General features: G+C 58.4%; 59 protein-coding genes (2 of these 59 only partly in view). 27 read left to right on the forward strand and 32 right to left on the reverse strand.

The features are described from left to right. Both JNM28_07050 and JNM28_07055 read left to right on the forward strand, forming a co-directional pair. Positions 1 to 2,520: the 3' portion of a glycosyl hydrolase gene (locus JNM28_07050; protein MBL8068189.1), read on the forward strand. Its footprint begins 630 nt before the window's first position; only the last 2,520 of its 3,150 coding nucleotides appear in the window; the start codon falls outside the window, past its left edge; its stop codon occupies positions 2,518 to 2,520. Continuing rightward, positions 2,517 to 3,167: an SGNH/GDSL hydrolase family protein gene (locus tag JNM28_07055; protein ID MBL8068190.1), complete on the forward strand. Its 651-nt coding sequence runs from the start codon at positions 2,517 to 2,519 to the stop codon at positions 3,165 to 3,167. Before JNM28_07050 ends, JNM28_07055 begins: the two co-directional genes overlap by 4 nt. Positions 3,168 to 3,231: 64 nt before the next feature. On the opposite strand, the gene JNM28_07060 is transcribed toward JNM28_07055, so the two are convergent. From JNM28_07060 to msrA, 13 genes are all read right to left on the reverse strand, one after another. Beyond that, positions 3,232 to 4,011, reverse strand: coding sequence for a hypothetical protein (locus JNM28_07060; GenBank protein ID MBL8068191.1), 780 nt, complete (start codon positions 4,009 to 4,011; stop codon positions 3,232 to 3,234). Further along, positions 4,008 to 6,455 carry a hypothetical protein gene (locus JNM28_07065; GenBank protein MBL8068192.1) on the reverse strand — a complete coding sequence of 816 codons (2,448 nt, stop codon included), beginning with the start codon at positions 6,453 to 6,455 and terminating at the stop codon, positions 4,008 to 4,010. Before JNM28_07065 ends, JNM28_07060 begins: the two co-directional genes overlap by 4 nt. After that, positions 6,439 to 7,095, reverse strand: a complete 657-nt coding sequence (locus JNM28_07070) for a hypothetical protein (protein ID MBL8068193.1) — start codon at positions 7,093 to 7,095, stop codon at positions 6,439 to 6,441. Before JNM28_07070 ends, JNM28_07065 begins: the two co-directional genes overlap by 17 nt. After that, positions 7,082 to 7,804 carry a hypothetical protein gene (locus JNM28_07075; GenBank protein MBL8068194.1) on the reverse strand — a complete coding sequence of 241 codons (723 nt, stop codon included), beginning with the start codon at positions 7,802 to 7,804 and terminating at the stop codon, positions 7,082 to 7,084. Before JNM28_07075 ends, JNM28_07070 begins: the two co-directional genes overlap by 14 nt. Then, positions 7,801 to 9,072 carry a PilN domain-containing protein gene (locus JNM28_07080; GenBank protein MBL8068195.1) on the reverse strand — a complete coding sequence of 424 codons (1,272 nt, stop codon included), beginning with the start codon at positions 9,070 to 9,072 and terminating at the stop codon, positions 7,801 to 7,803. Before JNM28_07080 ends, JNM28_07075 begins: the two co-directional genes overlap by 4 nt. Further along, positions 9,069 to 10,313, reverse strand: coding sequence for a general secretion pathway protein GspK (locus tag JNM28_07085; GenBank protein ID MBL8068196.1), 1,245 nt, complete (start codon positions 10,311 to 10,313; stop codon positions 9,069 to 9,071). The genes JNM28_07080 and JNM28_07085 overlap by 4 nt, the downstream gene beginning before the upstream one ends. After that, positions 10,310 to 11,038: a type II secretion system protein GspJ gene (locus JNM28_07090; protein MBL8068197.1), complete on the reverse strand. Its 729-nt coding sequence runs from the start codon at positions 11,036 to 11,038 to the stop codon at positions 10,310 to 10,312. Before JNM28_07090 ends, JNM28_07085 begins: the two co-directional genes overlap by 4 nt. Further along, positions 11,035 to 11,424: a prepilin-type N-terminal cleavage/methylation domain-containing protein gene (locus tag JNM28_07095; GenBank protein MBL8068198.1), complete on the reverse strand. Its 390-nt coding sequence runs from the start codon at positions 11,422 to 11,424 to the stop codon at positions 11,035 to 11,037. The genes JNM28_07090 and JNM28_07095 overlap by 4 nt, the downstream gene beginning before the upstream one ends. Then, positions 11,414 to 11,980: a GspH/FimT family pseudopilin gene (locus JNM28_07100; GenBank protein ID MBL8068199.1), complete on the reverse strand. Its 567-nt coding sequence runs from the start codon at positions 11,978 to 11,980 to the stop codon at positions 11,414 to 11,416. Before JNM28_07100 ends, JNM28_07095 begins: the two co-directional genes overlap by 11 nt. Positions 11,981 to 11,988: 8 nt before the next feature. After that, complete coding sequence (gene gspG / locus JNM28_07105) at positions 11,989 to 12,432, reverse strand: type II secretion system major pseudopilin GspG (protein ID MBL8068200.1); 444 nt, start codon at positions 12,430 to 12,432, stop codon at positions 11,989 to 11,991. Further along, a complete protein-coding gene (locus JNM28_07110; protein ID MBL8068201.1) occupies positions 12,429 to 13,652 on the reverse strand; it encodes a type II secretion system F family protein in 1,224 nt (407 codons plus the stop codon). Before JNM28_07110 ends, gspG begins: the two co-directional genes overlap by 4 nt. A gap of 3 nt (positions 13,653 to 13,655) precedes the next feature. Next, a complete protein-coding gene (gene tadA, locus JNM28_07115) occupies positions 13,656 to 15,215 on the reverse strand; it encodes a Flp pilus assembly complex ATPase component TadA (GenBank protein MBL8068202.1) in 1,560 nt (519 codons plus the stop codon). Between the two features lie 147 nt (positions 15,216 to 15,362). After that, positions 15,363 to 15,857 (reverse strand): peptide-methionine (S)-S-oxide reductase MsrA, encoded by a 495-nt coding sequence (gene msrA, locus JNM28_07120; GenBank protein MBL8068203.1) that lies wholly within the window; start codon positions 15,855 to 15,857, stop codon positions 15,363 to 15,365. 95 nt (positions 15,858 to 15,952) lie between these two features. On the opposite strand from msrA, the gene JNM28_07125 reads away from it, so the two are divergent. The 3 genes from JNM28_07125 to JNM28_07135 are packed head-to-tail and all read left to right on the forward strand — an operon-like array spanning position 15,953 to position 17,383. Continuing rightward, positions 15,953 to 16,306 (forward strand): helix-turn-helix transcriptional regulator, encoded by a 354-nt coding sequence (locus tag JNM28_07125; protein ID MBL8068204.1) that lies wholly within the window; start codon positions 15,953 to 15,955, stop codon positions 16,304 to 16,306. Next, positions 16,303 to 16,710, forward strand: a complete 408-nt coding sequence (locus JNM28_07130; protein ID MBL8068205.1) for an arsenate reductase ArsC — start codon at positions 16,303 to 16,305, stop codon at positions 16,708 to 16,710. Before JNM28_07125 ends, JNM28_07130 begins: the two co-directional genes overlap by 4 nt. Continuing rightward, on the forward strand, positions 16,703 to 17,383 hold the full coding sequence (locus tag JNM28_07135) for an aquaporin (GenBank protein MBL8068206.1): 681 nt from the start codon (positions 16,703 to 16,705) through the stop codon (positions 17,381 to 17,383). Before JNM28_07130 ends, JNM28_07135 begins: the two co-directional genes overlap by 8 nt. Here the strand turns inward: JNM28_07135 and JNM28_07140 are convergent. The 3 genes from JNM28_07140 to JNM28_07150 form a co-directional block, all read right to left on the reverse strand. Next, positions 17,380 to 18,786: a glycosyltransferase family 4 protein gene (locus JNM28_07140; protein MBL8068207.1), complete on the reverse strand. Its 1,407-nt coding sequence runs from the start codon at positions 18,784 to 18,786 to the stop codon at positions 17,380 to 17,382. The two genes, JNM28_07135 and JNM28_07140, sit on opposite strands and share 4 nt — an antisense overlap. Before the next feature lie 78 nt (positions 18,787 to 18,864). Next, the gene (locus JNM28_07145; protein ID MBL8068208.1) at positions 18,865 to 19,656 is read right to left on the reverse strand and encodes a PEP-CTERM sorting domain-containing protein; all 792 of its coding nucleotides are present in this window, start codon (positions 19,654 to 19,656) and stop codon (positions 18,865 to 18,867) included. 136 nt (positions 19,657 to 19,792) lie between these two features. Then, positions 19,793 to 22,483, reverse strand: a complete 2,691-nt coding sequence (locus tag JNM28_07150) for a hypothetical protein (protein MBL8068209.1) — start codon at positions 22,481 to 22,483, stop codon at positions 19,793 to 19,795. An 80-nt stretch (positions 22,484 to 22,563) separates the two neighbouring features. On the opposite strand from JNM28_07150, the gene JNM28_07155 reads away from it, so the two are divergent. After that, positions 22,564 to 24,054 (forward strand): DUF1800 domain-containing protein, encoded by a 1,491-nt coding sequence (locus tag JNM28_07155; GenBank protein MBL8068210.1) that lies wholly within the window; start codon positions 22,564 to 22,566, stop codon positions 24,052 to 24,054. A gap of 4 nt (positions 24,055 to 24,058) precedes the next feature. On the opposite strand, the gene JNM28_07160 is transcribed toward JNM28_07155, so the two are convergent. Then, positions 24,059 to 24,652, reverse strand: a complete 594-nt coding sequence (locus JNM28_07160; protein MBL8068211.1) for a hypothetical protein — start codon at positions 24,650 to 24,652, stop codon at positions 24,059 to 24,061. A 55-nt stretch (positions 24,653 to 24,707) separates the two neighbouring features. Here JNM28_07160 and JNM28_07165 point away from each other — a divergent pair, with 55 nt between their 5' ends. Continuing rightward, positions 24,708 to 25,076 carry a hypothetical protein gene (locus tag JNM28_07165; protein MBL8068212.1) on the forward strand — a complete coding sequence of 123 codons (369 nt, stop codon included), beginning with the start codon at positions 24,708 to 24,710 and terminating at the stop codon, positions 25,074 to 25,076. Here the strand turns inward: JNM28_07165 and JNM28_07170 are convergent. After that, positions 25,059 to 25,871 (reverse strand): hypothetical protein, encoded by an 813-nt coding sequence (locus JNM28_07170; GenBank protein ID MBL8068213.1) that lies wholly within the window; start codon positions 25,869 to 25,871, stop codon positions 25,059 to 25,061. The two genes, JNM28_07165 and JNM28_07170, sit on opposite strands and share 18 nt — an antisense overlap. Before the next feature lie 56 nt (positions 25,872 to 25,927). On the opposite strand from JNM28_07170, the gene JNM28_07175 reads away from it, so the two are divergent. Beyond that, positions 25,928 to 26,752, forward strand: a complete 825-nt coding sequence (locus JNM28_07175) for an LmeA family phospholipid-binding protein (protein MBL8068214.1) — start codon at positions 25,928 to 25,930, stop codon at positions 26,750 to 26,752. A gap of 5 nt (positions 26,753 to 26,757) precedes the next feature. Further along, entirely contained in the window at positions 26,758 to 27,528 is a 771-nt protein-coding gene (locus JNM28_07180; protein ID MBL8068215.1) for a hypothetical protein, read from the forward strand. On the opposite strand, the gene JNM28_07185 is transcribed toward JNM28_07180, so the two are convergent. Then, positions 27,494 to 28,195: a glycosyltransferase family 2 protein gene (locus JNM28_07185; protein ID MBL8068216.1), complete on the reverse strand. Its 702-nt coding sequence runs from the start codon at positions 28,193 to 28,195 to the stop codon at positions 27,494 to 27,496. The genes JNM28_07180 and JNM28_07185 overlap by 35 nt on opposite strands. A gap of 51 nt (positions 28,196 to 28,246) precedes the next feature. Here JNM28_07185 and JNM28_07190 point away from each other — a divergent pair, with 51 nt between their 5' ends. Genes JNM28_07190 through JNM28_07210 form a run of 5 tightly spaced genes read left to right on the forward strand, consistent with a single transcriptional unit; the run spans position 28,247 to position 34,015 of the window. Further along, a complete protein-coding gene (locus JNM28_07190) occupies positions 28,247 to 29,578 on the forward strand; it encodes a dihydroorotase (GenBank protein ID MBL8068217.1) in 1,332 nt (443 codons plus the stop codon). A gap of 24 nt (positions 29,579 to 29,602) precedes the next feature. Continuing rightward, positions 29,603 to 30,133 carry a GNAT family N-acetyltransferase gene (locus tag JNM28_07195; GenBank protein MBL8068218.1) on the forward strand — a complete coding sequence of 177 codons (531 nt, stop codon included), beginning with the start codon at positions 29,603 to 29,605 and terminating at the stop codon, positions 30,131 to 30,133. Between the two features lie 33 nt (positions 30,134 to 30,166). After that, positions 30,167 to 32,533 carry a S9 family peptidase gene (locus JNM28_07200; GenBank protein ID MBL8068219.1) on the forward strand — a complete coding sequence of 789 codons (2,367 nt, stop codon included), beginning with the start codon at positions 30,167 to 30,169 and terminating at the stop codon, positions 32,531 to 32,533. A gap of 40 nt (positions 32,534 to 32,573) precedes the next feature. Continuing rightward, positions 32,574 to 33,188 carry a DUF4230 domain-containing protein gene (locus tag JNM28_07205; protein MBL8068220.1) on the forward strand — a complete coding sequence of 205 codons (615 nt, stop codon included), beginning with the start codon at positions 32,574 to 32,576 and terminating at the stop codon, positions 33,186 to 33,188. Positions 33,189 to 33,244: 56 nt separating this feature from the next. Further along, positions 33,245 to 34,015, forward strand: coding sequence for a L,D-transpeptidase family protein (locus tag JNM28_07210; GenBank protein MBL8068221.1), 771 nt, complete (start codon positions 33,245 to 33,247; stop codon positions 34,013 to 34,015). Here the strand turns inward: JNM28_07210 and JNM28_07215 are convergent. Genes JNM28_07215 through JNM28_07225 form a run of 3 tightly spaced genes read right to left on the reverse strand, consistent with a single transcriptional unit; the run spans position 34,005 to position 35,641 of the window. Then, positions 34,005 to 34,178 carry a hypothetical protein gene (locus JNM28_07215; GenBank protein MBL8068222.1) on the reverse strand — a complete coding sequence of 58 codons (174 nt, stop codon included), beginning with the start codon at positions 34,176 to 34,178 and terminating at the stop codon, positions 34,005 to 34,007. The two genes, JNM28_07210 and JNM28_07215, sit on opposite strands and share 11 nt — an antisense overlap. A 39-nt stretch (positions 34,179 to 34,217) precedes the next feature. After that, positions 34,218 to 35,066, reverse strand: coding sequence for a hypothetical protein (locus JNM28_07220; protein MBL8068223.1), 849 nt, complete (start codon positions 35,064 to 35,066; stop codon positions 34,218 to 34,220). Next, on the reverse strand, positions 35,054 to 35,641 hold the full coding sequence (locus JNM28_07225; protein ID MBL8068224.1) for a GNAT family N-acetyltransferase: 588 nt from the start codon (positions 35,639 to 35,641) through the stop codon (positions 35,054 to 35,056). Before JNM28_07225 ends, JNM28_07220 begins: the two co-directional genes overlap by 13 nt. A 105-nt stretch (positions 35,642 to 35,746) precedes the next feature. On the opposite strand from JNM28_07225, the gene JNM28_07230 reads away from it, so the two are divergent. Beyond that, positions 35,747 to 36,655, forward strand: a complete 909-nt coding sequence (locus tag JNM28_07230; protein ID MBL8068225.1) for a hypothetical protein — start codon at positions 35,747 to 35,749, stop codon at positions 36,653 to 36,655. Here JNM28_07230 and JNM28_07235 read toward each other — a convergent pair. Continuing rightward, positions 36,631 to 37,317 (reverse strand): nitroreductase family protein, encoded by a 687-nt coding sequence (locus JNM28_07235; GenBank protein MBL8068226.1) that lies wholly within the window; start codon positions 37,315 to 37,317, stop codon positions 36,631 to 36,633. The genes JNM28_07230 and JNM28_07235 overlap by 25 nt on opposite strands. A gap of 75 nt (positions 37,318 to 37,392) precedes the next feature. Here JNM28_07235 and JNM28_07240 point away from each other — a divergent pair, with 75 nt between their 5' ends. Next, entirely contained in the window at positions 37,393 to 38,271 is an 879-nt protein-coding gene (locus JNM28_07240) for a serine hydrolase (GenBank protein MBL8068227.1), read from the forward strand. Here JNM28_07240 and JNM28_07245 read toward each other — a convergent pair. Further along, positions 38,268 to 39,212: an SIS domain-containing protein gene (locus JNM28_07245; GenBank protein ID MBL8068228.1), complete on the reverse strand. Its 945-nt coding sequence runs from the start codon at positions 39,210 to 39,212 to the stop codon at positions 38,268 to 38,270. The two genes, JNM28_07240 and JNM28_07245, sit on opposite strands and share 4 nt — an antisense overlap. Positions 39,213 to 39,311: 99 nt before the next feature. Between JNM28_07245 and JNM28_07250 the strand changes: the two genes are divergently transcribed. The 7 genes from JNM28_07250 to JNM28_07280 all read left to right on the forward strand — a co-directional run bounded on the left by JNM28_07250 (position 39,312) and on the right by JNM28_07280 (position 45,402). Next, positions 39,312 to 40,340: a hypothetical protein gene (locus tag JNM28_07250; GenBank protein ID MBL8068229.1), complete on the forward strand. Its 1,029-nt coding sequence runs from the start codon at positions 39,312 to 39,314 to the stop codon at positions 40,338 to 40,340. Continuing rightward, on the forward strand, positions 40,337 to 40,894 hold the full coding sequence (locus tag JNM28_07255; GenBank protein ID MBL8068230.1) for a hypothetical protein: 558 nt from the start codon (positions 40,337 to 40,339) through the stop codon (positions 40,892 to 40,894). The genes JNM28_07250 and JNM28_07255 overlap by 4 nt, the downstream gene beginning before the upstream one ends. Further along, complete coding sequence (gene murB, locus JNM28_07260) at positions 40,887 to 41,840, forward strand: UDP-N-acetylmuramate dehydrogenase (GenBank protein ID MBL8068231.1); 954 nt, start codon at positions 40,887 to 40,889, stop codon at positions 41,838 to 41,840. Before JNM28_07255 ends, murB begins: the two co-directional genes overlap by 8 nt. 177 nt (positions 41,841 to 42,017) lie before the next feature. Beyond that, positions 42,018 to 43,427, forward strand: a complete 1,410-nt coding sequence (gene glnA, locus JNM28_07265; protein MBL8068232.1) for a type I glutamate--ammonia ligase — start codon at positions 42,018 to 42,020, stop codon at positions 43,425 to 43,427. Positions 43,428 to 43,552: 125 nt separating this feature from the next. Next, positions 43,553 to 43,780, forward strand: coding sequence for a hypothetical protein (locus tag JNM28_07270; GenBank protein ID MBL8068233.1), 228 nt, complete (start codon positions 43,553 to 43,555; stop codon positions 43,778 to 43,780). Beyond that, the gene (locus JNM28_07275) at positions 43,768 to 44,856 is read left to right on the forward strand and encodes a ribonucleotide-diphosphate reductase subunit beta (protein ID MBL8068234.1); all 1,089 of its coding nucleotides are present in this window, start codon (positions 43,768 to 43,770) and stop codon (positions 44,854 to 44,856) included. The genes JNM28_07270 and JNM28_07275 overlap by 13 nt, the downstream gene beginning before the upstream one ends. Before the next feature lie 39 nt (positions 44,857 to 44,895). Beyond that, entirely contained in the window at positions 44,896 to 45,402 is a 507-nt protein-coding gene (locus JNM28_07280) for a hypothetical protein (protein MBL8068235.1), read from the forward strand. 188 nt (positions 45,403 to 45,590) lie between these two features. Here the strand turns inward: JNM28_07280 and JNM28_07285 are convergent, their stop codons facing one another. Both JNM28_07285 and JNM28_07290 read right to left on the reverse strand, forming a co-directional pair. After that, on the reverse strand, positions 45,591 to 46,043 hold the full coding sequence (locus tag JNM28_07285) for a DUF1801 domain-containing protein (protein ID MBL8068236.1): 453 nt from the start codon (positions 46,041 to 46,043) through the stop codon (positions 45,591 to 45,593). A 22-nt stretch (positions 46,044 to 46,065) separates the two neighbouring features. Continuing rightward, entirely contained in the window at positions 46,066 to 47,208 is a 1,143-nt protein-coding gene (locus JNM28_07290; GenBank protein MBL8068237.1) for a 2-isopropylmalate synthase, read from the reverse strand. Positions 47,209 to 47,324: 116 nt separating this feature from the next. Between JNM28_07290 and JNM28_07295 the strand changes: the two genes are divergently transcribed. The 3 genes from JNM28_07295 to JNM28_07305 all read left to right on the forward strand — a co-directional run bounded on the left by JNM28_07295 (position 47,325) and on the right by JNM28_07305 (position 49,321). Continuing rightward, positions 47,325 to 47,576 carry an NIL domain-containing protein gene (locus JNM28_07295; GenBank protein ID MBL8068238.1) on the forward strand — a complete coding sequence of 84 codons (252 nt, stop codon included), beginning with the start codon at positions 47,325 to 47,327 and terminating at the stop codon, positions 47,574 to 47,576. Beyond that, on the forward strand, positions 47,576 to 48,490 hold the full coding sequence (locus tag JNM28_07300; GenBank protein MBL8068239.1) for an acetylxylan esterase: 915 nt from the start codon (positions 47,576 to 47,578) through the stop codon (positions 48,488 to 48,490). Before JNM28_07295 ends, JNM28_07300 begins: the two co-directional genes overlap by 1 nt. 126 nt (positions 48,491 to 48,616) lie before the next feature. Next, on the forward strand, positions 48,617 to 49,321 hold the full coding sequence (locus JNM28_07305; protein ID MBL8068240.1) for a hypothetical protein: 705 nt from the start codon (positions 48,617 to 48,619) through the stop codon (positions 49,319 to 49,321). Here the strand turns inward: JNM28_07305 and JNM28_07310 are convergent. The 3 genes from JNM28_07310 to JNM28_07320 are packed head-to-tail and all read right to left on the reverse strand — an operon-like array spanning position 49,318 to position 52,238. Beyond that, positions 49,318 to 50,166 (reverse strand): DUF817 domain-containing protein, encoded by an 849-nt coding sequence (locus tag JNM28_07310; GenBank protein ID MBL8068241.1) that lies wholly within the window; start codon positions 50,164 to 50,166, stop codon positions 49,318 to 49,320. The genes JNM28_07305 and JNM28_07310 overlap by 4 nt on opposite strands. A 57-nt stretch (positions 50,167 to 50,223) precedes the next feature. Next, a complete protein-coding gene (locus JNM28_07315; GenBank protein ID MBL8068242.1) occupies positions 50,224 to 51,807 on the reverse strand; it encodes an acyl-CoA dehydrogenase family protein in 1,584 nt (527 codons plus the stop codon). Positions 51,808 to 51,836: 29 nt separating this feature from the next. Further along, entirely contained in the window at positions 51,837 to 52,238 is a 402-nt protein-coding gene (locus JNM28_07320; GenBank protein ID MBL8068243.1) for a hypothetical protein, read from the reverse strand. 33 nt (positions 52,239 to 52,271) lie between these two features. Here JNM28_07320 and mnmE point away from each other — a divergent pair, with 33 nt between their 5' ends. Beyond that, entirely contained in the window at positions 52,272 to 53,582 is a 1,311-nt protein-coding gene (gene mnmE, locus JNM28_07325) for a tRNA uridine-5-carboxymethylaminomethyl(34) synthesis GTPase MnmE (GenBank protein MBL8068244.1), read from the forward strand. Between the two features lie 2 nt (positions 53,583 to 53,584). On the opposite strand, the gene JNM28_07330 is transcribed toward mnmE, so the two are convergent. The 3 genes from JNM28_07330 to JNM28_07340 form a co-directional block, all read right to left on the reverse strand. Next, positions 53,585 to 54,541: a GNAT family N-acetyltransferase gene (locus tag JNM28_07330; GenBank protein ID MBL8068245.1), complete on the reverse strand. Its 957-nt coding sequence runs from the start codon at positions 54,539 to 54,541 to the stop codon at positions 53,585 to 53,587. 203 nt (positions 54,542 to 54,744) lie between these two features. Further along, entirely contained in the window at positions 54,745 to 55,014 is a 270-nt protein-coding gene (locus JNM28_07335; GenBank protein MBL8068246.1) for a hypothetical protein, read from the reverse strand. After that, positions 54,995 to 55,347, reverse strand: the 3' portion of a protein-coding gene (locus tag JNM28_07340; GenBank protein MBL8068247.1) for a D-alanyl-D-alanine carboxypeptidase. Its footprint extends 1,012 nt past the window's final position; 353 of the gene's 1,365 nt are visible here — the last part of the coding sequence; the start codon falls outside the window, past its right edge — the gene reads right to left on this strand; the stop codon is at positions 54,995 to 54,997. Before JNM28_07340 ends, JNM28_07335 begins: the two co-directional genes overlap by 20 nt.

Consider the following 55,347-nt stretch of genomic DNA (forward strand, 5'->3'; position numbering starts at 1 on the left):
AACCCGGATACTCTGTTTGCCGCAACTTGGGAGTGCTGGCGGCGTCCCTGGGAACTTGTATCCGGCGGGCCCGGCAGCAAACTCTTTAAAAGCACCGATGGAGGGGAACACTGGACCGATGTGAGCCGGTCCAAGGGTTTGCCGGGAGGCGTGTGGGGGCGAATCGGCATAGCGATCAGCCCTGTCGACTCCAACCGCATCTACATGATGCTCGAAGCGGCTGAAGGCGGGATGTATCGCAGCGATGATGCCGGCAAAACCTGGGAACGAACAAGCGACGATGCCGGCCCGCGTCAGCGGCCCTGGTATTTCAGCAACACCTATGCCGATCCCCAAGATAAAGACACGGTCTATGTGATGAACGTGCAGTACTACAAGTCGACGGACGGGGGCAAGACGTTCCGGCCAGGGGTTGCGGGGCACAGCGACCACCACGATATGTGGATTGACCCGAGCGACAACAAACGGCTGATCATGGCCAACGACGGCGGAGCGGCTGTCAGTACCAATGGCGGGAGCCGGTGGAGCGCAGAGGACTACCCGACCGGTCAGTTCTATCATGTCTCGACTGACACCGCCTTCCCGTACAATATCTTGGGCGCCCAACAAGACAACTCAACAGTGCGGATTGCCAGCCGGACGAACGGTAACGGTATCGGCACCGCAGATTGGACGTCGACTGCCGGTGGGGAAAGCGGTTATGTGGTTGCCGACCCCCTCAATCCGGACATCGTCTATGGCGGAAACTACGGCGGGGATCTCTCGTGGATTAACCACCGAACCCGCATGAGCCGCCAGATCGACCCGTGGCCGGATAATCCGATCGGACGGGGCGCCATTGAAGCCGTCCACCGTTTCCAATGGACTTTCCCAATCGTTTTTTCACCGAACGATCCCAATGTGATGTACACAGGTTCGCAGTACGTCCTCCGGAGCCGGGATCGGGGTGCGAGTTGGGAGACGATCTCGCCCGATCTCACAACGAACGACCCAAAGAAGCAACAATCCAGCGGGGGGCCAATCAGCAAGGATAACACCGCCGTGGAAGTCCACTGCACGGTCTTCACCATCGCAGAATCCCCGGTTGAAGCCGGTGTGATTTGGGCAGGCAGCGACGATGGCCTGATCCACGTCACCCGGGACAATGGAACCACCTGGACAAACGTCACTCCCCCGGACATGCCAAAAGGGGCGACCGTCAGCATGATCGACGCCTCGGCATTAGAAATGGGGAGGGCGTTCGCGGCGGTCAACAACTACCGGCAAAATGACTTCCGCCCTTATGTGTTTGTCACTGAGGATTACGGAAAGAGTTGGAAAAGTGTTGTTGACGGGATCCCCGGCGACATCTTTGTCCGGATCGTGCGGGAAGATCCCCTCATCGAGGGCACATGGTATGCCGCAACCGAAGAAGGTGTCTACATGCGTTCTCGGGGTCATGCCTGGGTCAAACTCGGCGGTTTGCCCGATGCCCCCGTCCACGACATTGCCCTGCCTGGCCGCGAGATGGTGATTGCCACGCATGGCCGCGGCTTTTATGTGCTGGACAACCGGTACATCTTCGATTCAATCCTTGCCCCCGAAGTCCGGCTGAGCGTCATGTCGGCGATCGGCGACCCGTCGCGGTTTGGGCCGGTCGGGGTCGGGGAAGTGGGCAAGAATCCATCGGGTTACGGCTTGCGTGTCGACATTTGGGCCAAGCAAAAGGAAACCAATGCCGTTATCACCCTTAAAGACAAAGACGGATTTGCGGTGGCCCGGCAGAAAGTATCCGAACTCGCCCCGGGATACAACCAGGTTTACCTTTCGCCAAGCTATCCGGGCATGCAGTCGTTCACCGGGCTGCTCATGTGGTCGGGATACACCGGCTCACTGAAGGCTCCGCCGGGGCTCTACACTGTGGAATTGGCCGTCGATGGGTTGGAGCAGACGGTCACCAGCCCCGCCCGATGGATGAACACGCCCGGCAGCACCGCTACCGATGCGGAAATGGTGGCCAAGTATGAGTTATCCCGCCAAGTTGCCGATATGGCCACGGAATGCAACCGGATGGTTCTCCAATGCCGGGGTTACCGGACGGCAATCCAGGAATCGGTGAAAGGCGACCCCAAACTTGAAAAGCTGGCATCAGTTCCGCTCCAGGTTTTGGATGCGGTTGAAGCAAGCCTCAACCAGGGCAAGGCGCGTGCCGGACAAGACTTCCTCAATTTCCCCCCGCAACTCATCAACCGGTTGGCCGCGCTTTTAGGAACCATTCAAAGCGGCGACTATGGCCCGACAAAGCAATCCTATGCCGTCTTTGAACGCTTGGGCTGGCTTTACAAAGCGGAAAGGGATCGGTTTGACGACTTTGTCGGGAAATCTGTCCCGATTCTGAATGCGGCCCTCAAAGCGTCCGGCCGTGCTGAGCTCGCACCGAAGTTCGACGAGCTCCGGCCGGCGCGCGGCGGCGCCGGATCCGGCCCTCAAGACGAGAACCAGGAATCGGCCCCGGGCCAGGGGGATGGGGACGGGCTTTGATCATCGCCCCGGGTTCGACCCTGCTTTTTGCCGGCGATAGCATTACGGATTGTGGCCGGGCAAGGCCAATTGGGGAATCGGCTTTCGGGGGGTTGGGAACAGGCTATGTCTCCCTGGTTGACGCCTATTTAAAGGTGAAATGGGGCCAGTCGCGAATCCGGGTGCAGAACATGGGCGTCGGGGGCAACACTGTGCGCGACTTATCGGCCCGGTGGGACGACGACGTGTTGGATTTGGAACCCGACTGGGTGTGCGTCATGATTGGAATCAACGACGTTTGGCGGCAATTCGACCGGTTTTTGGAGGTGGAAACCCATGTGCGGCTCCCCGAATACCGCTCCACACTGAATAGTTTGGTCGGTATGGCAAAAGACAAGTGCCAAGGCGTCGTGGTCATGAGCCCGTTTTTCGCCGAACCAAACACGGATGAACCCATGAGGGCCCTGATGGATGAATATGGCGCCAGCGCCATGGAGATAGCCAACCTAAACGACGCGATATTCGTCGATATCCAAGGTGAATTGGATGCGTTGATGGTTCATGTTCCGCCCATGGCGTTAGCTTGGGATCGGATCCACCTTTCCACTGCGGGCCACATGATGATTGCCACCGCGTTTCTGGAAGCTGTCCGGGCGCTCTCTGCCTAGCACAAGAAAAGTCCCCCGGCTAGTAGGCCGAGGGACTCCTGTGTGAGAGAGGGACAGCTGAGCTTTAGTTACCGCCGCCGCCCCGACCGCCGCGGTTGAACATGTTGCGGGCCGCTTCATCGTCTTTGGGGTCGCGGGTGAACTTGGGGCCCTTCATGTCTTCAAACATTTTCGTTTGTTCGGGGGTCAAAACCTTGGCCAATTCTTGATCCAAGATCTTGTTGTTTTCTTCCATCAGAGGTTGGATTTCCGTCCGGTCGATCTCACCGTTTTGAACCCGTTGGAAGATCGCCTGGTTAGCGGTTTGCATGGAGGCTTGGAGGTCTTCCACTTTGCGCGTTTGCTCCTTGGTAAAGCCGAGTTTCTTTTGCAGGTCTTCTTGCATCAGGGCCCGGTTGCCTTGCATTTGAAGGCTGATTTGGTCGAGCCGTGCCTTTTGTGCGTCGTCCAAGGGCTTGGTGGCATCCTCTTCGAACTTCTTCATGGCGGCTTGGATTTTTTCCTGCATAGCCTGGAAGTCTTGTTGGCCGCCGCCACCTTGTCCGCGTTGACCGCCGCCTTGTCCGCCGCCGAATTGGGGCATCGCGGCTTGCATTTCTTTGGCCGCCGCGTCGATCTTGGCGTTTTGATCAGCCGTGGTTTTCAGGTCTTTGCGGACGTCGTTGCGCATCAGCAAGAAGCCTTTGGATTGGCCCATGCCGCCGCGTTGGAACATGCCGCCTCGGCCTTGGCCTTGACCTTGGCCTTGACCGCCTTGGCCGCGACCTTGGGCAATTGCTGAGAGGGGGAGGACTGCGACACCAAAGATTAGGGCCGCAACTGCGAGTGACTTGATGTTGATCATTGTCCGATTTCCTTTTTGGGGCCGGTTTTGATGCCGGAGTTGTTTTTGGCCGTGGGCGGCAAGTTTTGTTGCATCGCCTTTTGGCTGGGTTTGCTTAGGCGTTGAACCTCATCGTTGCGCAGCTTGCCCGACTCTTCGGGATTGCGGACAACTCTGGGGGTGAGGAAGACGAGGAGTTCGGTCTTTGTTTCGGAATTCGACCGACTCTTGAAGAGTTCGCCCAAGATGGGAATGTCGCCCAGCAAGGGGAGCTTTTTCACTTTGCTGGTGACGGTGTTGCGCATCATGCCGCCCAAAACAACGGTGTCGCCGTCGCCGACAGACACGGTGGTGAACGCCTGGCGTTGGTTGACGATGGGCGCGTTGAAGTCGGTGAAACCTTGCAGGTCGTTGGCGGTTTGGGTCACGTCCAACGTCACCATCCCGTTCTGGGTGATGCGCGGGGTGACGTTCAACACGATGCCGACATCTTGGAACGCATAGTTGAATGTCAGGTTCCCGTTGGCGTCTTCCCGGGTGGAAAGGATATACGGGATGCTTTGGGAGATGTTGATCTCCGCTTCCACGTTGTTGGAGGTGAAGATCCGCGGCGTACTGAGAACCTGGAACTTATCGTCGGACGCCAGCGCGTTGAGGAACGCGCTGAAGTTTTGCCCGGTGATCGTATAGCGCAAACCTTGCAACGCTGGGTTGGCGGTCTGATCGCCGAAGGTCGTTGACCCCGTGCCGGTAGCGTTGTTGCCAAACGCCCGATCCTGGGTGAAATTCCACTCGACCCCCATTTTCAGGGCTTTGTCCAGAGTCGCTTCGACAATCAGCGTCTCAATCATCACCTGTTCTGGGATTTGGTCGAGCTGGGTCAGGATTTGGCGGATCATGTCCACGTTTTCCGGAGCCGTGACGACGATGAGGCTGTTCGTGTTTGGGTCGGCGATGATGGTCACCTGGCCGCTGAGGTCGCGCACGTTGACAAGCCGACCATCCGCCCCACGGGCAACTTGGCTAGAACCGCCTTGTTGGTTGTTGCGGTTCTGCCCGCCGAGCTGGGCGCCAAATCCGCCTTGCCCTGTCCTCACTTGGGTGTAGAGCTCGTCGCTGTTATCTTCGTAATCCAGATAAAGCTCGTTTTGGCCCTTGGCATTGGGTTCGATCCGGGCCGGCACATCTTCCACGCCCCGGCCTCCATTGAGCCCAGCACCGCCGCCGCCGTTGTTCCGGTTGTTGGTGTTGTTGCGGTTGTTGGTGCCTGTCCGGTTTGTCCCGGTGCCCGTGCCGGTCCGGTTGTTGCGCCCGTTGCTGCCAAAGGCTTGGTTCAGCAGGTCGGCAACGTTATCGGCTCGGGCGTTGTTGAGGGGGATGACGAACGTCGTGTTTTGAACGTCGACTTCTTTGTCCAGATCTTTGATGAGCTGGTCTAGGATCTTGTGGTTTTCTGCAGTGGCCGAAACGATCAGCGAGTTGGATCGGACGTCGGCCGTGACATTGGCTTCGCCCTGCCCCGGGCCGGTGACCCGGCGGATGAAGGCGTTGAACCCTCCTTGGTTTGCCTGTCCGGTGTTCCCGCGGCCAGTGGGGGCATTGGCGGTCAACACGGTTTGAACCGTTTGCACGAGGTCGTTTGCCGAAGCGAATTCCAACGGGTAAATCTTGGTGGTGAGGGGGGCATCGGTCAGCTGGTCGATCTGTTCGATCAGGTCTTCCACCTCCCGCTGCTTGTCACGAGGGGCATTGACGATGACCGAGTTGCTGAAATCGTCAGAGCTCGCGCGAACCGAAGGTGCCTGTTGCTGGCCAAAGTTCATGCCGCCGAAACTGAAACCGGTTCGGCCAAAGTTCCCGCGACCGCCGCGGCCATTGTTGCCGCCAAAACCGCCGAATTGGAACGGGTTGTTGGCTTGTTCTTGTTGGGCAAAAACTTCGTTAATGACCCGGGCAACTTCGTTGGCCGCCGCAAACTTGACGCGATAAACCTTGAGCTCGACCTGGGGTTGGGTGAACTGCTGAAGCATCGAGGGGTCGAACTGCATTTGGCCGTTGTTCCGGTCATCCTTCTTTTTGATGACCAGGACATTGCCCTGCTTTTCCATGGAATAGCTGCGGACACCCAAAGCCGCGTTGAGGATTTCAAACGCTTCACCGATCGGCACTGCTTTGGCGCTGCTGAGGGTCATCGGATCTTTGAGGCTGGGGTCTTTGACGATCGTGATGCCCGAGACTTTCATGAAAAGGTCGAGCACGAGATCGACATTCGCGTTGCGGAAATTGAGCTTGACCGTCTTATCCGGCAGCTTGAATTCTTCCCAGGGCTTCTTGGTGGTTTGGCCGGTTCCGCCCGTGCTGAATTGAGCAGGCGAATCTTTCCCGGCGCTTTCAAAGGCAAAAGACGGCGCGACCAAGGCCATAGCCAAGGCGAGGGTGCTGGCAAGCTTAATTCGTGGGTTCATTTGTGGCTCCGGATCGGGAGTTGGTCGGGGGCCGTTGTTCGGCCGAGGCGTTGCTGATTCCGATATTGCCCACCAGGGGGTCGAACGGTTGGTTGTTGGCATTCACGCCTTTTTCGTCGACGATGGGCCGGTTTTCCAAAATCGTGAATTCCTTGCTGCCGTTCGGCCCGGCCAAGGTGACGCTGTTACGCGTGATCCCCATGACGGTTGCCGACTTCAGGGTTTCCCCGACTCCCAAGTACTGGCCTTCATTCTGCGAAGGGTTTTCCAGGAGGGCGACAGTGCGCCCATCAAAGGTGACGATGCCGGTGAGCAACCAACCGTTCTCCCCGCCCATGAAGTCGGCCGGAATTTGGTTGGGGATCTCGGCCCCGCCACCCCGGCTCTTGGATGGGTCGATGACACCGGGCCGGAACACATTATTGACTGGTTCATCCAAGCGGGCGAAGCTCGCTTCGAGATCCTCTTCGGTGAAAGCCGAGACTTTGCTACTCTTCGTGGTTGTCGGGGTTCCGGCACCCTTCCGGATGGCAACACCACCGGCCGAAGGCTTTTTCTCGGGTTCGGTCATCATGAATCCGGCTACGCCGATCACAACGACCGCACCATAAATCCACATGCGTTTGTTAGTTGCCGCCATTCTTTTGCTTTGCGCTTCCTTGCGTAGACGTACCGGTTTGGCCGGTGTTCGGTTCCTGGCTGGTGTTTTTTCCGCCGCTGGGCTCTTCGGCCTTGGCCACCTTGTCCGGTCTCCCGCCCGGGGTTCCTAGTTCCTTTGCCGAATCAGCAACAAAACCCGCTGGTGTGGGAGATTGCTTTGTCGCCTCGGGCATCCGGACAAAGGCGATCACCCCGATTGTCGCCCCGATGTTGTCGGATTCTTGGTCAACGGAGGCCATCTGCACCAGGTTGACGCCAAGCCGGCTGGATTCGGAATCTAAGGCGCGGATGAAGGCGACGACCTTGGGGAACGGCCCGTCGACCATGACGCTGTAACTGACCCGAGCCAGATTGCCGTCGGCCACCGGGTTTTGCGGGCGGAAACTCTTGAGGTTGACTCCTTGGGTCTTGGCGATCATGGTCACCGATTGCAGGACTTGCGGGGTGACGGTTTCGGCCTGGCCCTCCCATATCGCCGCCGAGCCAGCTTTTCGGTCGTCGAGTTCCTTTTGGGCGATGTCCCGCTCCGATTTGGCAAGCTCAAGCCGGCCTTTGCCATCTTTCTTGGCGGCTTCCGGATTGGGCATCGGCAAGACCGCGTGGGCAATGGCGATTGCGGCGACCACGGTGGCCAAGGCGTAGCATGCCAGGTTCCACGTGCGGAGGTTATTGCCGAATTCAAAGTTCATTTCCTACCTGCCTTTTTTGTCTTCTTCGGATCTGTCAGGGGCATGTTGCCCACAACGTGCGCCGTCACCGAGAACTGGACGACCGGCACATCGGCGATGTTGTTGTTGTTGCTAAACGCCAGGTGGACGTCGCGCAACCGCGGGGTTGCGGAAAGGGAATCCACAAAGGCCGCCACCTGGGTGTTGCTGGTCGCCGTCCCCCGCACGGTGAGGTCTTTGCCCCGCTCGATGGAAAGTCCGGTGAGCCAGAGTCCGTCGGGGGCCGCATTGGCGGCCACAGTGACCACATCGGCCAAATGCTGCTTGGGTTCGATCCCGTCCACAACCAGGTCCGACTGCACTTTGAGCTTTGAGGCTTCGACGTTGATCAAATCCTTTTGGCCCTTGATCGCATCAATCTGGCGGCGATAGTTTTCGCGCACGGTCGCCTCGGTTGCCATGTCCTCATCGCGCGCCGACCAGGCGATGGCCGCCGCGGCGACGGCGGCGAGACCAAGAATGAGGGCGAGCCGCTTGCGGGCGTTGAGCTTGGAGCTCTGCAACTTCGCCAAATCCTCAGGCAGGCGCAAATTCGTCTGCACCGGGTGGCGGTTGAGGTTGGAAAGCGGGTGTTCGTCGGTCAACCTCACTTCCGGCGTCACCAGGTGGTTAAGCGAGGAATGGGCGACAACCAGAGGGTTCGCAATTCCGGCGGCTGCGGCAGACCGGCCGATCTCAACTTCCATCTCGGCTTGGGTGGAAGGGTAGGGTCCGACCCGACTATAGGCCAGGTGCCCATGGTGGAACGCATCGAACGCCAGACCTTCCGCACAGGGAGAAACAAGAAGGCAATCGATTGACGTGTCGGCGATGTGTTGCCCGCCGAGGGCCGCTGGCACAACTTGCTCGACCTTTGCCCCGGCATGGGCAAACAGGCTGCGGGCCTGGATCAAGGTTTCCGTCTTTGTGGCCAAGACAATGAATTCCCGACCCTCATGGTTGATGTCGCCGGTTGCGATAACGTCATAGGCCGCCTCCGCACCAGGGATGGGGAAGAGGTCGTCCAACCGGAACCGGAGCAGGTTCCGTGCTTCTTCCACCGGGACATCCGGCAGGCGGATCGACTTGACGAAAGTCTGCCGGCGGCCGAGCGCCAAAACGATTTTTCTTGGCCTCCCCAAGGCGGCGAGGGCCTCAACCGGGGAAACATAGCTGGCAATCTTATGCGTGCCAGGGTCGGAGACCAGGCAGGCTTCGGGTGCCCATTCGATGACAGGAAAGTTGCTCATTCGGCTGGTTGGATCAAGGTAGTCGTCGTAGAAGCGTCGTCATCCCAACCCCATTTGGCAAGGGGGTTGCGTTGGAGGGGCCGTTCCATTTTTGTGATGCGGGGTTGGCCGTTTTCCACCGCGATGTGGGCAATCCAATAAACCTTTGTTGGACCGCTCCGGCCTTCGGCATAGACAAGGAAGGAACTGCTGCCAATGGCGAAAAAGTCGGCGACTTGGCCAAGAGTGGCCGTGTTGAGCCCGGCATTTGAAACCAATTCCCCCAAAGATCGGAACTGTCCACTCCGCTGGACGATGCCGGCAACCTCTTGTTCAGTGAGGTTGGGGATTGTCCTGAGCACTTGTTCCGATGCGGTGTTGATGTTGATCTTGCCATTCAGCGTCGTTTCGTTGGTCACCGTAGCGACGTTGAGCAGGGTTTCCGCATCTTGGGCGTTGATGCCGGCAACATTAAACACTTGGTTGAAGCTCGTGAACTGGCCTTGGGTGTTCCGCCGTTGGATGATGGCCTGAGCCGCCTGGTTGCGGATTCCCGCCTGGACCATTTGGGGGTTCTGCGCAACGTTCAGGTTCACACGTTGGGATCCGTCAGCCCGCGTATTGGGGGATTGCGAATCCACCTGGAATAGGTCGGCCAGCGATGGCTGGTCTTCAGCGCTTCCCGATGCAAGCAGGTTCGATGTAACGTTTTGGGGTGGCAATAGAACCAGCTCCGGCGTAAACCCTTTGACCAAGAAGATCTCGTTCACGCTTTCAAATCGGCGCAATTTGGCGTTGTAAGGTGTTTCGAGCGCATTGTAGAACTCGTCCTTTGCTCCGAGCGCGCGGGGTTGGATTTGATCTTCCCGCCAATCCAGCAAGCATGCCGCCTGTTCATCGGTCAGGTTCATCTTGACCAACTGCTCTTCGGTGGCCGAGTTGATGTCCACAAAGCGCGTGGCATCCACGATTTGGATCCGCACGGAGGCGTCGCCGATTTGAAATTCTTCGGCTCCGGCGTTACCGATCGTCGCCCATTCTTCCGTTGTATCCAAGGCGTTGAGGTTGGCCGATGTGAGGGTCGCCATTGCCCGAGCGATGCCCGCCTGCACGGCCTGTTCCGCCTTGATCCGGCCGATTCGGTTGGACTCGGCCCGGATGTGGGATTCCAGGCGGACACTGAATGCGGCGACGACGATTGACAACACGAGGATCGTGCCGACGGCCAAAACAAAAGCACTGCCCGAACGTTTTGATCTCATGGCCCAGTCGGCGCTCCTCCGCCGGTAATGGTGATCGGATTTGCCGCGGTCACATCGCTGCCCGGCACCCGGAAGGTCATGGTTTGAGGGTCGCCCTCGCTGAACTCCAAAGTCATGCGGATGGCCGCCGGCAGACGGCGGGATCCGCTATTCACGGTGTCCCAGGTGTCCACCCAACTTCCCCCATCCCAAAATTCAAAGGTCACCGAAGTCACTCCGGAGACCAGCAAGCGCTCCGTCCCTCCCTGCGTCGGGTCGCCGTCGGATGGGGTTTGGATCCTGAGAAATAGACCCGAAGCGTCGGTTTGGTTTGGTTCGCCAACAGGAACGGTGCTCAAACTGACCTCAGATGTCCCCCCCTGCGGGCCGAACCGGGAGTTCAACTCCTCGGTGTCCGGGCTGTCGCTCAGCAAAAATCCTCCCGCAACCGGCTGGCCCAAGGTTGTGAAGACCAGCGTGTCGGGGGTGCCGGCTTCTCCACCTGAGCTTTGGGTGGCCAGGTAGGTCAGGTTGTCGGCGGTGTCGGATGAAACGTAGGCACCGGATATGAGTTGAGCGAGCGTCCGGCGGAGTTGGACTTCGTCTTGGAATTTGTTTAATCGCGCGGGGGTTGTCCGCGAATAGTCCAAGGCGAGTTGGAACGACGTCGAAATCGCGCCGATCAAAATCAGGCTGAGCCCCAAGGCCACCAAAAGTTCGAGCAATGTGAACCCCCGGCGTTTCATGTGCCTTGTGTCCCCCCGCTTGTTTGAGGCGGCTCAAAAACTAACGTGGAAACCGTGACCTCGCCTTTGCTGGTGGAGGAGACGGTGAGGGTGAGACCAGTCACATTTTCCACGCCGGTGTTGACCTCCTGGATCGACCAGGTGTAGTCACTGAGCCGAGTGTCGTCAAAAGAACCGCCAGCCTCTGATTTCCAGGCCTCTGTCGCCACTAATTCGTCGAGCTTTTCGGCGGCGATGCGGTAAATCAAATCTCTTTGGGCAACTTTGATCTCGGCGGACGAGAGGCCGCTCAGTGCGCCCATCAGGCCAGTGATCCCGACGGCCAGGATAAAGGCAGCCACGACGACCTCGACCAGGGTGAAAGCGGACTGGTGCTTAGCCGACACGGCGTTCGACCTCCCCGGCCTTCCATTGTGTTTCTTCCTGGTCGTCGATTGTGCTTTGGACGACGGCCGAGCTCCCGCTCTCGGGATTGACCGCCAGCACAAACGTTTGCCCGTCCATGGTGAATTCCAGGTAGGCGCGGTCGGCTGAACCATCAGGATAAAACCCAACCAGCCAATCTGATTTGCTGACGCTGTCGTTTGCCAGTTGGTAGCCGGTGAACTCCGTAGTTGGGGTTGGGTCAACCGGGTCTCGAACCGCTCCGAGTTCGATATCCGGCGCATTGGCCGTTTGGCTCTCCGTCACTGCTTCTTCGGCATAATCCCACCCGATCCGGCCTTCTGTGTCGAATTTCAACTGGGTGGCGCGGTTGTTGTGGATGGCCTCATTCCGCGCCTTCTGGGCTACTGATTCCAGGGCATTCCGGAAACCCATGGCCTTTTGGCTCCGTTCAATGGCCGTGATGGATGGGAAGATCGCAAACGAGAGGATGGCGATGATGAAAACCACCATCACCACCTCTACGATTGTGAACCCGCGCTGATCCTTCGACGGCATGCGGCCAGTTACTCGCCAGACTCGATGATGTCAGCCGCGTCACCCGAACCGCCGGGGGCGCCGTCGCTACCCGTACAATACAGGTAGAACGAGGCATCGCCATCCGGGCCGGGGAACTCATAGGCGTATTGGTAGCCCCATGGGTCGGTTGGAACCGGCTTTTCCAAATAGGGGCCTTTCCACCCGGCGGCATCCGAAGGCGGAGTTCGCAAGGCTTCGAGGCCTTCTTCGGTCGTCGGGTAAGAGCCTACGTCGATGTAGAAGAGGTTGAGGGCTTTGCGGAGGTTGACGAGGTCGCCGCGGGCAGCGGAGATTTTGGCTTCGCCGGTGCGGCTCATGATCCGGGGCACAATCATCGCCGCAAGGATTGCGAGGATGAGCATGACCACGAGCAGTTCGATGAGGGTGAAACCCCTGCGGAGGACGGAGGATTTGCGCGGATTCGGATTCATTTGACGAGTTCCTGAGCTTGAACGATCGGCAGCATGATGCTGAGGACGACGAAAGCGACGAACGCCCCCATGACAAGGACGATGATGGGTTCTAGGGAGGCCGTGAGGCGGCGCAACCCTTGCTCGACTTCGAAGTCGAGACTTTCCGAGACGCGGTTAAGCATTTTTGGTAAGTCCCCGGTTTCCTCACCAATCGCGACCATGTGGGTGAGCACGGGCGGGAAGGCCCCGGTGTTCTTCATCGCGTCCGCGATCGGAACACCTTCCTTGACATCTTGCAAAACGCTCTCGGAAGTGGTGGCAAAGACGAGGTTGCCGGTGGATTTGCCCGAGAGGTCCAGTGCCTCCAAGATGCTCACTCCGCCATGCAGGAGCGTGCCGAGGACGCGGGCATATCGGCTGACCGTCGACTTTTTGACGATGGGCCCGGCCATTGGGAGTTTCATCAGCATGCGATCCCTTGCAAGGGCGCCGGACGGCGTTCCGACCCAACCGCGGTAAAGCACCGCCCCCCCAACCAACACCCCGATGATCAGCAGGTAATTGGTTGTGATGAACCCGGTTGTCGCCAAAAGGGCTTTGGTGACGGCCGGGAGGCTATCGCCCATCCCTTTGAAAACGCCGCTCAACCGCGGCACGACAAACGTGAGCAAAAAGACGACGACGAAGACGGCGACCCCGGTCAAAACCGCCGGATAGACCAAGGCGGAAACCACCTGGGAACGGCGGGTCACTTCGTTTTCCAGCAGGTCGGCCAACCGCTCAGCTGATTCAGGGAACTGCCCGCTGGCTTCTCCCGCCCGCAGGGTTTGCGTATAAACCTCGGGGAATAGCTTGGTGCCTTGCATGGCCAAGGCATCACTTACCGAAAGACCGCCCTGCACTTCGACCAGGGCCGCTTCGGCTGCTTTGGAAAGCGGGAGGGATTCCGATTGCTCGGCGAGGACGGAAAGCACCCGGTCGAGCGGGAGCCCGGCGTCGCTCAGGTCGGCCATGCGGCGCGTGAACAAGGCGAGGTCGGCCCGGGTCGAATTAGCGCGTTTCCTTTCGCCATCGTGCGACTCAGCGGATTCGGATGCCTTTGCCTGCTCTTTGATCTCCAACAAGAACTTGCCCTCGCGCGTGAGGAGGGCAACAGCCGCTTGTTGGTCGGATGCCTCGAGAACGCCGGTGCGCTTGCGGCCCGACGGTTCGACGGCGGAGTAGGCAAAAGTCGGCAAGGTTTAGATATCCTCCCGCTGGCAGACCCGGAGCACTTCTTCGGCGGTTGTGACGCCTTCCAAAACGGCCAAGCGGCCCTCGCCGAGCAGCGTCCTCATGTTCTGCGCCTTCAATGCGTGGTCTTTGATCATGCTCGCTGGCGAATGATCCACTGTCATGCGCCGGACTTCCTCGTCCACCGTCATGAGCTCATAAAGACCCCGGCGGCCCTTGAACCCCGTCCCATTGCATTTTTCGCACCCCTTTCCGGCCCGGAACGGCGGCTTCGAGTGGTCGTAATCGCCCGGGTTGATGCCGATTGCGGAGAGGAGCTCCGGCTTTTCCTCGTGCGGGGCGCTGCAATTGGAGCAGTTCGTCCGCACCAAGCGTTGGGCGAGCACGCCAACAATCGATGAGGCCGCCAAGTACGGTTCGACCCCCATATCCAGCAACCGGGTGATGGCGCTGGGGGCGTCGTTGGTGTGCAGGGTGCTGAAAACCAAGTGGCCCGTCAAGGCGGCGTGAATGGCGATCTCGGCTGTTTCGTGGTCGCGGATTTCACCGACCATGATGACGTCGGGGTCCTGCCGGACAATGGATCGCAGCCCAGAGGCGAATGTCAGGCCGATGTTCGCCCGGACTTGGATTTGGCCGATCCCGGCAACTTGGTATTCGACCGGGTCTTCGATTGTCAAGATGTTGAGCTTGGGGCTATAGATTTCCTGCAGCGCCGCATAGAGGGTGGTGGATTTACCGGATCCAGTCGGGCCCGTCACCAGAATCATGCCGTACGGGATCCCGATTACCTTGCGGAACGTTTTGAACGTGTCTTCGCGCATCCCCAATTGAGGGAGCGTAAACATGCTCGTCCCTTTGTCCAAGATCCGCATAACAGCCCGTTCGCCGTGGACGGTGGGGACGATTGAGACGCGGACGTCCACCTGGCGGGCCCCGATGGTCAGTTTGATCCGGCCATCTTGCGGGAGGCGGCGTTCGGCGATGTTGAGTTCAGCCAGGATCTTGATGCGGCTGATGATGGCCGCATGCATCCTCCGGGCCGGCGACATGGAGTCTTTGAGGATGCCGTCGATCCGGAATCGGATCTTGAGTTCCTTCTCATACGGCTCCACGTGGATGTCGCTGACCCCGTCGCGGACAGCCTGGGCAAACATCAGATTGACGATTTGGACGACGGCCGCATCCCCGGCCAGTTTTTGGAGGTCGGCCAGGTCGCTGACGTCTTCGGCATCAATGAATGTCTCTTCGGCCCCCGAGATATCGCCAAGCATCCCCTCCAGGAACTGCTTTTCAAGGTTGTCGCGGATCAGGGCCGGGTCGGCGATGAAGACTTGGATGTCTTTGCCCACCAAGACGGAAAGGTCATCGGTGGCCGGGAGTGATTTGAGCCCGCCGATTGCCACACTCAAGGTTCCGTTGTGCGCCGAGAGGGGCAACACTTGGTACTTAAGCGCAAATTCTTTGGGGACGAGGTTGAGCACGGCGGCATCCGGCTTTTCGACTTCAAGGTCGACGAAACCAAAACCGAGTCCGGTCGCTTTTTCTTGTTCGGGGGTGAGGGCCACAGGCTAGAATTTCCTCAATTGCAGGCAGGTTCCTTTGCTGACGTGGCACGCCGGCAAAAGTTCAGTCCCGCGCGTTTCGCAATGGGACTCTGTTCATACGGGTTTGGATCCGGTTTCGTTCCTGCCCCTCAAGCGGATTGCAGCCAATTACTCACGGCCGATCGACCGGCGGACATGGCAACCATGGCCCCCGTTTTTTGAAAAATACTCCTGGTGGTATTCCTCGGCCGGAAAAAAGGTTGATGCGTCTTCGATCGATGTGACGATTGGGCGGGGGAAGAACTGTTGCGCCCAGCTTTTGCTGGCTTCGGCCGCCGCTCTTTGTTCTGGCGAATGGACAAAGATCGCCGATCGGTATTGCGTCCCGATATCCGGCCCCTGGCGGTTTAGCGTGGTCGGGTCGTGGATCTCCCAAAATATGTGCAAGATCTCGGAATAGGAAATGACATCCGGGTCGAAAGCTATCTGCACGGCTTCGGCATGGCCGGTCAATCCGCTGCAGACTTCGCGGTACGTGGGGTTTTGGCTATGCCCGCCGATATATCCGCTCACCGCCGATTTGACTCCCGGCACCTTGCGGAAAAGGTCTTCCACCCCCCAAAAACACCCTCCTGCGACCGTTGCTAATTCGAGTTCAGCCATAGCATCACTTAAAGGTCAAGTTTGGCGGAATTGTTCGCGGGGCCTAGTCAAGACCGTTTGCGCCACTAACCGCCAGGCCGGGTATCGTCGTTTCGATGGAATTCGAAATGAAAGTGGCGGCGTTCCGTGCCCTGGGCGACCCGACGCGATTAGGGATCATCGATTTGCTGGCCACCCAGTGCGACTCGGAGGGGGCGATAGGCGAAGATGGGTCGGTCGTTGGCCTCTCGGCTGGGGAAGTCTGTTGCCAACTGACGGGTGCCGACAAGATCACATCCACCATTTCTCACCACCTGCACGAATTGGAGTCCGCCGGTCTGGTGGAGTTAACCAAGCAGGGGCGCCGGACAGTCTGCCGGCTCAACGGCCAGGCGCTCGGCGAGATATCCGGATACCTTGGAGGGTTGGCGGCGGCAACCGGGCGCGGATGCCTAGGCGGCGCAATATGAGAATACTGTTCGTTTGCGTGCACAACGCCGGACGGTCGCAAATGGCCGAAGCGCTCTTCAACCACGAAGCCAAGGAACGCGGACTTGAGGCGCGTGCCGAATCCGCCGGCACCGAAGGCGGAAAGTCCCTGAACCCGGTCGCCGCGGAGGCCATGGCCGAAATTGGGATTCCCATGAACCATCAATCCCCCAAACTCTTGACCCAGGCCATGGCCGATCGCGCCGACCGGATCATCACCATGGGGTGCGGGGTTGATGCCGAATCGTGTCCGGCCAAGTTCCTGGTGACCGAGGATTGGGGGTTGGATGACCCGGCAGGGCAGGGGATCGAATCTGTGCGGCCGATCCGGGATGAAATCCGGAAGCGGATCAATCAACTCTTGGATGGTCTGAGCCGTGGTTAAGCGCTACGTGGCCGAGTTCGTCGGCAGCTTCATGATCGTCGCCGCACCCATTTGGGGTGCCTTTGCCGGACTAGGATTGTCCGAGATGGCCTGGATCAGCGGCTTGGCGGTGATGGCGATGATTTACGTTTTCGGGCCGGTGTCGGCAGCCCACTTTAACCCGGCGGTGACCTTGGGGTTCGCGGTCGCCAAGCGGTTTCCTTGGAAGCACGTGGCCCCTTACGTGCTTTGCCAAATTGCGGGTGGGATAGCGGCGGCGGCCCTTGGAAGCTTGGCCCTCAAACCTGGACTGGGGGTTCATGTCCCAGCCACGCAATTTATTGGGAGAAACATTGCCACCGAGTTCCTGGTGACCTTTGCGCTGATGGCCGTCATCATGGCGGTGGCCACGGATCGTCGGGTCAGCGGCGCAATCCCAGGGGTCGCGATCGGGTTGACCGTCGTCCTGGGGGTGCTGGTTGGCGGATCGGTTACCGGAGGGTCAATGAACCCGGCCCGTTCCCTTGGGCCGGCATTGATGGCCGGGGGTGAAGCCCTAAACAACGTGTGGCTCTATCTGAGCATCCCGCCACTTGGGGCCGTTGCCGCCGCAGTGCTCTTTGAATATCTGCGGCTGGAGCCCGAACACGCCAAAGGGGCACCCGATGGAATCGCCGCCGAGGTGACCGATTAGTCCACCGCCGAAGGTTCTTCGACCTCGTCCTCGGGTTTCTTGCCCGGGTGGAGGGCCTCTTCGGCGTGGATTTTGACGTCGGGCAGGGATATGTTGGGCATCGGCCGGGCAATGTAGGCACCGGATTTTGCTTTTTCCTTGACTCGGAGGAGTTCGGCCCGCTCCCGCGCACCGTCGCTGATCGGCCAGAGTGTCCGGTCGGCCCAATAGCTGCCCAGGAACTCCTGCCAAACGCGTTCATAAACGGCGATGGTCTGGTCGGCAATGCGGCCCCAATCGAAATCCGATTCTAACCGGACGTCGGCCGCCTCCTTGTACCGTCCGGTTTTTTCCGGATGGCGCAAGGCTTCCAAAATCGCCCAGGCTAGCGAACCCGGGTCTCCGGCATAACACGTCAACCCGGTCTGTTCGTGCAACACGACTTCTTTGAGCCCGCCGGCATCACTGGCCACAACCGCCGCCCCGGCCGCCATGCCTTCCAACGCCACAATCCCGAACGGTTCATAGAGGCTAGGGAAGACGGCGACATCCGCGCTCCGGAAAAGTTGGTGCAAGGAACGGTTGGCCATGAACCCGGTGAATAAAACTTTGTCTTGCAGGCCGTACCACCGGACGAATTTTTCCAAAGAGGCGCGGTTGCCCCCGCCGACGATCACGAACTTAGTGTCGGGCTCGTTGGCTAAAACGACGGAAGCGGCGTTCAGCAAAACATGGATGCCCTTTTCCCGCACGAATCGGCCCACATACATCACAATTTTCTCTTGGGGCAGGGCGAGTTTTGCCCGCCACGCCGTGCGTTCCTCTTCTGTCCATTCGAACCGGAACTTGGCGGGGTCGACGCCGTTGTAAATCACATCGACTTTATCAAAGGGGCAGTTGAAATACCGGTTGACTTCGTTCTTCATGAACTCGCTGCACACGATGACCCGCCAGGCCTCGTAGCTCAGCCAATATTCCGATTCGTGGATATACCGCTGGAGGTCGTTATGGATGCCGTTGTTGCGGCCTTGTTCGGTGGCGTGGATGGTTGCCACCATTGGCAGTTGGTATTCGTATTTGAGCGACCGCGCTGAATCAAGGCTCAGCCAGTCGTGGGCGTGAAAAATCGTGGGCTTGCCTTCTTCTCGCCATTCCTCCAGAAGTTGCCGGCACCGGAGGTCGGTCGCCTTGTTGAGGAGTTGGATCTCGTGAATGAAGTTGTCGGGTTCTCGCTCTAGATGGACGCGGTGGATCTGGACCCCGCTCGGCTCGGTTTCCTCGTCGGGAGCAAGGGGGGTGCTCTTGGTGACGACATGCACTTCCACCCCGCGGGCGGCGAGTTTTTGGGAGAGTTCGTAAACGTGCGGGCTAATTCCCCCGACGATCCGGGGAGGGTATTCCCAACTTAGCATCACAACCCGCATGGGTTCTATTTTGCCCGAGAAAAGCACGTTGCCCCCGGCGGATTGACCACCGGGGGCAATTTGCGGATTCGTGCGGGGTTACTTCTTGCGGCGGCGGAGCGCAGCAAGGGCGGCCGCCCCAGCGAGGATGGTTATGGTCGCGGGTTCGGGAACGGCGTCGCCGGTCACCACGACATTGTCAATCGCCAGCGTGTGGTCAGTGCCCGAGTCATTGACGTCGATCCAGCGAAGCAGGAGCGTTTCGCCGGCATTCAACGTGAGGCCTGTCAGAGTTGCTGACAGGTCCGAGTAGTTAGCGGGTAGGTTTCCTTCTAGGGATGTCGCTGATGATCCGGTGATCGGGCTTGTGAATGTGAGGCCGGCAATCGTCGTTGTAGAAGCCGCGAGAACACCCGCATCCGTTTGGGTCGCATTGACGGCATATCCGAAAGTGAGTGACTGTGCAGTCGTGTTGCCGTTTTGGCGCCATTGTTCGCCGCGATATGAGACTTGAATGTTGGTCAGCGCAGTTCCGGAAGTGTTTTGGAGGAATAGCCCGATGGAGTTACGGCCCGATCCTGAAGCTCCGGTGAACGCGTTTGACGTGACAAAACCAAGTGCCCTTTCTGTCACCGGATTAGTCCCCGCAAGACCGAACGTGTAGAATCCCGCTGTCGTACTGGTGCCTGACCCAGCAATCAAAGACGTCATGCCCGCAGTGACATCTGTGCCGGCATACCAACCAAGCAGTGTCGTGTTATTGGACCAGATGTTAGTTCCCGTGGAAGGCAAGCTATCGAAGTTTTGGCTGTAACTACCTGCAAACGCCACCTGAGCGTAAGCTGAAGACGCCAGGCACAGCGGTGCCGCCAGAAGAATGAGTTTTTTCAATTTTGCTCCTCTCGAATCCGCAAATGCGGAATCAAACACTGCTATTTTGCCTGATCCAAAGCAAAATTGCAAGCCAGGAACATTAAGGTGTTGAATTTTGGGCCGGAATGGTTCCGATCCGGCCCAAATAGAGCGGCTAACCCAGGATCGTGAAAGTCCCTTCGGCCGAGTGCTCGCCCATTTTGAGCTTGACTGTGTAAACCCCCGGGCGACAATGCCAGTCGTTCATCATCAGTTCTTCCGACTTGTCGGCGAGTTTGTGCCACTCGTCCGGTTGGAGGTTCCAGACGATGCGGTTGAACCCGGGCGCGCCAGATCCCGTTAGCTTCTTGACAGGCACCCCATGGCTGTTTTCAATGGTGCACGAGAGATCGTCGCCGGTGTATTCGTTGATCCAATAATCGATGACGACCCCGTTGGGCGCATTAGGGGCCCGGAACATCTTGTGCGTCCACAAGCCGTTGTAGTGCAATCGCTGGATCGGTTTCACATCCCGCATGCTGAACAGGTGCAGGGCTTTTTCCAACCGTTCGGGGGTCGCCTCACCCAGCCAGTTGGCGTTGTCCAAAACCCAAACCGAGCGGCCATGCGTGGCGATGACGAGGTCGCGGTCGCGGGCATGTTGCTTGATGTCGTAAACAGGAACCGTGGGCAATGCCTTGCCGTGCATCTTCACCCAGGTTTGACCCCGATCTAGGCTCACATACAGGGCATTCTCCGTCCCGCAATAAAGCACATTCTCGTTGGCATCGTCTTCCCGAACCACCATCGCGCTATGGCTTTGGGGAAGATCCCCCGTGATATCGCGCCATGTTTTGCCAAAGTCTTCGGTGGCCATGACGCAAGGGGACATGTCGTCCATCCGGTGTCCGTCCAGGCTGATGTAGCAGCGGCCTTCGTTGAACCGGCTGGCCGTCGTCCGGCTCACATAGCGGCCTTTGGCCGTCGGGGGGGTGGCATTCTCCCAAGTCTTGCCATCGTTTTGCGAGACGTAAACCAACCCGTCGTCTGAACCGGACCACAGCAACCCGGCTTTGAGGGGCGATTCATCCAAGCTCACAAGGGTGCAATAGTTCTCGGCGTTGGATCCGGCCGTGTTCATTTTGCCGCCATCGGCGGTTGTGAGATCCGGGCTGATGGCCTCCCAATTGTTGCCTTTGTTCGTGAGTTTGAAGACCACGTTCCCGCCCAGGTAGATGGCGTGGGGCTTGTGTTTGCTCACAAAAAACGGGGCGTTCCAGTTGAACCGGTATTCGGGTTGTCCTTCCCGCGCTTCGGGTTTGAGCCACCGCCGGTCTCCCGACTCCAAGTTGATGCGCGAAAGGTTGCCGCCTTGCCATTCAGCATAAACCACGTTCGCGTCTTCGGGGTCAAAATCCGTGTGGAACCCATCGCCCCAGAGGATGAAATCAACCTGAGCATTGGTGATGCCCGTCGCCGGTGTGCGGCAGGCTTTATCCTCTTCGGCTTCGCGCACCGGGTTGCTGCTGGGCCAAACCCAGCTCCCGTTGTCTTGAAGTCCGCCGGAGATGCGATACGGGGTCGAGTCATCCAGGGCGATGTTGTAGAACTGACCGACGGCGATGGTGTTGAGGAACTCCCAATTGGCCCCTTTGTCGAACGTCTGGTAAGCCCCGCCATCGGTGCCGATCACGATGTGGTCGGCATCAGCAGGATCCACGATGATGGCGTGGTGGTCGGCATGGAGGATGTCTCCCCAACCTCCGCGGAAGGTCTCGCCGCCATCGTCACTGACTTCGGTCGTCCATCCCAACATGTAGACCCGGTTGTCGTCTTTAGGGTCGAATTTGACCTTGCTGAAATAAAACGCCCGCGGAGAGCGGTGGCTGCACCGCCGCCAAGATTCGCCACCATCGTCGGACCGGAAGACGCCGCCGCCGCGCATTCGGTCGTCCCGGATCGAGTTGGCCCCGCCGTCGGTTGCCTCCACCACCGCAACGAGTTTGGCGGTGTCTCCGGCAAAGATGTCCAGGCCGATCCTGCCCGTGTTTTTGGGGAGGCCCTTGGTCAGTTGCTTCCATGTTTTGCCACCGTCCACCGATTTATGAATGCCACCCTTCTTGCCGCCAGATTTAAAGCTGTAAGGGCTCCGGATGCGTTCATAAAAAGCGGCATAGACCGTTTCGGGGTTTTTGGGGTCGAGCGCGATGTCGCAGCAGCCGGTTTTCTCGTCGATCCCCAGCACCTTCACCCAGGTCTTGCCACCGTCGGTGGTTTTGTATAGCCCCCGCTCCTCGTTGGTGCCCCACAGGTGGCCCAGTGCGGCGACAAAGCAGACATCCGGGTTCCGGGGGTCGACGGCAATCCGGGGGATGTCATGGCTTTCGGCAAGGCCGCAGTGCTGCCAGGTTTTGCCGGAATCGGTGGAGCGGTAAACCCCGTTGCCCCAACTCGAGGAATTGCGGCCATTGCCTTCGCCGGTGCCGACCCAAATGATTTTCTCTTTGCCCTTTTCAAGCCGCTCCGGCTTTTTGGTCGCGCTGTCCCATCCCTCCCAGTCAGCGGGGGCATCGCAAACTGCAATCGAACCAATTGCGCAGGTCGATTCCTTGTCAAAAAGCGATTCGAACGTGTTGCCGTGGTTTTTGGTGCGCCAAAGTCCCGATGTGGCGTAGGCGACATAAAACGTCTTGGTGTTGCCGGGGGCAAAGCACATGTCGCTGATGCGGCCGCCCATGATCGCCGGGCCGACCGACCGCCAAGGCAGGCGCTTGAGGTCGCTTTCATTCAGCTTCCTTGTGAATCCCGGGGCTGGTGACTTCGGAGCCTTCTTTTCGGGAGCGGCCCCACCTTTTTTCGATGCCATGACGAGGCAGTATACGCAGGCATGGCCCAAAAAACTCCGGCACATTTTTGGATTGCGAGGATCGTCTTTATACTGAACCCATGTCCAACCTCACGGATCGCCAGAAGATCGGCCACCTGCTCCGACGGTTTGGCTTTGGTGCTTCAACCTGGGAAATGGCCGAGTACGAACCGCTCGGTGTCCAGGGGACAATTGACCGATTGCTCAACTGGGAAGACGAATCCATTGGCGACCCTTTGCAGTTCGCTTACCGGGACAAAGAAGACGCCGAGCCTGGCGGCTACCGGTTCCGGCTTTGGTGGCTGGTGCAGATGGTGGCTACCAAGCACCCCCTGAGGGAAAAGCTTGCCTTGTTTTGGCATGACCATTTTGCCGTGAATGAAGAGGATGTCCAACACGGCCTTGCCATGCTGGATTACCTGGAAAGGATCCGTCGAAATCCGGCTGGGAAATTCGGCGGCATCTTGGACACCATGGCCAAGAGCCCGGCGGTCATGCGGCAGTTAAACGTCGAGATGATCAGCCGTGCCATCCCCAATGAGAATTTCGCCCGGGAACTCTTGGAACTCTACACGCTGGGGGAAGGGAACGGCTACACCGAAAAAGACATCAAAGAAGTCGCAAAGGCCTTGACCGGGTGGTCCCATTACGATATGTATTGGCGGATGGGGAAGACGAACAACGAACGACTCGCCTACATGAAGAAGTTCGAAACCCCGCCCCTCTTCTACATCGTTGCCCCAGAAGTGAACATCCCTGGGGTGAAAACGGTCTTGGGCAAGCAAGTGGACACCGGCGACGATGTTTTGAAAATGTTGGCGGAGCATCCGCAGACGGCCCGTTACATCTGCACCAAGCTGTGGAATTGGTTTGGATACAAGAACCCGGAGAAGGCAGTTGTGGATCAGTTGGCCAAGAAGTGGGCGGCTACCCAAGGAGATATCAAGGCCGTGCTCAGGGAAATGGCCTCAATGGACGAGTTCTTTTCTCAAAAGGCCTACCGGAACCTTGTCAAGAACCCGGTCGATTATGTTGTCGGGATCTGCCGGGCCCAAAACGCCTCGGCCCGGCTCTTGCGAGATTTCCCGGCAGGCAAGCCGTACGACACCCCGATGAGCCAAAGCGTGATGGAAGGTACCGGGGGGCTCATGTACTTCATCAGCGAATGCGGAATGAATCTGTTCTTTGCTCCTTCGGTTGCCGGGTGGGATTGGCATGAGGCCTGGACCAGCACCAACATGCTGCTGCGCCGTCGCCAATTCACGGGAATCCTCACCTGGTATCCGGTGGATGTCCCCGGCAAACAGGAAAAGGAGTACCACCCCGACGAGCCGGTCAAAAATGTGGTCAACGAAATCCGGAAACGCAATCCCGGAGATGTCGAGACGCTGGTTAACGCGTTCTGCTTGGTTTATGATTGTCAGCTTTCAACCGGACAGCAGGCGGTGCTGGCCAAGCATTTTGAAAAGAATGGCGGTTTGAACCTGCTCAAGGACGACCGGGCCCTCGGTTGGGTTTGCACCGTCGGGTTGCAACTCCTTGGGTCTGCGCCAGAATTCCACCTTTGTTGATCCGTTATGGGATCCGCCAATCGGCTTGCCATGCCTTGCCTTCAAATGTGAAGTGACAACGTCGGTGCCCTTCATAGGCCAGGCAATAGACATCAAGACGGTCAACATGCGTGAGGGCAACGCAGAAGTGTTCGCGCCCGGCACAAGACTCCTCCACAGTCGGTTCGCGGTCAACAAGCTCTTCGGGAAGACCCGACGAAGGGAATGGGACAGAGGTGCCCGGGCCCGGTTCTGCCAAATAGCACCGCCGACTGAGGAGTTGGGTTGCGGCCCAGGCTTCATCGGCCAAATTCCCTTGGGTGTGGATGCCCATCACGCCGTTGGCCCGCACTTGGAGCTTGATCTGGGGACATTGGAACACCCAGGCCACCCGATCTCCCGATTGCAGGGATTTGAATTTGCCGCTCCGGACATCGGAATGGAACCGGAGAATCCGATCACCCCGTTCCACGCCACGCAGGACCACTGTCCGCGCGTCGGGCCCCAAAGGAGTGCTGTTTGCGAGCACTCCCAAATGGAATCCGTGGCGGCGCTGGTTGGCGGCTTGCTCTAGCTCCCGCCACGCTCGTTCCAAAAGGCCCGCCTGCTCTTCGGTCATGGCCCGATGATGCCTGACCCGGGGACGTGATCAAGGGTCTAGGTAAGGTCGATTTGTGACACTGGCTCAGAAGTCGATGGTTGCCTATGGTTTGGGCATGCTCGCCCTTGGGGTTCAAGCCTTTTTCTTTCCATTTGCTGGCCACAAGAGTTCGCTCCCAAGTCTTTTGGGTGGAGGCGGGGTCGGACTGATCGTCCTCGTCTTGGGGATCCTCGCCAGTAAGGCGGCAAACCCCCGTTGGCATTACATTGCCTCCCTCGCTTTGGCCTTAGTCGGGAGTTCCCGATTCATCGGGAATCTCTTCAAAGGTCAATTCGCCTGGTATCCCGGTGGTGTTGTCCTGCTCTTGAGCCTTGGTTTGATCGCGATCCTCGGCATGGGCCACATGATGGCAATGAAGAACCGTTCAGCCTCGGCGGAATAACGGCATCTCATCGACAACGGCAGCCGTCCCGGCAATGGCGATTTTCGTCCCCGGTTCTGCTGATTCACTCCGGAGAGTCGCGCTAGCGATGAACCCGTAATTTGGATGCGGTGCCGAACGGTGTATGACACCGGCGCCAGGGATCTCGCCGCAGGGGATGGTCGAATCAGAAACCAGGGCGACCCATTGTCGGTTGACGTGGCCTCGGGCATGGATCCGGTGGAGGACTTCTTGTCCCACATAGCACCCCTTTGTATAAGACACATATTCAGCTTCAAAGGCCGGACCGAGTTCCGGGGGCAGGGTTTTGGCGGACGTATCCAGGCCCAGACGCGGGATGCCGGCGGCGATCTCGAGGGCATGGATTTGCTCATCTGGGATTTCTGGAGTGCCGTCTCCCTCAATCGAATCGTAGCCGCCAAATCCCGATCGATCGTGAAAGGCCAATCCGGTTGAGCCCACGCCTTGGGTGGATGAGACCGGGCCGAGGTTGATGCCGGCAACGTCTTCGACAATCACAAAATCCTCGATCCGCTGGAGAAGGAGTTCCGGATGCGGCGTGATGACCAGGAGGCCGTCCCCGGTCTCCGCGATTCTGAGCAGAGTTTGCAGTTGCCCGGTGGGGAGGCAGAGGCATGCCGAAACCGGGCCGTCGGCCAACTTTGCGAGATCCTGGGTGACTTGGCCTTGGAGCCAGCTGATGGCGTCTCTCCCCGTGATCCGGATGGCCTGGTCACTGGTTGGAAAGCTTAATGATCCCGAAGCGAGGCGGCTTATTGTTTCGGTCAAACCCATTACCGTTAACAAGCATACGGTGCCGGCGGTAGACGCACCCGGGCTAGACTAGTGCCATGGGACTGCTCGGGCTCTTCTTTCTCGGTGGCGGATTGTTTTTTGCCGACCAGCAAAAGGGCCACTTTGAGCGCAAGGCAGCATCCGACATCCTCGCCAAGATGACCGGGCAAATTGGACAAGTTTCCGTGAAGGTGGATCCGACCCTGGCCGGAGGCATCGACGGCAGTTTGCATTCCGCCACAATCACCGCCAGCGGGTTCGGTTTAGACCAACTTCCTCTTTTTACGGAACCGGACCGCTCCAAATCCGGGCGCATTGGCAACCTGCAGTTGAGGCTGACTGATTTCACGCTCCGCAAACTCAGAGTCGCCGAACTTTCGGCCGATATCCCCGACTGCCGCTATGACTTTGGTTTGGCAAAATCACGGGGGCAAATCCGGTTGAGCCAAAGCGGGGTCGGGGAAGGGTGGGTCAAGCTCCGGGAACAAGACCTGGCCGACTACATCGTCAAAAAGTACCGCGAGATCAAACGCTGCACCGTGAAACTCGATGGGGACACTGTTTGGGTTGAAGGGTATGGCGAGTTTTTGATTGTCAACACGGAATTCGCGGTCATCTCCCAAATCCGGGTGGAAGGCGGGGACAAACTGATGCTGACCAACACCCGGGTTTACTTTGATTGGCTTCCCGCCGAGCCAGAGGCCGTCCAAGGCATCCTGAAAATCATGAACCCGGTTGTGGACCTCCGCAAAGATTTGGGGCTCTATGATGCTGTCGAAGTCCAAAAGGTGAAGATTCGGGGCGGATTCTTGACCGCCTGGGGCAAGACCAAAATCCCAATCCGGCCAACTGACGAAGAACCGCCAGACTTCCGAAAATAGGGAAGATGGTGGCAGCAACCCTGGCAATTTTGGGATCGGCCTTTGGGGAAGGGCCGATTGCCGAGCAAGTAGAAATAGGCAAGCGGGCTGCCGGCCGGTTCGACCAAGAGCATTGGCAAAGGCAGTTGCATATTGCCCCAACCGGCCAAAGGGCAGACATCAGCACGATTTTCGGCGACGACCGCAAACCGATTGGCCGATGGAACGAAGGAGTCCGAAAACTGGATGTGGAATGGGTTTTCCGCCTTTCGCCCGAGTTGATGTCCCGGTGGCTCGGATTCCTTTCGATGCGGGAAGGTTGGCTGGACGGCGAAATCGAGCGCCGTTGGTATGAACTCCGCCAACAGCTGGCCGGGAGGCCGGTCTTTGTCGTTGTCTTGTCATCGTTCCCCAAAAAGGAGCTTTTTGGGCTCGATGACGACACTCCCTCTGACCCCGCTACACTTGACAACCTGGTTTTCCGGTTCGAACAAGGCGGTCGCAACATCGGCGCGACGGGTATCGAAATTCTGCGGATGCGGGCGCAGACACGGTCTGAATTGGATATGGTGCCGTGGTGGCAATTCACCCGGCTCAAACCGGTTTTGGGCAGCCTTTTCGAGTCAGATTTCGAGCCGCCAATCGTCCAGCGCGGCGACTACCACCGCTCTTGGCGGTGGGTGACCCCGGACGTTGACCTTGCGGATGGGGAAGTGGCAGTCAAAGTGATGGATGCCCGGAAAACGAGGGTCGCAACTTTTTTCACCGGCGCCAAGCCCGGTACTTCCAAAGGGTGAGGAACGCCTCTGGCGCATCGGTCCACCGGATCTTTTTCCCAGCTTCTTTTGACCTGGGTTCGTAGCTGATGGGCAGTTCTTTGATCGTCTCGCCCATCCGGATGGCTTTCGCTGTGGCCTCAGGGCAGAATTCGAACCGTTGGCATTGGAGTCCCATGTCAACCAGCAGGTTGCGTCGGAATGCCTTGTAGCACGTAGCTTCGTCGGTCAGCTTTTGACCGTAAAGGAGCTTCACGGCATACCTGAGCATGAGGTTGACTAGCTTATTGGGCCAAGCCATGCCGCGGATCAATCCGCGGGTGAAGCGGCTGCCATAAACGACATTTGCCTGCCCCTCGAGGATTGGGGCAACCAAGGCCGGGATTTCCTCGGGGCGGTATTCCAGGTCGGCATCTTGGATGATCACAACTTCGCCCGTGCACGACGGGAGCCCGGTCCGAATGGCGTTGCCTTTACCGCCGGGTTCCGGGTTGGTGATTAACTTAATCCTTTCGCCGAATTCCGCAAGGATCTGGCCCGTGCGGTCTTTGCTTCCGTCATTCACAACCACAACTTCGAGGCTCAAAGGGAGCGCGAGGAGCCGGTCGACAACCTCGCGGATCGTGTCCTCCTCATTGTAGGCCGGCACGATCACAGAGACGGCCAATGCAGGATCAGGGGCGGACATCGACCCCAAGAGGATACCTGCCAGCCCCCGGCGCGGATAAGATGCAAAGGGATGGAGCATTTCGACCTTGTTGTCCGCGGAGGGACATTGGTATCGCCTCGCGGCCTGAATCGCGGCGACGTGGGCATCCGGGCCGGAAAAGTCGCCGCTGTCGGCGATCTCGCGGGATCATCCAGGACGACCGAAGTCAACGCATCTGGACTCCACGTTTTCCCAGGGGCAATCGACACTCAGGTCCATTTCCGTGAGCCCGGGATGGAGCACAAAGAGGATCTTGCCACCGGGACGCTTGCCGCAATCTGCGGCGGGGTCACTACGATTTTTGAAATGCCCAATACCAATCCGGCGACAACCACCGCCGATGCCCTGGCCGACAAACTCGACCGGGCCAAAGGCCGGTGCCACTGCGATTACGGGTTTTTTGTGGGAGCCTCAGGTTCAAACATCCGCGACCTGCCCCAATTGGAAATGTTGCCCGGCACGCCGGGGGTCAAAATGTTTGCCGGCAGTTCGACCGGTGACTTGCTGGTGGAATCGTTAGAAGACCAACTCGGAGTCATGCAGCATGGAAAGCGCCCAATGGCGATCCATTCCGAGCTGGAGAGCCGATTGAGGGAGCGGAAGTCCCTCTTTGGCGAATCTCCCCATGTGCGGATGCATCCAGAAATTCGCGATGCCGAAGCGGCCCGGCTCAGCACGCAAAGGCTCATTGCCCTTTGCGAGGAGTCCAAGAGGCCAATCCACATCCTGCACATCTCGACGATGGAGGAGTTACCGCTTTTGGCCGATGCCAAAAAGCGGGGGCTCCCCGTGACCTGCGAGGTCACTCCGCACCACCTGACCCTCAACGACGCGGCGTATGAAACCTTGGGCACCCTCGTGCAAATGAACCCGCCGGTCCGGTCCGAGTCACACCGGCTCGCACTCTGGAAGGCGGTGAAAGAGGGCCTCTTCGACGTTTTTGGGAGCGACCACGCCCCGCACACGCTCGAAGAGAAATCAAAATCCTATCCCCTTTCTCCAAGCGGCATGCCGGGTGTGCAAACGTTGTTCCCCGTCATGGTGGACTGGGCCCTGAAAGGGGAGGTTGAATTGACCCAGCTCTGCCACATGCTTATGGAACGGCCGGCCGAGCTCTACGGGATCAAAGGAAAGGGCCGGATCGAGGCTGGTTATGACGCAGACTTGGTCATTGTGGACACCCGCGCCAAATCGATTGTCAGGAATTTGGACATGAAGAGCAAATGCGGATGGACCCCTTACGATGGAATGGAACTCCACGGTCGGATCGAGCACGTTTTTTTGAGGGGACAGGCTCAAGTGATGGATGGAGAATGCCTTGCCAAGGCCATTGGAGAGCCGGCCACCTACATTTGGAAGTGATTGGGCCGTCTAAACATTAAAGACGTGGAGATCGGGCCTGGATTCAAAGAAACCTTGGTGCTTGCAGACGGGGGAGAGGTGCAACTCCGACTGGTCGCCGAGACCGATGGACCGGCCTTCGTTGCCGGACTCGAGCTTTGTAGCGACCGAACGATCTACAACCGGTTTATGGGTACCAAGCCCCGTTTCAGCGACTCAGAGCTGCGGTACCTGACGCGGGTTGACCCCGATCACCACGTGGCCATCGTCGGGTTCCAAACCGGAAAGCTTGTCGCCGTCGGTCGCATGGTCAGGTACGCGCACCGGGCCGATGCCGCGGATTTCGGGTTGATCGTGGCCGACGCTTGGCAAGGGAACGGCTTGGGCAAACACCTGCTGAACCGGTTGACTGATGCAGCAAAGGAACGCGGGATTTCTTACCTTTGCGGGGAGATGTTCGCCACGAACACGGCCATGTTTGCCCTTGTCGATGGCCACCCCTATTATACGGACTGGATTTTGGATGGGTCGACCGCATCGTTTGAAATCGACTTGCGGTCGCCAAAATCAGGGTGACAATCGGCGCCGAGACTGCGTATGATCGCGGGTATGCGTTGCCATCGATGCTTGGCCCTGCTTTTAGCCGGCCTTTCCGCAATCGTCTTTGCCGATACAGGCTTGGAACTTGCCACCCAGAGGGAAACTGACCTCCGCTTTGACGATCTGTTTCCTCGGCGTTCGGCGTTTGGTTCAACTGCCCGGCTCCTTGGTTGGTCTCACGACGACCGGTACCTTGCCTACGCGTGGAATCCGTTCCGGGTCATCGGGAACGATTTGTGGCTTTACGATTCAAAGACCGGTAAATCGATCCAGGTCACCAGCCCCCAGACCTTCCTGCCGTTCGATGGGGACATCCCGGATGCGCTCAAGCAGTTCGAAGAAGACGAGAAGCGCTGGCAAGAGTGGGAAAAACTATCCGACACCGAATTCCGCCAAGCCCAACAGGATTACCAGGAAAAGCAGCAGAAGGAGCGGACTCCTCGCAAATCCTATGGTGGCCCTTCCTCGATCGAGTGGGCCCACAACTCTGATGAGTTCTTGATGACCTACAAGGGTGACATCTATCGGTGGAAAGTTGGAGAAAAGTCGCCCGTCCGGCTCACCGACACGAGTGACGGCGAAACCAATGTCGAATACCTCCCCGATGACAAGGGGTTCGTCTTCCAGCGGGGTTCCGCCGTGTACCGAATGCGCTTCGACGGCCCGTCGGTGGTGCAGCTTTCGCCGAGCCTCGATGGCGGCAAAGCGTTTGGCGGATACCGCATTTCCCCCGACGGAAACTGGATGATGGTGTTTGCCAGCAAAGATGTGCCAGGTACCCGGATGGTCGATTACATCACCTACCGAGGGAGGTTCGCCGAAGCCAAAAAAACCGAGCGTGGCGTGGCCGATGACGACTTCCTCGGCGAAAGCTACCTGTACCTTTACGATATTCGCGAATCCACGATTGCAGACAAATCCAAGAAAAACGAACCGTTTGAGATCTGGAAATGGAAAGGTGGCGAGCAATGGGAGGAAACATCCATCGCCGACAAGCCTTGGAGCAAGGACGGCAAGAGGTTTGTGTTCGGATCTTGGAAGCGGGACGAGAAGGAACTCAAAATCAATGAAGTCGACATCGATGCCAAAAAGGTAACCGAAATCTACAAGGGCACGAGCGATGGGGAACATCGCACGCCCAGTATGGCCGACCCCTTCTACGCCCCAGATGACAAATCCGTGGTTTGCCTCCTTGATAAATCCGGGTGGCGGCAAATGCACCTCTTGGACGGAAAGGGTGGAGAGCGCCAACTCACGTTCGGCGAGTTCGAAACGTATCCCTTGCAAATCTCAGCCGACGGGAAAGGCGTACTGGCGACTTCCAGTAAGGAAGAGCTCTCCCGCGCCGACGTTTACCGGATCGACCTGGCATCTTTGGAGATGCGGAGGCTTTCGACGATGGACGGTGTTCACACCACCCCGGTGTTTGCGCACAAATCTGACCGTTACGGAAGCATTTTCAGCTCCTGGAGCCAGATGCGTGAAATGGTTGTCCACGACGGGAAGCAAGAACAGATCGTCACGGATTCGCACGACAAAGCCAAGTTCTGGGCGATGATCAAAGAAAAGCCCACTTTGTTCACCTACAAAAACCGCCACGGCGATACGATCCACGGGTACCAGATGGTTCCCAAAGACATGAAACCGGGCGAGAAACGCCCCTTGTTCATCTATGTGTACGGGGGGCCATTGGGGACCGGGAACTCGGTCGTGGACGGTTCGTTCAACTCCACCGCCTACCTGTTTGCCGAGTATCTGACCCACACCCTGGGCTACATCACGGTGACGATCGACCCCCGCGGCCAAAGCGGTTACAGCGCAGCTTTTGGCCGGGCCAACTGGGATGCGCCCGGTGTTGCCCAAACGGAAGACCTCGTCGATTTGGTCAAATACTATGACGAGATGGGGATGGTTGACCGGTCGCGGGTTGGAATCAACGGGTGGTCTTTCGGGGGATTCCAAACCCAGATGTGCATGTACACGGCGCCGGAATACTTCACTTTGGGTATTGCAGGGGCCGGGCCGACCGAGTGGCAAAACTACAACACCTGGTATTCAGGTGGGGTCATCGGCAATGCGCCAAAGGGGAAAGTGGATGAAATCGACAAGTTCTCGCTGACCCACATCGCTAAAAACCTCCAAAGCCCCTTGTTGCTGTTGCATGGCATGGAAGACACGAATGTCTTGTTCCAAGACACGGTCCACGTCTACCGCAAACTGCTGCAAGCGGGCAAAGGGCCGCTTGTGGAGCTGTGCTTGGATCCAACGGGCAGCCACGGCCTTGGCGGGGATGTCAACACCAAAGACCGGCATGCGGTTTATTTGGCGTTCATCCTCAAACATTGGGAAGCTGGCCGCGCGCCTGCTCCGAACTAGGTCCCGGAACGCGATGCCGCGATCCTCTGTCTAAACGGGTGTGAGCAGACAGAGGATCGCCTTTGTTGCGGCTGGTGTGGCGGCAATACTCTTGGTCGGGTTCGGCGTTGGTCGGATCTCGGCACCGCAGGCTGGTTCAAGGTCCGCACCGCTGATCCTCAAAGAGGTGAGGCTTCTGGGGGATTTGCACCTGGTGGAACACCGGTATCAAACCGTGATCTCGGTCGAAAGCCACCGGGAAGCGCCTCCGTGGACGCAAGGCGTGCCCATTGTCAGCCAGGCTGTTGGAGGATTGGTGGAATCCGCCACAAAGAACAACGCCCTCGTCACCGTTCAGGGATCGGTCGAAGCAGGTGTGGATCTCTCCAAAGCCGAAATTTCCGGCAACGGCAGCGAAATTGCCGTGAAGCTCCCCAGAGCCAGGATCTATCCCGCCAATGTCGATGCCGAACTCCACTCCCAAACTCATTCCATTGGGTGGGATGACCGCAATTTGGCCCTCAAAGCCCGCCGGGTCGGGGCAGAACGGTTTGAAGCCGCCAGTCTGAAGGCCGGCATCTTGGCCGCCGCCGAAGATAGGGCCAAAGATCAGGTCGCCAAGATGTTCCGTTCGTCGGGAGTAGAATCCGTCCGAATCGAGTTTGTGGATTTGTGAAGAGTTGCACATAATCTGAGTGGAAATGCCAAATGGCAACCGAGCATAGATAAAAGATGAAAGGCCTTGGACTGATCGCAATCGCCGCTTTGGCTCCGTTCGCCTATTGCCAAAAGGGCCCCACGGTGGTCATGCCGTCGGAAGGGGATATCGAAGGGGTCACCTTTGACTCGGCACGAGGGGCTGTCTATGTCCCGATCTTGGAGTTTAGCGATGCTTTTGGTTTGGATGCCCATTACGATAGCAAGGGCAAACAATACACGCTGGAAGGAGTCAAGATCGCCAGCAAAATCACGAAGGTCTTGTTCGACGGATCCATCTTGGTCGACATCAAAAGCTTGGATATCCCCAATATCCATGTCCAGTGGGATGAGGAGTCAAATTCTTATCAAATCGACACCGAAACCCATTTCGGGATTGTCACAGTCCCCGAACAATGGGTTGAAGTCAACCTGACGGCCCAGCGGCTCCGCGCCTACCAAGGCAACCGATTGGTCATGGAAACAAAGGTCAGCACAGGTAAGCGGGGGTATTCCACGCCAACCGGGGAATATACGGCTGGCCCCGAAAAAAGCCGATACCGCACCAGTGCCAAATACGAAAACGCGCCGATGCCATTCAGCGTCCAACTCCGTGGAGGGTATTTCATCCACGGTTCGTCGAGCGTCCCCAACTACCCGGCTTCCCATGGTTGCGTGCGAATGCCGCTGACCGGGATGAATGCCGCCCGATACTTCTACGAATGGGTTGGGGTCGGGGCTCCCATCACGCTCCGTTATGGGTGGTCCGAAAGGGTTGCCGCCCTAGATTCAGCAGCTAAAAACTGAATCCCGGCCGGAAACGGCTTCCTACTGCCCCCCGCCGGAAAATCTGGCCGAGTTTCAAGACGAGGCTCCAGGCAAACCGGGCGATCCGGATCAATGTTTCAATCGATGTAGCAAGCGCTGCCAGCGTGATCAAGGCTTTTATGAGTTTTGCGATCCCAGCCATACCCCTATTGACGGCAGATCGTCGTTTGGGTTGCAGGGGTCAGGTCAAGATCTGCCAATTACCCTTGTCGCGGTCGTGCCAATTCCGGACATCGTCCCGATCCCGCGCTTCCTCAATCAACCCGATTGGGAGGTCGGCTACGGCGATTGACTCTTCGTTGAATGGCGTCTGAGCCAAAATTCCGTCTTCGCGGAATGGCTCGACCGGTGGGCAAAGGATGGCGCTTGAGCCATATGTCCGGCTAACGGGCTCCCGGCCCAAGGATCCCACCAACGCCGAATGGATGACGAATACTTGGCATTCCACCGACCTGGCGTGGCACGACCACCGAACCCGGTGGAACCCACGGGGGAACTCATTGTAGGCAGGCACGGCCAGTATTTTTGCCCCGGCTTCGCAAAGAGCCCTCGCCGAGCCGGGAAACTCGCTGTCGTAGCAGACAAGTGTCCCGAGCCTCTGATCCTCCGCCAACTTCAGCCCTTGTCCTTCGGAGATCCGCCACTCTTCAAGTTCCCACTGGGTCAGCACATTCTTTGGCTGGAGAAAGGACGAATCCGGCGTGCAAACCAAGGCTGAATTGAAATACTGCCCCTCGACCTCGTGAAGGTGGCTGCCGGCGACCAATGTGATGCCATAGTCACGAGCAAGTGACTCGCAATGGGCCCTGACCTGCGGGAACTCTGAGGCCAGGGTCGCCGCAACGTCCTCTTGTGGGATCGGCCCATGGTACGAAATCCGTTCCAAGTCGATGGACTCGGGCAGGACGACGAGTTCGGCACCGAGCCTGGCCGCGCGTCCGACCAAGTCGGCGGCATGCCCCAAAAAGGCGTCGGGCGAAGCGCATTCCTGGATCGCCCAACTCACGGCCGCGGCCCTCACGGTTTCCATTCGAGAATTGCTCCCGCATTGCCGCTTTCTTGGTCTTCCATGTATTCCATGATGACCCCTTTGTATGCCAGGCCCATCCTGAGGAGCGGCGTGAGGGTCGCATCGGTCAAAGTTCCTCCCAAGACCAACTCGGCATAGTGGGTGGGGTCGGATTCTCCGCTTGCCGAGTAACCCGGCATCCGGCAAACCGTGCCATACCTATCGAGTTTGTTGAATCGGACGAACCCGAACCGCGACTGGTAGAGCAGGCGGGCCAATCCTTTCCGCCGATGGCCGGGATGCACGGAGATATCGATGCCATAGAGCACAGTCCCACCCGCGACGTGGCCTTCCAACCCCAAGCTGCCCGCGATTTCGTGGAACGGCTTGTGCGATTCCCAGTCGCTTTCCCGGCAAAGAATATTCGAGCAGCTGGCAACAACCTGCCCATCCAACTGCACGACCCACTGGCCCCCTGGAAACTGGGAGAGGTGGCGTCGGATGTGGCTGGCTTGCCACAGCAGTTCCGCTGGGAACGGCTCGGGGAAACAAGCCCGCTGCAAACCCGCGACCGACTCAACATGGCATTCTGCCATTGATTCCACCATATAGCCTCCCACGCCGGCGTTTTACCGCCGCACACCGGGCATCCGCAAATCGCGCAAACAGATTCTAGGATTCTGTTGTATCCAATAAGGGTCATGTCGAACCTGGTTGAGCTGCTTGTGGGTCGGGAACTCCCAATGGACCTCCGCGAAGGCGTCAAGTTTTACGCCGAATGTGCTCAAGGCACGGTGCGGGCAGCCGGCAGCCGCTCGGGGACAGTTGCAATCTGGTCGGGGGACGGCCCTCCGGCCTACATGAACTTGCAGCCGCTGAAGCGGAAAAAACGCAGCGAAGCTGAATTGCAAGGCCTCTGGTTGAGCGAAACGGGGGACATCCTCTATGCTGCCACTTCGGTCGACCTCCTTGCTGTGAATACTTCCACCCGAATGTTGGCCTGGGATTACCAGCAAAAGCGGCAATGGGGGTTCCTTGCCAGCATCCCCCAAGGCGGCTTTCTAGGCAAGGGAGACATCCTCACGTTGCTTTACTCCAGCGGGGAAGAAATCCAAATCGACCGGCACTCCCGGGTCTTGCGGCAAACCGATAGCGGCTATTCGCCGAGGTTGGTTGCCAAATCGGCGCAGTCGGATCGGGTTTTTGGCTCGGATGGGCACGCAGTCTGGGTATGGGATGCCGTAGCTGGGTTTGAATCCCGGGAATTGATGATCCGAAAGCCTTGCTATTCCTTGACCCTATCCGGAGATGGGCGGCAGTTGGCCATGCGGTCGCTGAACGAGGTTTCGATCTTCGATACCGAAACCTTTGACGTGCTGGGACAGTTCACGGTTGACCCGGGCCTCCCGCAGTTGGCGCTTGATTCCTCTGGAAATCAGCTGGCCCACATGACAGGCCCCCGGATTGTCTTCCGGTCGGTGGATGGCGAAGTCACCGGAGCCTATGATGCCGGCGCCGACTTCCCGATTTCAGTGCACTCATCCGTTTCGGGTCAACTCATTGCGGGTTTGCGCGGCGGGCTGGCTCAATCGCTGGCTTGGCCGGCATAGAACGTCGAGATCGCTTCCAGAGGCTTACGGTGCAAATCCGGTACCCGGCAGTCTCCGGATGGGTACCCGACGGGGATGAGCATAAACGGCTTCTCGTTCTGAGGCCGGCCGCACACTTCGCGCAGGAACGTCATTGGGGCGGGCGTGTGGGTGAGCGTGGCAAGCCCGGCACGGTGGAGGGCTTGGATCAAAAACCCCACCGCGATGCCCACGCTTTCCGTCATGTAGTAGTTTTTTGCCCGTGAGCCATCAGGCAATACTTCGTAATCCTGGCGGAACACCGCAATCAGCCAAGGGGCATCTGTGATGTGCGTCTTCACAAAGTCTGTGCCAAACGGGGCCAGGGCCGCTCGCCACTCGGGTGTGATCTTTTCGGCATAAAACCTCCTTTCTTCGGCTTCTGCTGCGTCGCGGATCTGGGATTTGAGTTCCGGATCGGCTATTGCTACGAAATGCCATGGTTGCTTGTGTGCCCCGCTGGGCGCGGTTCCGGCAAGGCGGATTGCCCATTCGATTGCTTCTCGCGGAACCGGATCCGTCGAAAAGTGTCGGACTGTCCTCCGCCCATCGGCCACCCGGTAATCCTCTTTGAGAGACTCGACCACGCTTTCGGCCGTTTTTCTCGCTGGCTGGTAGGGAATGGTCGGAAAAGACTCGGGCATGAGGCCGAATCTACCAGGTAAACCCAATCCTCGAAATTGGATTCCCCGCACAGATTCCCACGGCAAGACATCGGAATGACACAGATCTGCTCCGATGCGTTGGAGTTTGCCCAGATCGTGTTCCCAGATGAAGGCATCTCGGCGGAATCTGTCCATATCGCCGTTGTCCGGCTGGATCGCACCGCCCGGGAGTTCCAGTTGGGCGGGGTTGGTTTGGATGCGCCAATCTATCCGGCCAGCGTCGTCAAGGTGTTCTACTTGGCGTTTGCAGCCCATTTGCTCGACTCCGGAAGCCTGGCCATGTCGCCTGAACTCAACCGGGCTTCGCGGGATATGGTCAAGGATTCCAATAATGATGCAACCGGCTACATTGTCGATTTGGTCTGCGGCACGACGCCGGGTCCTGAACTTGGCCCGGCTGACCTTGCCAGGTTCATTGAACAAAGAGGGGCTGTCAACCGGTTTTTCTCGGGCTTGGGTTACCAAGGCGTGAACGCCGTCAACCGAACCTTCAACGAAGGGCCCTATGGCCGGGAATCCCAATTGCTGGGTAAAGACATGTCCAACCGGAACCGGGTCACGGCGTCTGCAGTTTGCCGACTGATGGCCGAGATCGCCTTGGGAACGCATTGGAGCGGCGATTCGGTGTCCTGGATGCAGGGATTGTTGCGCCGGGCCAATCCGCAAGACGAACCGGATGCCGCCGATGCCCAGGCCTCTGGGTTCATCGGCAAGGCCATTCCGCGTGCGGCAATACTATATTCAAAAGCCGGTTGGACATCGGACACCCGGCATGATGCGGCCTGGGTCGTTCTGCCAGACGGCAGGGAATTCGCAATCGCGATCCTGACCAAACATGGGTCGAACCTCGGATTGGTCGGAGCCATCGCCGGACATTTATTCCAGGGTCTCGGCTATGCCAAGGCCGAGTCAAGTGGAGAGACCTCTGGCTAAAGGGTTTCGGTCACTTTGCTCAGGTTTTGGGCCGTATCCGGATCGATTCCCCTGGCCCGGGACGCTAACAACGCCAGCCACTGCCCAAAAAAGATCGTCCAAAGCGGCGACCATGGCCCAAAATCGGCCTGTGGAGCTTCAACGACCGTTGCGCCGGTCGCCCGCAAGTCGACTGGCACTTCACCGAACAACACGCAGGCCGTGTTCGGCCCGGCCAACGCCTTGGGTCCATGGTGGAAATCCGCAATGCTATAGCTTTTGCAGGGGATCAGGGCACATTCCATCAACTTGAGGGCTGTTTCAACAGCAGTGCAATAGCTGTAGCCCCGGCCGAGCGAGAACACCGGGCTACACCGGACGATATGTCCGGAAGCCGATTCTGCAGCTTCACGGCTCGACTCCAGCCAACTGCGGTCGGGGAGCACCGGCTCGCCGAGGTTGCCGCCGAGGGCACGGACCAATTGGGCTGACGCCAACAAGGATGCCGAATAGGTCTTTGTCGCGGCGATGCTGCGTTCGGGGCCTGCCTCCAGAATCAAACTGCGGCTAGCTGCTTCGGTGAGGCGGCTATCGGCGGTATTGGTGATGCCCAGCGTGTCGTGGCCCAGTCCGCGCGCATACGCCAAGACCTCGCTGACATCCGGGGCGGCCCCACTTTGGCTGATCCCGACAAACAACGACTTTGGATACCGCATCGCGGTCTTGTGCTGGGTAATGACCGAAGGTGCGGCCAGAGAGACCGGGATCCCGAGATGGATCTCGACTAAGTAGCGCAGGTAGAGCGCGGCATTGTCGCTGGAACCCCGGGCGGTCAAAACAACTAAGTCATACGATTTGCCAGAAAAAGCCGCGGAGAGCTCAGTAAAGTACCGATCGCTTTGGCGGGCCAACAAGTCCGGTTGCTCGCAGACCTCCCTTTCCATCCACTCGCCTAGGGCCATAGCCCGCAGGGTACCTGGCTTCGGGTAGGTTCAACCATCGGTCGTTTGGGGCCGCCAGGGAAGCGGCGGGACGAAGTCGGCCGTCTGGAAACTACAATGATGATCCTCCCAGCCGTCGCAGCGGTGCTGATGGCACAGGCATCCACGAAAGAGTGGACAAATCCGACAACCGATATCAAATTGAAATACCCCTCGGCATGGGCGTTGCGGCGGGACAAGTATGTCGACGAGTTGAAGTTCGAAATCAGCGGCAAAACCGTCCGCATCGAACTGACCGGCATTGAGATGAATTTTCCGCCGGCCCACTGGCAGGACGTGATGCGGGAGATCAACACCAATAACAACCGGACGGTTCTCCGGCAATGGGAAGAGGAACTCCTTGGGGTGCCGGTGATTCTCACCCGGGTGCGGGATACGTCCAAATCCGAAGCAGAAATCACCGTCACCGGCCTGTTGATGAGCGTCCGCCCCCAAAAGTTCATGTACCGGCTGTATTCCCCAGAAGGCGTTGCCGAAGAAGCGGAAAAGCAGTGGTCGGCTGTCCTCCTCACGGCTGATTCGGTTTCGGGCAAACTCCCGGGCGAAACCCTGCCAGTCGATCCCAACGGATCGAACAACAACCAGACATCCGGCAATAACACGGCAGGATCTGGGAGCGTGCAGGTGTTGCGGCCACAAAACGGCCCGCCCAAAAAAGCGGTGCGGGGACCGTTCCGGGTTAGGCTTGATGAGCAACGGGGCACATTCCTTTACCTACCCAACGGGTGGCAACTTGGAGATTCGAAAGTATCGAACGGCTCGGTGGAAGTGGCGTTTGGGAATGGCTTGGGGGATGCGAAAGCTGCAGGATCCGCCTGGCTCAAGGTCTGTGGCCAGGGGCTCTCTCGACTAGACCGGGTGACCAGCCGGACGGAACCGGAAGTCAAGTGGTTTTCCAGCGGATTCAAAGGCACCTACCTGGAACGAAAAGGGATTGCCAACGGGGAAGAGGAGGTTCAGTGGGTGGCCTATGGTTCGTCGGCGGGGTTCTATTTCACCTACAGTTGGACGGGGACTGAATCGGCCTACAAAGATGCCAAGGACCGCCTCCTCGAGTTGCTCTACCTGACGGCGATCGCTGCCGAATGACGCTGGCAATATCCACTTCCGGGCCTTATGTGACCGTCGCGCTGTTCGATGGGGGCGTGCTCGCCTGTCGTGGGATCCGTGAAGGCAAACGGGCGGCCTCAGCCGCCGTGCTTGGCTTGGTTGAAGAACTCGGGATCTCAGGCTACAGCCAAATCCTTGTGGATGTCGGGCCGGGCAGCTTCACGGGGGTGAGGGTCGGCGTTGCCATGGCCAAGACATGGGCCCACATGGCGTTGATCCCCCTCTTTCAGACCACGGTTTTCGACTTAATCAGCGAGGGCCCGGTGGCCGTCCCTTCAAAAAAGGGGGAAGTCTTTGCCCGTCTTCCTGGTCGCACACCGATTTCTATGACCTTGGACGAAGCACATGCCGTGGACGGATTGTTGATTGCCGGAGAACCCGAATTCAAAAGCCTTCTGCAGACATGGCCCTCCGCGATCCGAGAGGTGGCACCCGTTTCTTGCGTCCCGCTCTACTGCGCCCCACCGGCAATCAGCGTGGCCAAGCAGAGCCACATCATGGGCGAGACTTTCGGGGGGCGTCGGGATGTTTGAAGAGAACGTGCCGCTAGCTCTTTACACGACTTTGAAAGCGGGAGGCGCCGCCAGGCGCCTTGGAATCGCGCGCAATCGAGAAGACCTAGCCCTGGTTTCCCAGGTTGCCGCCGAGAACGGGTGGCCGCACCAGATCCTCGGCTGGGGAAGCAACGTTTTGCCCTCCGACCGAGGTGTCGAGGGACTTGTGACCATCAACCGGGCAAGGCGGATCGATATCAAAGCGGGCGGTATCGTCGAAGCCGACTGCGGGGCCGGTTTCCAGGACTTGTTCCTCAGGACCGCCCAATCAGGGCTGGGCGGATTTGAATTCGCCGTCGGAATCCCAGGTTCGGTCGGAGGAGCATTGGTGAGCAACGCCGGTGCCTATAGGAACGAAGTTAGCACCCACCTGCAGGCCATCGAGGTCTGGTGGGAGGGAGAGCGGCGCTGGCTCGACGCATCCTTTATGGAGTTCAGCTACCGAGACTCCGTATTGCGGCGCGAAAACCCGCCCGCCATCACACTGCTTGGGGTCAGGTTCCAGTTAAACCCCCGTGCGCCCAAACAAATCTACGACGATGCGCGTGAATACCAGCGGCAAAGGATTTCCAAGCAGCCACCCCCGGCCAGCGCCGGGAGTTTCTTCAAGAACGTCGTCGATGCCGAACTGGCAAAGCGGATACCCGGGCTGACCGAGGGGATGGTCGCTTCTGGAGTGGTGCCCGCAGGATTCCTCATCCAAGAGTGCGGTTTGAAAGGGAAAAGGTTTGGCGGGGCGATGATCGGCAGCCGGCACGCCAATTTCATCCTCAATGTGGGCGGGGCGTCGGCCAGCGAAATTCGGAGGTTGGCAGAATATGCGGCCAGCCAGGTGCGCAAACAATTTGGGGCGAATCTGGAAGAGGAGGCACTCTACATCGGAGACTGGGACGGTTGGGAAGCCACGGGTCTCCTCGCTCACTAACGCCGGCAGCCACCACCCTGTGGACAACTCAAAGCCATGACCGTCGACCACACCGTGGAATTGCGGGTATAATGGAATTCCGTAAGGCGAAGACGCTGATGCGGTGCAATGTGGCCCCCCGAGCGAAACTCAGGGGGCTATTGTCTTTCAAGTCAGCCTTCTGCCCGGGATTCCATCATGACGGCAAGCGAAGCACTTGAATTTCTTGAAACGAACGAAGCACAGTTCGTAGACATCCGGTTTACCGACCCTTTCGGCATGTGGCACCACTTCACGGTGCCCAGCCACGCCGTCGATGAAGAGTGGCTGGCGGAGGGGGTCGCGTTCGACGGATCGAGCATCCGGGGTTTCAAGGCCATCAATGAATCCGATATGTGGTTGCGGCCGGATGCCAGCACCTTGTTCATGGATCCGTTTATGGAGCATTCGACCGCGGTGATCATCTGCGACATCGAAGACCCGATCACCCACGAGCCCTACTCCCGCGATCCACGCTACACAGCCCGCAAAGGCATGGAGTACCTCAAGTCCACCGGGATTGCCGACACCGCGTTCTTTGGGCCAGAAGCCGAATTCTTTGTCTTCGACAAGATGTCTTACGAGGTCAGCCCCAACAAGTCGTTTTACGAAATCGACAGCATGGAAGCCAGCTGGAACAGCGGCATGGCCGATGCCACTGGATACACCATGCGCACCAAGGGCGGATATTTCCCCTGCGCTCCGGCCGACAAGCTCCACGACATGCGCAGCAACATGATCCTCACCCTGGAAGAAGTCGGGATCCAAACCGAAATCCATCACCACGAGGTCGGTGGTGCCGGGCAGTGCGAAATCGACATCCGGTTCGATGAACTGTTGGTCGTTGCCGACAAGATCATGAAGTACAAGTACGTGGTCAAGAATGTTGCCGCGCAATATGGATGCGCCGCCACGTTCATGCCCAAGCCCTTGTTCGGCGACAATGGCAGCGGCATGCACGTCCACCAATCCCTGTGGAAGGACGGGGAGAACACCTTCTATGACCCCAACGGCTATGCCGGGCTCAGCGACAATGCCCGCTGGTACATCGGCGGAATCTTGAAGCATGCCCCGGCCTTGCTCGCTTTCACCAACCCCAGCACGAACAGCTACCGCCGCTTGGTGCCGGGCTACGAAGCACCGATCAACCTCGTTTATTCGGCCCGCAACCGTTCCGCCTGCATCCGCATCCCGATGGCCGGTAGCTCACCCAAAGCCAAACGAATCGAATTCCGGGCCCCAGACCCAAGCGCAAACCCGTACTTTGCCTTCACCGCGATGCTGATGGCCGGGCTTGACGGGATCCAGAACAAGATCGAGCCGCCCGCCCCGATCGACAAGGACCTTTACGAACTTCCGCCCGAAGAGCGCAAAGACATCCAGCAAACCCCCGGCGACCTGCGCTCAGTGTTGGAAGCGTTGCGCGCCGACCATGAGTTCCTGACCCGGGGCGATGTGTTCACAACCGACCTGATCGAGACTTATATCGAGTTCAAGTTGTTGCACGAATGCGATGCGTTGGCCTTGCGCCCGCACCCCATGGAGTTCTTCCTGTACAACGATTGCTGACGAAAGGCTCCAAGGCCCTCCCCGATTGCCAAACGCGGCGGTGGGGGGGGGCTTTTTTTTGTTTTGCCCACATGCAAAATCCGCTACCTCTAGGAAAGTAGGATCCCCGGTTCATAAATCCGTCGGTGGAAAACATCCGCATCGGTTTGATGCCTTCCGGTGCCGCGTCGGGCCTGTTTTTGCAACCGGATGCTGTAACCTGTTTTCCGGTTCTGGCGCGCCGCGCAACTCCAATGGGAAAATTTCCGGAAGGTGCCGATTTTGGCTGTTGCCGCGTGGTAGAACCAGACGGGCGTCTATGCATCCCTCAATGGCGCACTCATCTCGGACAAAAGAACGAATGGACACCATAACGATCAAGATCGGCGAAAGGAATTTTGTGCTTGACCGCGAAAAGGCGGAAGCAGCGCAGGCCGGTAAGGCCGTCATCAACGGCCGGGAGACGATGACTTTCAACCTCCTCCCGCTCAAATACACCTGGGCTTACACGCTTTACCGGACCATGAAGGCCAACCATTGGGAGCCAGAGGACATCCCTATGCAAAAAGACATCGAGCAATGGCGCAGCGACACCGCGCTCAGCGAAGTCGACCGCTGGATCATCCGGATGGCCATCGGTTACTTTAGCGCCGCCGAAGGCATCGTCGGCGACAATATCCTCCATGTCGTGCGAGAAGCCGTCACCGCCTCGGAACTCAAATTGGTCTTGGGCCGGCACGCCCACGAAGAGAACATCCACGCCGACAGCCTGCTCTACATGATCTCAAGCCTGGGGATCAACCCCCACGAATGCGAGGCGATGTTTGAAGACGTGCCCACGATTAAGCGCAAAAACGAGTTTGTGACCAGCAACAGCTACGATATGCGGCGGGGTGTAGACCTGAGCGACACGCGCAACAAGCAAAAACTGGCCAAGAACATCTTTCTGTTTGGTCAATGCATGGAAGGGACGCAGTTCTACGGCCTATTCGGCATGGTGCTGAGCCTATACCGCCAAGGCAAGTTCCCGGGCATCGGGCAGATGTTCCGCTACACCTTGCGCGACGAAAGCAACCATATCGAACTGTTCCGCCAGCTCCTGATGGAACTCGTTGACGAGAACCCCGACATGTGGACCGAAAGTTTCAAACTCGAGCTAGTGGACACGATGCGCGAGGCCGTTTCACTTGAAAAGGAATTCATCCGGGACTGCCTGCCGGTGGCGGGGGTCGGGCTTTCTGCCGAAGAGTTCATGCAGTACATCGACTACATCGCCGACCGCCGACTGGAAGGATGCGGGTTGCCGGAACTAAACCCCGGCGTCACCAACCCCCTGCCATGGCTCGCCGAGCTGATGGACATGAAGAAGGAGCAGAACTTCTTTGAAGGGCGGGTCACGGAGTACCAGAAGTCTTCGGCTCTCTCCGCCGTAGATGACGACGAGTTGTAAATTTGCCCTCCCTCCCCAATTCTGGTCAGGGAGATGCGGATGGCCACACTGCGAGAGCTGGCCAAACTTGACATGGCTAAGTGGCAGAACTTCAACATCTGGCGGGGGAGGTTGCCGCATTGGCGGGCCGACGACGTGCGGTACTACGCCACGTTCCGGCACAAGCGCGAACTCACCGACCCCGAGCGCACGGTGCTCTACATCAAGCTGATGCGGGCGCAGCGGCGCAAGTTCGATTACCTGATCCTGTGCGTGCTGCCCGAGAAAACCGAAATGTGCTTCACCGTCAACCCCGGGCCGGACGGGGAGCCGTACGAACTCAGCGACGTTCTGGAAAAAGCCAAACGCCAGGCCGGAGCGGCGATCATCAAAAGGAGCGGGGAACGGTGGCCGCCGTTTTCGGGCGAGAGCTACGACCGCATCATCCGTGACGAGGCAGAGTTCGGGGATACGTGGGACAAGATATTGGCTTCGCCGGTGGATGCGGAGTTGTGCGAAGACCCGGCGGAGTGGGACACATTGTTCGTGCCCGACGCGCCGGAGTGACCAATCTCCCTCCCCAAGTCTGGGGAGGGTGGGGAGGGGTTGCCGCAACGTCACGTTGCGGGGGAAACTCTCCCTCCCCAAGTCTGGGGAGGGTGGGGAGGGGTTGCCGCAACGCACCACGTTCGGCTAGTCTCCACCAGCCCCCGATCAAGGCACTCCGCATCGGCAGCTCGGCACGCCGGCAAGCTTCATCCGGCCATGGGCCGTCGCTTCGGCCCTTTCATCACAATAACCTTGATCAGGTTCTCCGGCGGATCGTCGGACCGAATCGCCTGGGCCACCGCTTGGTCGATCAGCCCCCGGATGTACTCGTCGTCCAGTTGCTCGCTAGAAGTCAGCCGGATATGCCGGACCCGTGCACCATTTCCTTGCAACCGGCCTTCGGGGTCATCGAGCGCGGCCCCGTGGTTGAACCCCAGATTCACGTAGTTAGTGTAGACCGGCAGGTGGATGAAGTGCTCCAAGGGTTTTTGGGTGAATCCGAAGCCGGTCGTCACCGCTTGGGTGGCATCGTAGATGAATTCGTTGCACGGCGGGAGGATTTCCCGCATCCGCAAGCGCAGCGCCCGGTGCAACGTTTGGGTCGCTTCGGGATAGGGAGAAAGGAACGACAGATATTCCGCGGGCTCAAGGCGTTCCATTGACATCCGTATGCCGCCGCAACTAACGTTTGACGAGTTCGTACAAGTCGTCGTCGCCGACTTCGGTTTTTGTGTCCGCCATTTCCAAGAAGTACGTGTACAGTTCCTCAAAACGGGCTTCAGGGAAGCTGAACCCCAGTTCTGAGAGGCGGTGCTTTAACCCATGCCGGCCCGAACGGGCCGTCAGGATAATCTCACTTTTCTCAGCCCCGACAAGGTGGGGGTCGATGATCTCGTAGGTGGACCTTTCTTTCAGCACTCCGTCTTGGTGAATCCCGCTGCTGTGGGCATAGGCGTTGGCCCCAACCACCGCTTTGTTACGTTGCACGAGCATGCCGGTGCGGGCACTGACCAATTTTGAAACAGCAAGGAGTTTTTCGGTATGGACGGACGTCTCCAGGCCAAATTTGTCTTTGCGGATGCGCAGGGCCATCACGACCTCCTCAAGAGAGGTGTTGCCAGCTCGCTCCCCAATACCATTGACAGTGACTTCCACTTGCCGCGCCCCGCCCATGACCCCGCCCAAAGTGTTAGCGGTGGCCATACCCAAGTCGTTGTGGCAATGGCAGCTGAAAATGGCTTTGTCGCTGTTGGGCACGTTGCTGATGATGTCGGCAAATAGGCTTTGATACTCATCTGGCGTGGTGTAGCCGGTGGTGTCGGGGACGTTGATGACGGTCGCCCCGGCGGCGATCACGCTTTCGACCACTCGGTAGATGTACTCGCGCCGGGCCCGGCCCGAATCTTCCATGAAGTATTCGACATCGTCCACAAACTGCCGGGCGAGTTTCACGGCGGCAACTCCCTTTTCAAGGGCTTGGTCTTCCGTCATTTTCAGTTTGTGTTGGAGGTGGTTATCGCTGACTCCCAGCCCGGTGTGGATCCGGGGGCGCTCCGCTGGCTTAAGCGCTTCGGCCGCACACTCGATGTCCTTGCTGACGGCGCGGGTCAGGCCGCACACCGTGACCCCTTTTAGCTCGGTCGCCAATGTCTGCACGCTTTCAAAATCCCCGGGAGACGAGATCGGGAAACCCGCCTCGATGATGTTGACCCCGAGATCCACCAACGCGTGGCCGATTTCCAGCTTTTGATCCATGTTGAGGCGCACCCCCGGCGATTGCTCGCCGTCGCGCAACGTGGTGTCAAAGACATGGACTTGGTTCATGGTCAGCCTTGGGATGCCGGCGGAATATCCGGCCCGATGGACTAAGGGTACTCACAATTCCCCGAGAAATGTATGCCCAACCGGGCCTAATCCCGCTCAAGGTAAATTACGGATCTATGACGGCCATCGATGTAAACCTGACTGCGCGCGACAACCAAGTCGGCGAGCCTTGGATGTGCCGACTCTGCCGGGATTTCGATATCCGGGCCACCATCACCAAAGCCAACATCGATGCCGACTTTGGATGGATGCAGGTCAGGCTGGAAGGCCCGATCGAGGAAGTGCAGCGGGCCATCACCTGGTTGATGACTACCGGACTGCATGTCGATGCTGAACAGCGGTCGGTCGGCGCCACCCCGACAGCCTGATGGGGTACGAATCGGACCTCTTGCGCCCCTACGTCCCGCCTTGGTTTGAGGACTTTTGGTCGGAGGCGGTTCGTGAAGCAGATGAGGCCCCGCTCCAGTTCGAGTTATCTTCCCAGTCCGAATTCTTGCTCGAATCTCACACGGTCGAGGTTTTCAACTTTCGTGGGGTCGATGGCCAGATCCGCCACGGATGGGTGGCCCGCCCGCACCTTGCAGACCTGGCACCGGGATTTTTGTGGCTCGCGCCTTATTCGCGGTGGTCCATGCTCCCCAACCGTTATGGGGTTCGGGCCGGCATGGCGAGTATCAGTTTCAATTTCCACGGCGAGACCGCTTTCCACCGCGAGGAGTACCGGGTCGAGCGGGGATACATGGCCGAAGGTGTGCAGAGCCGGGACACATGGATCTTCCGCCGGATGTTCCAGGATGCGGTCGTTGTCGGCCGCATCTTCCGGCAATTGGAGAGGGTTGATCCGAACCGGGTTGCCGCAATGGGCATGAGCCAGGGCGGTGGGATCGCCATCTGGATGGGGGCGTGGGTGCCCTGGATCCGCGCGGTTGTGGCCGACGAGCCGTTTTTGGCGGGGGTTCCGTGGATCCTTGATGCCAAATACTTTCGTTACCCCCTGAAGGAATTGACCGATGTGGCCTTTTCGAGCCCTGAGGCGGAAGCGCAAGTGAGATTGACCCTTTCATACTTCGACACGGTTAACCAAGCCGCGTTTTGCGAAGTGCCGACCAGGGTGACATTGGGCTTGAAAGACCCAAGTGTTCGACCCGCTCAGGTTCGGGCCGTTTACGAGACCCTCCCCGGCATCAAGGAACTAGAGGAGATTGATTGGGGCCACGATTGGCACCCCAGGATGATTGAAGGGGCAGATGAGTTCCTGCGGGGAAAAGCCCGGTTTTTGTAGATTGAGGCAGTAGCCGCCGCCGCGGCTTGTTTGAGCAGCGAAGATGCCAGTCCAACATCCTGGTTTTCTCGAAAGATTGGGCCGGACTCGCAACCAAATCTCTCAATCCTCGTCAAAATAGTCAATATGAAAGGCGCGCTCGCACTTGTTGCCCTGCTCTCGTTTGCCCCCGCCCAAGAAGAGGTCACTCTCAAATGGAAGCCGAAGGTCGGGGAACCCGTCAATCTGCAGATGAAACTGTCGATGGCGATTACCGGGGCTGGTGATGTGGATGTCAATTTTATCGTCCATAGCAAGGTCACCAAGATGGACTCCGAAACCGTCACCACCGAAAGCAAGATCAGCGATTTCAAGCTGATGTTCAACGGCCAAGAAATGGACATGGGTGGCCAAGGCGGCCCTGACATGAGCCAGACCTCCACAATGGTTCAGAAACTCAACGGGGAGATCGTCAGCATGTCTGGCGCCGAGATGCAAGGTGGGGAACGCACCAGCCGCATGAACGCCTTTCACTGGCCGGACAAACCGGTGAAGATCGGAGACAGCTGGACCAAAGAGTGGCAAGCGGAAAAGGAAAAGCAACTCCCGCATTCAAAAGCCAAATGGACGTTAGCTGCCCACGAAATGAAGAACGGGGTTGACACCTACCGGGTCGATTACGTCTTTGCCGAAATGGATGACCCCAACGGCATCAGCGCCAGCGGGTCGGTTTGGCTGGCAACCACCGATGGAACCATCCAATATGGAACCTATCAGTTCAACAACGTCTCGTTCCAAGAAGGGATGCCGCCGACAAGTGGCACCGGCCAAATCATCCGCCTCAAGAACTAGGCTTGCACTTCAACGGGGCAGCCCCCATCGGTTGCCCCGTTTTTTTGTGTCAAAAGCCCAAGCGTCCGTTTGTATTCAGCCACGATCACGAGGCTGACTGTCATCAAAAGGCTCCAACTCACCATTTTCGTGAGGTGGACCGGTTGCCAACCTCCAGACTGGTACGGATACATCCACGCGCCAAAGAACGTCGCCAGGTTTTCTGCGATGTAGATCATCGAACCAATCAACAGGAAAGCGAGAGGCATCGGCATCCAATATCGGCAGCGGTTTACCGTGTAGTGGACTTTGCTCTTGGCAAACAGCAAAATCACGATGGCTAGCGTGATAAGACGATACTTGGGGCCATCGATCGGAATGAAGAACAACGTGTAAAGGGTGCCCGCCACGCCCCAAGTGACCCAGGCCGAAGGCCAGCCCGAGCTCCGAAGTCCGAACCTCTTCCACGCCAAACACATGAAACTGGCCACGCTGCCATGCATGAACCCGGCATAGAGGGGGGCTCCGGCAATTTTGAGGATCCCGGGTTCCGGATAGCTCCAGCTGCCTTGGTTGACTTTGTAAATCTCGAGCCCGATACCGAGAAGGTGGAAGACACCGACGACAGCCGCATCCCGCCACGTTTCGAGATTCTTCCACACCATCAATCCCTGGATCGCCAAGCAGAGGAAGAACAACAGGTCGTATCGGGCGATGCCCAATATGGGTAAAGCCTTGGTGAGGGCAAGGCACCCGACCAGCGCAAAAGGGAAGGTACACGCATGCGCGTTATTGAGGGCGAAATGCCACAAAAATCTGCCCCACTCACCCTTTGCGGGCCACGGCCGCTCCACCATTGAGGACATCAACAGACGGTGCCGGGCCGGCGTTCCCATCCGGGATGGAGCCCGGGCCGTCTGGGATCAAAACCGCAAGGGGCCGCCAGCTTTGTACACCGCTTCCGCTAGCAATCCCGATTCCTGTGGGAAGGGGGCGGGGATGGCCACAGATTCCCCGGTGAGCTCGGCATATTTGGCCGCGCCAGCGGCATTGGCCCAATTGGCAAACCTCCGGTGGGCCGCCTGGCCGAGTTCGCCAGTTTTGGCTGCGCGGAGCCGGGCAGATTGTTCGGCATAGCACAGCAGAGTCAAATCGCTAATCGCGCCGAGCACTTCTTGGTCTTTGCCAAACCTCTTATAGGCTTTGCCCGTGAGATCATTGAGGAAGGAATCACCCGATGCCTCCAGCGAGCATTTGCCCTCATTGGCCCGGCGGACCATCCGGTCGGCTAGGAAGATCCGGTTGATCTCGTTCGTCCCTTCGTAAATCCGGCTTACCCGCGCATCCCGGTAGATCCGGGCAACGGGGAACTCTTCAGTAAAGCCATACCCCCCATAAACCTGAATGCATTCGTCAACGATTTTTGCCTCCAATTCGGTCGCCAAAATTTTGCAGGCGCTGCATTCGACGGCAAACTCTTCGGCAGCGAGCCGGTTTTGGTCGAGGGAGCCGTCGCTTTTGTCGAACGCGGCATCGATGTTTGCTCCGGTGCGGTAAAGGACAGACTCGATGGCAAAATAGAAGGCCGCCATGTCGGCGAATTTGGCGCGGATAAGGCCGAAATCGGCAATCGGTTGCCCAAACTGCTTCCGGTCTAAGGCATAGGCCGCGGCGTGGCCCATGGCTTGGCGCGCAGGGCCAGCCGACATTGCCCCCAGTTTGAAACGGCCAATGTTCAGAGCGTTGAAAGCCACATGGTGCCCTTTGCCAGGTAGGTAAAGCAGGTTTTCTTTGGGGACGACGGCGTTTTCGAGAACCAACCTCGCCGTCGAAGAACCTTTAAGGCCCATTTTGTGCTCCTCGCGGGCAATGCTAACGCCGGGGAACCCCTTTTCGACCAAGAATGCCGAAACATGCTCCCCGTCGATCTTGGCCATCACCAAAAAGAAATCCGCCCACTTGGCGTTGCTGATCCACATCTTGGTGCCATTCAGAACGTAATGGTCGCCTTTGTCTTCGGCGCGAGTGGACATGCTGAGGGCATCCGAACCCGAGTTCGGTTCGCTGAGGGCGTAGGCCCCGATCCACTCCCCACCCGTGAGCCGGGGAAGGTATTTCTGCTTTTGCTCTTCGGAACCGAAGGCGATGAGGCCGAAAAGCGATATCCCACTCGTGATGCCGACCGTGACGCTAAAAGAGGCGTCCATGCTCAGGAACTCGAGGATCCGGGCAGCCACGTTCTTCCCGAGCCCCAACCCCCCATAGGCTTCGGGGGCGTCGATTCCGCAAAAGCCCAGTTGGCCTGCCTTCCGGATCAATGACGGCATCAGGCCATCTTCTTGTTTTTCAAGCCGCTCGACCAAGGGCAAAACTTCCTTTCGGCTGAAGTCTTCGGCCATCTGGACCATCAACTGCTCATCGGATCCAAAGTCCTCCGGCGAAAAGGCCGAGCCCGGCGTTTGGGAAAGGAAAGAGCCACCATGCTCCGTCGATCCAGAGACCATCATGGAACAGATTATACGGCCCGGGGCAATCGCTACCTGGCCGACTTGGGCGGCGGCTGTACACCGACCTTCACAAACACCAGCGGGTCGTTGTTGTCTTCCATCAACTCCGTCCCGTCGGAACTGACCGAGAAGGCATTTGTTTCTTTGCTCTCTTTGTCGGTCAACAGCAACTTGCCATCTTTAAGTTGCCAGCCTCCGGTACTTTCTTCTTTGTCGATGACAAGGCGGAAAAATCCTTTGTCGATCACAAGGAGGGGCAGGTTGTCCAGCCCGCCGGACTCGGCCACTTCATCGGGAGTCGCTTTTAAGCGGTAACTCCCGATGAGCTTGTCGGCATCGGAAAACTTCGCCGGAGATTCGGGCTCGGTCGCTGATTGGCAACCGGCCAGAAACAACACCAACAATGAGAGGAGCGCGCCTCGTTTGGCCACAGGTTCATTCTACACGGCAAGTAGAATTAGCATGTGGATGGCGTGACAGGATGGGCTGAAACCATTGCGGCCTGCATCACGCCGCCTGGACGGGGGGCGGTGGCGGTGGTTCGGGTCAGCGGCCCAAACGCCTTTAGTGTCGCGCGGCGGGTTGCCCCATTCATCGGTGAAGTAACAAGACACGCTTACTACGGGAGGTTCGCGACCGGGGATGACGGGCTTTGCACGTTGTTTGCCGAGGGTGCCAGCTTCACCGGCGAGCCCACGGCCGAAATCAGTGGGCACGGCTCCCCGGTTTGCGTGGCCCAATTGCTCGAATCCTGCTACGCATCGGGGGCCAGGCCTGCAAAGCCCGGCGAGTTCACGCTCCGGGCGTTCCTCAACGGTCAAATCGACCTTGCCCAAGCTGAAGGGATCCGCGAGACCATCGAAGCCGTATCCGCCCGGCAACTTGACCAAGCCAACCGGCTGCGCCAAGGCCGCTTGGCGTCCGAACTCGCCCCTGTCGTCGAAGCGCTGCGGCACACGCTCACAACGGTTGAGGCTTCGACAGATTTCAGCGAGGAGATTGGCGAACTTACCGAAGCGCAGAGGACTGGGGCCCTGGTCCAAGCCCTTTCAGATATCGACCGGTTCTTAGCGACGGAGGATTTGGCGAGGCGGATCAAATCGGGGGCCCTCGTCGTCCTGGCTGGGCAGCCGAATGCCGGCAAAAGTTCACTGTTGAACGCCTTGCTCAAATCCGACCGAGCCATTGTCAACCCGATTGCCGGGACAACCCGCGATACGATTGAAGAACAAATGGAGTTGGATGGCATTCCGATCCGTTTGGTGGATACTGCGGGGCTCAGAAACTCTCAAGATGAAGTCGAGCAATCGGGCATCGATCGGACATGGCAGGCCGTGCGCGAAGCGGATTTGGTGCTTTACCTGTACGATGCGGATTCCGGTTGGCAAGAAGCAGATTCGGAGAATGTGGGCGGCCTGGCCAGCACGCACGAAATCGTGGCGACCAAATCCGACCTCGCAACGGGTGGCCGGGGCCTGCCAGTCTCATCGGTGACCGGCGACGGCTTGGCGGATCTCGTCGCGCTGATCCGCAGATCGATTGTCGACAGTGGCGTTGAACCGCCATCGCTTGTCGAGCGGCACTATGCCGTGATGCGCGAAGTACGGGATCTTGCCCAAGAATCGCTCGCCACTTTACGCAGTGAAAGCATCCCGGACGACTTGGCCGCCGTCACCCTGCGTTCAGCCCTCCGAAAACTCGGGGAAATCACCGGCGAATCCGCCCCGGCTGATGTGCTGGAGCGGATATTCAGCCAGTTTTGCATCGGCAAATAACCCTAGATCTCTCGCGAGTAAGAGTTCCACACCCAATAGGGCCGGAACCCGAGCTCGTAATTGAGTTGGAGCATCGGGTTATTTTCCTCGTTGTCACAGGTGATTTGGATTCCGCCTGCATCTTTGGCCAATTGGAAGTTGATGGCCTTGAGAGCCTTTGCAATCCCCCGCCTGCGGTAATTCCGGTCGACGCCAGTCAGCCCTGTCCAATAGTAGTCTGGCGCATCTTCGTTGCGGAACAGCATGGAGGTTGCAACAAGAAAGTCGCCGTCGGCGGCAATTTGGATGGTGGCAAACGAAGCCCGTTGGACTTCGAACTGTTTGACGAACGACTCCAATGGCTCGCCGGTGAACTCATAGGGCAGGGGGACATCCCGGGTAAGCCGCAGATCCAACTCATGGTAGCGGGCCCAACCGCCGGCAGGATCTTCCGCTAACAGGTCTTGCAGAGAGAGAACCCGAAGGTCTGAGGCTTTGAGCGATGCGATGGCCGGTTGGAACGCATCCAGATCCAGTTGATCGAGCTTCAGGATGGATTCGGGGTTGGCTTGGTCGAACTTGAATCCACTTTCTAGCAAGGAATCATGGAACGCCCCATAGTGGGTGGGAGCCCACGTGTTGACCTTTTTCCCTCCTGAATCTCGGATGGCTTCCAACGCAAACCCGATCATGGCATCGCATCCCGGTCGGTCCAATCCACGGGGTAGGTTCGGCCAGAACTGGTAGAGGGTGAGGTCGCCGGACCAGTAGGTCGGCATGATGCCAAAATCGCCGACTGCGACGCCATCTTGAATCACCAAGAACCGTTGGATGGCGTGCGGGCGCGCCGCATCTTCTTGTTTGGTGCGGGCAAGCGTGGAAGCGCGGTCGGGCCGGTCTTCGGCATTGAGGTCCAGATAGGTTTGAAGTTCCGCGTCCGTTTCGACGCGTTGAAATCGAATGTTCGTTGGGTTTTCCATAGCGGTGCCGCGCAGAGCCTTCGGGCGTACTGCGGCCAGGTTCAGTCAAAAGATGGGAGTCAGCGTAGCGAGTGATGCGCTACGGGATTCGGGAAAGGGAGGCGTATTTATTCATGCGGCATACCTCCGATGGCGGAATTCGGAAATTATATCCGATGGGTCTGCCCTTGGCAAGCAGGCCCAGGAAGAGACTCAACCAGGGCTCAGCGGATGCTGCCGGCGGTGAACCAGACGATCCAGATTAGGGCATAGGCGGCCGAGCCGGCAAGGGCGGCACGTCGGACAAAAACTTGGTGGGTTTGGTAGTAGCGGGCCATGACGGCATAAGCCAACAGCAGGGTCATCCCCTTGACGGCGGCAAAAAGCCATTCGCTTCGCTCGATAACCGGGCGCATGATCGGATTCAATTCGACAATCAGTCCCCGGCTGTGCAAAACGGCAGTGACGACCAGATCAATAAAGCCAATGGCCATCAACAGGATCAGGGCCCGGGAGGGGAACACCTTGTCCCACTCGATCACACCAGTTCGCATCTCGGATTGCATGTTCGTTCTCGCGCATTGACAACGAATCGTGGATGGCTTGGATCAAGGCATCCTGCAACTTTCTCGCTTCGGCGGCGGTTGTGGTGTAGTGGTTCATCATGATGCTGAACACCACCGTTTTCCCGCCGGGGAGGCCAAGAAAGCCGGACAGGCATGAAACCGAATCCAGCGTTCCCGTCTTCGCGGTCACATCCAACCCGGTCAGCCTGACCCTCATCGTGCCTTCGCCGCTGTGGGCCATGGCTCGGATGAAGTCATCCC

The sequence above is a fragment of the Armatimonadota bacterium genome (assembly GCA_016789105.1).
GTDB lineage: Bacteria > Armatimonadota > Fimbriimonadia > Fimbriimonadales > Fimbriimonadaceae > UphvI-Ar2.

What these genes read in the sequence shown, in the direction of transcription:
- JNM28_07245 (MBL8068228.1), bottom strand. Translation starts at nt 39,212, where the DNA reads ATGGCCCTAGGCGAGTGGATGGAAAGGGAGGTCTGCGAGCAACCGGAC.
- JNM28_07255 (MBL8068230.1), top strand. Translation starts at nt 40,337, where the DNA reads ATGACGCTGGCAATATCCACTTCCGGGCCTTATGTGACCGTCGCGCTG.
- JNM28_07290 (MBL8068237.1), bottom strand. Translation starts at nt 47,208, where the DNA reads ATGAACCAAGTCCATGTCTTTGACACCACGTTGCGCGACGGCGAGCAA.
- JNM28_07225 (MBL8068224.1), bottom strand. Translation starts at nt 35,641, where the DNA reads ATGGCAGAATGCCATGTTGAGTCGGTCGCGGGTTTGCAGCGGGCTTGT.
- JNM28_07250 (MBL8068229.1), top strand. Translation starts at nt 39,312, where the DNA reads ATGATCCTCCCAGCCGTCGCAGCGGTGCTGATGGCACAGGCATCCACG.
- JNM28_07235 (MBL8068226.1), bottom strand. Translation starts at nt 37,317, where the DNA reads ATGCCCGAGTCTTTTCCGACCATTCCCTACCAGCCAGCGAGAAAAACG.
- JNM28_07310 (MBL8068241.1), bottom strand. Translation starts at nt 50,166, where the DNA reads ATGTCCTCAATGGTGGAGCGGCCGTGGCCCGCAAAGGGTGAGTGGGGC.
- JNM28_07070 (MBL8068193.1), bottom strand. Translation starts at nt 7,095, where the DNA reads ATGGCGGCAACTAACAAACGCATGTGGATTTATGGTGCGGTCGTTGTG.
- JNM28_07155 (MBL8068210.1), top strand. Translation starts at nt 22,564, where the DNA reads ATGTCCAACCTCACGGATCGCCAGAAGATCGGCCACCTGCTCCGACGG.
- JNM28_07125 (MBL8068204.1), top strand. Translation starts at nt 15,953, where the DNA reads ATGGAATTCGAAATGAAAGTGGCGGCGTTCCGTGCCCTGGGCGACCCG.
- JNM28_07130 (MBL8068205.1), top strand. Translation starts at nt 16,303, where the DNA reads ATGAGAATACTGTTCGTTTGCGTGCACAACGCCGGACGGTCGCAAATG.
- JNM28_07220 (MBL8068223.1), bottom strand. Translation starts at nt 35,066, where the DNA reads ATGGAAACCGTGAGGGCCGCGGCCGTGAGTTGGGCGATCCAGGAATGC.
- JNM28_07150 (MBL8068209.1), bottom strand. Translation starts at nt 22,483, where the DNA reads ATGGCATCGAAAAAAGGTGGGGCCGCTCCCGAAAAGAAGGCTCCGAAG.
- msrA (MBL8068203.1), bottom strand. Translation starts at nt 15,857, where the DNA reads ATGGCTGAACTCGAATTAGCAACGGTCGCAGGAGGGTGTTTTTGGGGG.
- JNM28_07160 (MBL8068211.1), bottom strand. Translation starts at nt 24,652, where the DNA reads ATGACCGAAGAGCAGGCGGGCCTTTTGGAACGAGCGTGGCGGGAGCTA.
- JNM28_07175 (MBL8068214.1), top strand. Translation starts at nt 25,928, where the DNA reads ATGGGACTGCTCGGGCTCTTCTTTCTCGGTGGCGGATTGTTTTTTGCC.
- JNM28_07230 (MBL8068225.1), top strand. Translation starts at nt 35,747, where the DNA reads ATGTCGAACCTGGTTGAGCTGCTTGTGGGTCGGGAACTCCCAATGGAC.
- JNM28_07075 (MBL8068194.1), bottom strand. Translation starts at nt 7,804, where the DNA reads ATGAACTTTGAATTCGGCAATAACCTCCGCACGTGGAACCTGGCATGC.
- JNM28_07170 (MBL8068213.1), bottom strand. Translation starts at nt 25,871, where the DNA reads ATGGGTTTGACCGAAACAATAAGCCGCCTCGCTTCGGGATCATTAAGC.
- JNM28_07090 (MBL8068197.1), bottom strand. Translation starts at nt 11,038, where the DNA reads ATGAAACGCCGGGGGTTCACATTGCTCGAACTTTTGGTGGCCTTGGGG.
- JNM28_07285 (MBL8068236.1), bottom strand. Translation starts at nt 46,043, where the DNA reads ATGGAACGCCTTGAGCCCGCGGAATATCTGTCGTTCCTTTCTCCCTAT.
- JNM28_07300 (MBL8068239.1), top strand. Translation starts at nt 47,576, where the DNA reads ATGGGGTACGAATCGGACCTCTTGCGCCCCTACGTCCCGCCTTGGTTT.
- JNM28_07330 (MBL8068245.1), bottom strand. Translation starts at nt 54,541, where the DNA reads ATGGAAAACCCAACGAACATTCGATTTCAACGCGTCGAAACGGACGCG.
- gspG (MBL8068200.1), bottom strand. Translation starts at nt 12,432, where the DNA reads ATGAATCCGAATCCGCGCAAATCCTCCGTCCTCCGCAGGGGTTTCACC.
- JNM28_07240 (MBL8068227.1), top strand. Translation starts at nt 37,393, where the DNA reads ATGACACAGATCTGCTCCGATGCGTTGGAGTTTGCCCAGATCGTGTTC.
- JNM28_07140 (MBL8068207.1), bottom strand. Translation starts at nt 18,786, where the DNA reads ATGCGGGTTGTGATGCTAAGTTGGGAATACCCTCCCCGGATCGTCGGG.
- JNM28_07335 (MBL8068246.1), bottom strand. Translation starts at nt 55,014, where the DNA reads ATGGCCATTGGCTTTATTGATCTGGTCGTCACTGCCGTTTTGCACAGC.
- JNM28_07060 (MBL8068191.1), bottom strand. Translation starts at nt 4,011, where the DNA reads ATGATCAACATCAAGTCACTCGCAGTTGCGGCCCTAATCTTTGGTGTC.
- JNM28_07210 (MBL8068221.1), top strand. Translation starts at nt 33,245, where the DNA reads ATGAAAGGCCTTGGACTGATCGCAATCGCCGCTTTGGCTCCGTTCGCC.
- JNM28_07185 (MBL8068216.1), bottom strand. Translation starts at nt 28,195, where the DNA reads ATGTCCGCCCCTGATCCTGCATTGGCCGTCTCTGTGATCGTGCCGGCC.
- JNM28_07085 (MBL8068196.1), bottom strand. Translation starts at nt 10,313, where the DNA reads ATGAGATCAAAACGTTCGGGCAGTGCTTTTGTTTTGGCCGTCGGCACG.
- glnA (MBL8068232.1), top strand. Translation starts at nt 42,018, where the DNA reads ATGACGGCAAGCGAAGCACTTGAATTTCTTGAAACGAACGAAGCACAG.
- JNM28_07315 (MBL8068242.1), bottom strand. Translation starts at nt 51,807, where the DNA reads ATGATGGTCTCTGGATCGACGGAGCATGGTGGCTCTTTCCTTTCCCAA.
- JNM28_07305 (MBL8068240.1), top strand. Translation starts at nt 48,617, where the DNA reads ATGAAAGGCGCGCTCGCACTTGTTGCCCTGCTCTCGTTTGCCCCCGCC.
- JNM28_07200 (MBL8068219.1), top strand. Translation starts at nt 30,167, where the DNA reads ATGCGTTGCCATCGATGCTTGGCCCTGCTTTTAGCCGGCCTTTCCGCA.
- JNM28_07080 (MBL8068195.1), bottom strand. Translation starts at nt 9,072, where the DNA reads ATGAGCAACTTTCCTGTCATCGAATGGGCACCCGAAGCCTGCCTGGTC.
- JNM28_07215 (MBL8068222.1), bottom strand. Translation starts at nt 34,178, where the DNA reads ATGGCTGGGATCGCAAAACTCATAAAAGCCTTGATCACGCTGGCAGCG.
- JNM28_07100 (MBL8068199.1), bottom strand. Translation starts at nt 11,980, where the DNA reads ATGCCGTCGAAGGATCAGCGCGGGTTCACAATCGTAGAGGTGGTGATG.
- JNM28_07280 (MBL8068235.1), top strand. Translation starts at nt 44,896, where the DNA reads ATGGCCACACTGCGAGAGCTGGCCAAACTTGACATGGCTAAGTGGCAG.
- JNM28_07190 (MBL8068217.1), top strand. Translation starts at nt 28,247, where the DNA reads ATGGAGCATTTCGACCTTGTTGTCCGCGGAGGGACATTGGTATCGCCT.
- JNM28_07065 (MBL8068192.1), bottom strand. Translation starts at nt 6,455, where the DNA reads ATGAACCCACGAATTAAGCTTGCCAGCACCCTCGCCTTGGCTATGGCC.
- murB (MBL8068231.1), top strand. Translation starts at nt 40,887, where the DNA reads ATGTTTGAAGAGAACGTGCCGCTAGCTCTTTACACGACTTTGAAAGCG.
- JNM28_07295 (MBL8068238.1), top strand. Translation starts at nt 47,325, where the DNA reads ATGACGGCCATCGATGTAAACCTGACTGCGCGCGACAACCAAGTCGGC.
- JNM28_07180 (MBL8068215.1), top strand. Translation starts at nt 26,758, where the DNA reads ATGGTGGCAGCAACCCTGGCAATTTTGGGATCGGCCTTTGGGGAAGGG.
- JNM28_07275 (MBL8068234.1), top strand. Translation starts at nt 43,768, where the DNA reads ATGGACACCATAACGATCAAGATCGGCGAAAGGAATTTTGTGCTTGAC.